Origin of the sequence: Microbacterium sp. PI-1 (genome assembly GCF_004337555.1) — a bacterium.
GTDB classification, from domain to species: domain Bacteria; phylum Actinomycetota; class Actinomycetes; order Actinomycetales; family Microbacteriaceae; genus Microbacterium; species Microbacterium aurugineum.
In genome coordinates this window covers 1-56168 of the sequence record NZ_SJYZ01000019.1, presented here as the reverse complement: position 1 = coordinate 56168, position 56168 = coordinate 1, and the positions used below count along the sequence as shown (strand labels likewise).

The window sequence follows — 56168 nt, the reverse complement described above, 5'->3', positions numbered from 1 at the left end:
CGCGCCGGCAGAGGCCGTTCCCGCGTAGCCGCAGGGGGATCCGCGTCAGAGCGAGGGCAGGCGGATCGTCCCGGTCGCGATGCGCTCGGTCGGCATCCGATCGCGATCGTAGGTGATCTCGTGGTAGCCGTGCGGGGTGGGCACCCCGTCGTCGTCCAGGCTCACGAACACGATCTTCTCGATCGTCAGGATGCGCTTGCGGGTGATCATGTTGCGAGCCACGGCGCGCATCGTCAGGGAGGTCGTGCCGAAGTGCGTCGCTTGCAGGCCGATCTCGATCAGGTCGCCCTGCACCGCGGAGGCCTCGAAGTTGATCTCCGAGATGTGCTTGGTGACGGCGCGATAGTTGCCGAGCTGGACGATCGCGTAGATCGCCGCCTCCTCATCGATCCACTTCAGCAGGCTCCCGCCGAACAGGGAACCGTTCGCATTGAGGTCTTCCGGGCGCACCCACTTGCGGGTGCGGAAGTTGAGTCCGTCTTCCGACCACTGCCAGGCCGGTGCCTTCTGCTTCGCCATGAGCTCGAGGGTAGGGGTGCCGTGAGTCGGCGATGTTACGGCGCGTTTTCGACATCTGCTCAGGGCAGAGCCGCCCACGGCAGAATCCCGCCGGACGCGGCACGCGAGAGCGGAAGCTGGGGGCATGAGCGAAGACAACCCCATCCCGCACTTCGGCCCCGAGGCCCGGCGTGCGCTGTTCCACGAGCGGGTGCTCGTGCTCGACGGCGCGCTCGACGATGACAACGGCACCCTGCTCATGACGCAGCTGCTCGCACTGTCGTCCGAGGACCCCGTCGCCGACATCGCCCTCTGGATCCACTCGCCCGGCGGCTCCGTGCCGTCCATGCTCGCGATCCGCGACCTCATGCGACTCGTCCCGAACGACGTCGCGACCCTGGCCCTGGGCCTCGCCTGCAGTGCGGGGCAGTTCCTGCTCTCCGCGGGCACGCCGGGCAAGCGACGCGCCCTCCCGCACGCGCGCATCCTGATGCATCAGGGGTCCGCGGGGATCGGCGGGTCCGCCGGCGAGCTCGAGACGCAGGCCGACGATCTGCGCCACATGCGTGACACCGTGCTCGGACTCATCTCCGCGGACACGGGGCAGCCCCTCGAGCGCATCTTCGAGGATTCGCTCCACGACCGCTGGTACACCGCGACGCAGGCGCAGGAGTACGGGTTCATCGACGGGATCGTGGCTTCGATCGCCGAGGTGATGCCGCGACGACGCCCGCGGGTCGGACTGGGGGCGGACGCATGAGCAGTTACACGATCCCGAACGTGATCGCGCAGCATCCCCGGGGGGAGCGGGTCATGGACGTGTACTCGCACCTCCTCGCCGAGCGCGTCATCTATCTCGGCACCGGCATCGATGCGGGCGTCGCCAACGCGCTGATCGCCCAACTGCTGCACCTCGACGCCGACAGCCCGGAGTCCGGCATCCAGTTCTACATCAACAGCGAGGGCGGCGACCCCGGAGCAGCGCTGGCGATCTACGACACCATGCGGCACATCCGCCCGCGCATCGCCACGACGTGTGTCGGACAGGCGATCGGACCCGCAGCGCTGCTCGTGGCCGCGGGAGAATCCGGGGAGCGAGCCGCCCTCGCGCACGCGCGCATCGTGCTGCATCAGCCCGCGGGACAGTCCCGAGGTGCGATCCCCGACCTGATCCTCGCGGCGGACGAGGTGGTGCGGGTGCGCTCCGACATGGAAGGGATCCTCGCCGAGCACACGGGTCGCACGGTTCCGGAGCTGCGCGCCGACACCGACCGCGACCGGGTCTTCACCGCATCCGCCGCCCGGGACTACGGCCTGATCGACACCGTGCTGGGCGCGCGCACCTGACGACCCCCTCGGACGCACGCTGCCGGACGGATGGCTGACGCGCGCAGCTCAGGCGGCGAGAGCGAAGGCGCCGTGCGGGACCGTGGTGGTCGCGCGGAGTTCCTCGGCGACGGCGCTCGTGAGCTCGATCAGGCTCGTGTCCAGAGCCCCCGCGATGGCGGCGATCATCTCGCTCGACGGCTCCTTCAACCCGCGCTCGACCTCGGAGAGGTATTGCGGCGAGAGGCCGGCCTTCTCCGCGGTGGCGGTGAGTGTCTCGTCGCGGTCGTGTCGACGTCGGCGCAGCTGGTCGCCCAGGAGGTGTCGCCACAGGGGCTCGGGTCCGTGGGGCTGTGGACGGTCGGAACGAGGAGTGCGCGGGAACGGGACGATGTCGGCCATGCCTCACGATAAACCGGGGTCTCCGGAGGCTTCGAGCGGTTCTGCTCAGAGCAGAACCCGACCTTTACAGGGCTGCGGTGACTCCCGGCAGCAACTTGCCGAGGATCGCCCCGAGCTGGTCGCGCTCTTCGGGGGTGAGCGGATCCAGCACCAGTTCGCGCACCTGCTCGACGTGCACCGGAGCCGCCGTGCGCAGCATCTCCCGACCGGCAGGGGTGAGAGCGGCCGAGAGGGTTCGCTTGTCGGTGCTGCAGGACGTGCGCTCGACCCAGCCGCGCTCCTCGAGCGAGTCGAGGGCATGGCTCAGGCGTGAGCGGCTGAGCCCCGCGATGCGCGCCAGCTCGGTCATCGTGACGATGCCGTCCCCCTGCCCGGCGAGTGTGACGAGGATGGCGTAGCGGGCGTGGTTGAGGCCGACCTCCTCCTTGAGGGTGCGGTCGAGCACCTGCGGGAGGAGCTGGACGAACCGGATGATGGGGAGCCAGGTGTCCATCTCGGTGTCGTCGAGTCGCCGCGGCTGCTGCTGCTCCGCCGTCATGGTGTCCTCCTCGGATGTCACGCCGGGTGTCACGCCGCCGACAGGTCGAGCGTGTGCGCCGTGTGGTCCCTCTTGGCCTGCAGGTAGCGCGAATTGGACTCCGACAGGTGCACCTCGGTGCGCACCCGCTCGGTCACGCGGATGCCGAGTGCTTCGAGCTGCACGGCCTTGTCGGGGTTGTTGCTGAGCAGGCGGATGTCGTCGACGCCGATCGCGTTCAGCATCTGGGCGGCCACGGTGTAGTCGCGCTCGTCCTCACCGTGTCCCAGGGCGACGTTCGCCTCGTAGGTGTCCAGCCCCGCGTCCTGCAGGGCGTAGGCGTCGAGCTTGGCGTAGAGGCCGATGCCCCGACCCTCCTGTCGCAGGTAGAGCAGGAAGCCGCCGTCCTCCGCGATCCGCTCCACGGCTTCGCGCAGCTGGGGGCCGCAGTCGCAGCGCTCCGAGCCGAACACGTCGCCGGTCAGGCACTCGCTGTGCGGGCGTACGAGCGGGGCCTCCCCGCCCTCGGTCGCGCGTTCGAGCGCTGCACGCCAATCGCCGAGTCCGAGCAGCAGGTGCTCGCGGCCGTCGATGAGCCCGTCGAAGGTGATGACGTCGGCGGTCGTGGAGAAGCCGTCGCCGAAGCGCAGCGGCACCCGGACGCGCGTGCGCTCCGTGGCGACCGGAGCGACGGTTGAAGTTTCAATCATGCCGGGTGCAACGCGCAGTCCAGCGGAGTATTCCCCGACCCTCGGATGTCTCCTGGTTGTCTACCTGTCAGGCGGGCGTTCCGCCGGAGTGCGCCGCACGAGCTTCAGCTCGCTCGCGAGGATCCCGAGCACCACGAGTGCCCCGCCGATGAGTGCGGTCACAGGCAGACGCTCCCCGGCGATGCGTCCGATGACGCCGGCCCACACCGGCTCACCCGCGTAGATGATGGTCGCGCGCGTGGGGGAGACCGACTTCTGCGCCCAGTTCATCGTCAGCTGGATCAGACAGCTCGCCGCTCCGAGGCCGACCGCGCAGCCGACCCAGATCCACGAGAACTCCGGCACGCCCTCACCCACCACGGGCATCGTGAGCAGCCCCAGCACGCCGGCCGTCAGCAGCTGGATCACCGTGATGCGGCCGAGATCGACCTTTCCCGCGAAGAGGCTGATCAGGATGATCTCGGCGGCGATCGGCAACGTGCTGATCATGGTCACGACCTCACCGGTGCCGAGGGTGAGCGCGAAGGCGTCGGGCCCGGCGATGAACAGCAGTCCCACGAACGCCAGCCCCGCGCCGACGAAGGCCATGACCGGAGGACGCGTGCGGAACACGGCCCACTGCGCGAGCGGGACCAGGGGCACGTACATCGCGGTGATGAAGGCGGAGGTGCTGCTGTCGATCGTCTGCAGCCCCTGCGTCTGCAAGCCGTAGCCGAGGTAGATCATCACCCCGATCGCCACGCCCGCGCCGACGTCGCGCCACCGGATCCCGCGCAGCACCCGGCGGAAGATCACGACGCTGATCACACCCGCGATCAGGAAGCGGATGCCCACGAAGAACCAGGGTCCGGAATGGTCCATCGCCCAATGCACGAGCAGGAAGGTGCCGCCCCAGACCGCGGTGATCGCGAGGAGCGCGGCCTCCTCCGGGCGGAACCGCATCCAGCGAAGTCGAGAGGGCATCGTGGGCCCTTTCTCGACGTTGCCGGATCGAGCCTAGTGGCCGGAATCCTCTTTCGAATCGCGCAAATGGTCCGATTCCGGCGCCGGATGCGGCCATTCACGCGATTCGAAGGTGAGGACGGGGTGACCCGAGGATTCGGTAGCCTCGCAGCATGAGCGACTTCGTGAGTGCCGTCGAGCTGAACGACCTGTTGACCCGGGGTGCACCGGTGCGCGTGATCGATGTGCGGTGGCGGCTGGATCGCCCGGAGACGGGGCACGACGACTACCTCACGGGGCACATCCCCGGCGCCGTGTTCGCCGCGCTCGACACGGAGCTCTCCACCCACGGAGAGCCCTCGGACGGACGGCACCCGCTGCCGTCGACGGCCACGCTCCAGGCCGCGGCCCGGCGCTGGGGTGTCCGCGTGGGCGACACGGTGGTCGCCTACGACGATGCCAAGGGCACGGCGGCGGCGCGCGCGTGGTGGCTGCTGCGGCAGGCGGGGGTCGACGTGCGCGTGCTCGCCGGCGGCCTCCGCGGGTGGCAGGCCGAGGGGTTCGAGGTCGCGACCGATGACGTGAGCCCGGAGCCCGGCGACGTGGTCCTCGAGGAGATCGGGCGCGATGCCCTCTCGATCGACGAGGCGGCGGCGTTCCCGGAAGCCGGAGTCCTGCTCGACGTGCGCGCCCCCGAGCGGTACCGCGGCGAGACCGAGCCGCTCGACCCGGTGGCCGGTCACATCCCGGGCGCGCGCAACCTGCCGACCACGCTCCACCTCGACGACCAGGGGAGACTCCTCGACACCGATACCGTGCTCGCCACCCTCGCGGCGGTCGGGGTGACCCCGGGTACGCCGGTGGCTGCGTACTGCGGTTCGGGCGTGACCGCCGCCCACACCGCGCTGGTCCTGCACGAGGTGGGGATCGAGGCGAAGGTGTTCCCCGGATCCTGGAGCCAGTGGTCGAACACCCCTGGCCGCCCGGTGGCGACCGGCGATCAGCCGGGCTGATCCTCGCGGGGTCCGTATCCCCAGCGCAGGCCGAGCGCACCGGGGCCGAACGCCCGGCGCACCAGGTGCACCGAGGTGCCTCGGGGTGGCGGCAGCGGTGTCAGGGTCACGCCTTCAGGGGTCTCGAGGTGCTCCTCGCACCAGTCCGGGATCGCGTCCGGATGGAAACGGGTCCACACCAGCAGTTCCCGGGCCTTCTGGGCCAGCGCGTGCCCGGTGTCGCGCGTCTCCGGGTAGTCGGGCGGATACTCCGCCGACCACTCGACCATCGCGGTGTCCGGGGCCGTCAGCGGGATGTCAAGCTCGAACAGCACCCCGTGGACCTCGCCATCGGGGTGGGAGTACCGTGCGGCGATCCTGCCTCCGGAGACGGCCTCGATCACGGGTGCGGGCGTGCGAACCCCGGGAGTGATCTCCAGGAACGGGATCGCCGTGATGGTGCCGACCGTGGACTGCACGATGCTGCGGGTGACGCTGTAGGCGATGTTGCCGTCGGCCCCGACATCCGTCACCGAGTGCGTCGTGAGCTCTCGGGAGGTGTCGGGATACGACGCACCGAGCGCCTGGAACGCGTCCATGACCGCGCGCTCGAGCTCTTCCTCATCGATCGGGAACTGATTGGGCCCGAGCGGTCCCGTGCGGTTCGTCGACCGGAGAAGCCTGCTCAGGGCCCCGGCCTCGAGTCGGAGGAGGTCCTCGATGTCGGCGAGTGCGGCGAGCGACTGCACGCCCTCGGGGTGCCGGGCGCCGGAGCGCCAGTAGCTCAGGGTGGCCATCGAGACGCGGTTCCCGCGTGCGTTGAGCTGTTGCTGCAGCCAGGAGAGGGTCACGTCCCTGGCGTTGATCGCATCGCGCAGCGCTCCCGCGAATGCATCGGATCCGGATCTGCGCGCGTCATATTCGTAACTCATCACAGCCCCCATCCGGTATGTGAAGCCCACCGTCCTAGAGTGAGCATACGACCGCACGCGCATACCTCAGGGGACCGGGTGGGCATGTGGGGTCACTTGGCCGTCGTCGCAGGTAGGGTGCCCGACCGTGCGAAGACCGGCCTGACGCAGTGATGCCCCCCTTGCTGCGTACGTCGTGAAGCCCGGCAATCGATCTGGGGAGATCCGCCGGGCTTCACGAAACCTCCTCCGCACGCCGCGGGCGCGGCGGCTCTGCGCCCCCGCGTAGACTGGGAGCAACACCCCGGAGGACTCTGGATCGTCATGTCTGCCCCTGCTCGCGCATTCACCATGCGCCACGTGCAATTGCTGCGCGCACTGTTCGCCGCCGTCGCCGCCCTGATGATCACCTTCTCGTCGGACCACTCCGCTCCCGTCGGTCTCTCGGTGTTCAGCGGCTTCGTCTTCGTCACCGCGCTCATCCAGCTGCTGGCCGCGTGGCTGGTGCTCCCCGCGGGGTCCCGCTGGCCGTACATCCTGCTCGGCGTCCTCGGCACCCTCGCCGGCGCCGTGAGCGGCATCCCGGCCTGGCGCTCCGATGACCTGTTCTTCATCGTCGTCTCGACCTGGGCGATCCTGAGCGGCGGCATCGAGTTCCTCGCCGGCATCCGCTCTCGTCGAAACGCCGATCCGCTGTCCCGTGATGCGATCACGGTCGGCGCGCTGGGGGTGCTGCTCGGGATCGTGCTGCTGCTGATCCCGGCCGGCTTCGTCCAGGAGTACACGATCGAGAAGGCCGGCACGTTCGTGTTGTCCGGCATCATCCTCGGCGTCGGGATGTTCGGTGGGTACGCGGCGATCCTCGCCGTCTTCCTCGGCATCGCCGGCCTCACCCCGAAGCGAGTGGACACCGTCACCGCGGTCTCCGAATCGAACGACGACACCGCCGCTGCGGAGCACGGAGGAACGCGATGAGCGACGAGAAGCCCACCCGTCGGGACATCCTGCGCCCGCTGCACCTGCTGCTGATCGCGCTGGGTTGCGGCGTCTTCGCCATGGTCGTGACCCTGGTCTCGACCGGAGCCTTCACCGCCAGGGTGAACACGGCGATCGCGAACGGCAGCTATGACGGGCTGACCCCGGTGGCGCTCGGCCTCGTGGTCGGCGGTGGCGCGTTCATCGTCACGCTCCTGATCCTCGCGATGCTGATCCTGGCGGTCGACCCCGCCGATGTCACCAAGACGATCGACCGTCCGGTGCTCTACGACGACCCGGAGCCCGAGGGCGAGGCGGACGGCGAGCAGCCCGGCCGCGCGGCTTCGTCGTGACCGTCGGGCGTGCGGCATCCCCTGCTGTTCCGCCCTCGTCCGGAATAGTCGCGCCGTCCGACCGCTTGTTCCTGAAGTGACCGCCCCCGTCGACCGCGCCTCCATCGGACTCCGCTCGGCGCGAGGCCCCATCCTCGGCGCGCTGATGCTCGCCACCGGCCTCATCGCGATCGACGCCACGATCCTCGCGACCGCGGTCCCGAGCATCGTCCGCGATCTCGGCAGCTACCAGCAGTTCCCCTGGCTGTTCTCGGTATATCTGCTGGCGCAGGCGGTGAGCGTCCCCATCTACTCCCGGTTCGCCGACACGGTGGGCCGCAAGCCGATCATCCTCCTCGGGATCGCCCTGTTCCTGCTCGGCTCCGTGCTCTGCGGGTTCGCGTGGAGCATGCCCGCGCTCATCCTGTTCCGCCTCATCCAGGGCTTGGGGGCGGGCGCGGTCGCGCCGATGGCGATGACGATCGTGGGAGACATCTACACGGTCGCCGAGCGCGCGAAGGTGCAGGGGTACATCGCGAGCGTGTGGGCGATCTCTTCCGTGGTCGGACCTGCGCTCGGAGGCATCTTCGCGCAGCTCGATGCGTGGCGATGGATCTTCTGGGTGAACATCCCCCTGTGTCTGATCGCCGCGTGGATGCTGCAGCTCAAGTACAAGGAGGAGAAGCAGACCCGTCGGCACCGGATCGACTACGCCGGGGCCGTCCTGCTCACGATCGGGCTCACCGGACTCATCCTGGGGATGCTCGAGGGTGGGAACGCCTGGGACTGGATCTCCGTGCCGAGTGCGCTCTGCTTCGGGGTGGGCGTCGTGGCCCTCGCGTTCTTCGCGATGGTCGAGCGGCGGGCGGCGGAGCCGATCGTCGATCTCCGGCTCGCGGCGCGGCCGTTGATCCTGACGACCACGCTCGTGTCACTCGGGGTGGGGGCGCTCATGATCGGCGTGACCAGCTTCGCCCCCGCGTACCTGGAAGGGTCACTGGGCATCGCGCCCCTCCTGTCCGGCCTGGCGGTCGCCGCCTTGACTCTCGGCTGGCCCATCGCGGCCGCGAACGTCGGACGACTGTACCTGCGCATCGGCTTCCGCCGGACCACCCTGATCGGCATGAGCATCGCCACGTTCGCGGCGACCGTGCTCGCCGCGGTCTCCTCGTGGCCGAACCCGTTCGTGATGTCGGTGATCGCGTTCGTGCTCGGCTTCGGCCTCGGCTGGTCGGCCGCCCCGACCCTGATCGCCGCACAGTCCTCGGTGGGCTGGGGGGAACGCGGTGCCGTGACGGGCATGAACGCCTTTGCACGTTCCGCCGGTAGTGCGGTGGGCGTGGCGGTGTTCGGCGCGATCTCCAACGCGGTCATCGCGCAGGGTGCGGGCGCCGACGACCCGGAGACGATCGTCCACGCCTCGGTGTGGGTGTTCGTCGCCGTCGCCGCGACGGCCATGCTCACGCTGCTCGCCGCCGCATTCATGCCGCGCGATCACGTCGAGGAGCATTCGGGTTAGGCGTATCCCGCGCGGGTGAGCAGTTGGGCTGCGAGCGCGAGAGGATCTTCGTCGGATCCGTCGTCGGAGCCGTGGGCCTCCCGCCACTGCTCCTCGATCTCCACGATGACGCGGCGCAGATCGTCCTCGCTCGGCCGCGTCCCGTGTTCCACCGCGTCGGCCAACCATGACACCCAGGCGGCCCACCGCCGCGCATAGAGGTCGCGGATCAGACCCGACCAATGCCGCCCGGAGTAGTCGTGCAATCCGCTCGACTGGTGGCCCCACACCGACACCAGGCTGCGTGCATCTCGCTCCATCACCTCTCGCTCGGCATGCGTGTCTCCCCAGGAGCGCGCCTGTGCGATCCACGTCGACACCCGGGATTCCCGCCTGGTGGCTGCCAGCCGGTCCAGGGCGAGCAGGTCGTCGTGCAGCCGGGCGCCCTCTCGGCGCAGCGTGCTCACGTCACGGTCGGTGAAAGCCCGAAGGATCCCCCGGATGCGAAGCCGCGTCTGCTGCGCAAGCACGTGCGAGGTGAGCTCGACCACGTCTCGTTCCTGAGCGTCTCGTGAGTCCGTCTTCGTTCCGAGGGAGATCAGGAGGCTGGCTGCGCGCGCGATCGACGGCAGGTCTCCCAACACCGCAGGGTCGTTCTCCGCGTCGATGTTCGCCGACATTCGTGCAGGCTCCGCGACGAGCGCTTCCCCAGCCAGCCGCTGCGAGGCGAAGGGCGCAGCGGCGCTCCATGGCCGTGCGATCACAGGTGACGGGATCGATCGGGTTCGCCCGCGACCGTACAGCGTGGATCCGAGCAGACGCCAGGCCTCGCGTGCCGCGTCGTCGTCCACACCATACCGCTGCATCGCGAAGTCGTCGAGCCACGCGTCGACGTCCACGTCGTCCCAGACGAGGTCGGCGGCGAGCTCGTAGAACACGGTATTGTTCTCGATCGCCTCCGGCGCAACGCCGATGCCCTCCAAGCGCTCCGGGTGCCGCGCGCGCAGTTCGGCGACGTCGCGGGCAAGCCCGCACAAGTCGCCGAAGAGCGCGAAGCGTCCGCCGAAGTTGTGCACGGCGGTCCACAGCCAACGACGCCCGTGCATCCCCTCTCGCCACATCGGTGCGTGCTCGCCCCAGAGGTCGATCAGCAAAAGTCGCTCGTGCGGAATGCGCGACAGGTAGGCGCCGACGCGATCTGACGTCCAGAAGGCGCGGTGGTAGTGGAACGGCCAGCCCTGCAGCAGCCACGTCGCCGCGGGGTAAATAGCCGTGATCGCCGTGTGCACCCCCGCGCCCGCGGCTGCGAGCTGCGCCGAGTCCGTGGACGGCGGGAGGGATTCGATGTAGGGATCCACGGCGAACACGGGCTCGGGCCCGGGGTCACCGAGCAACCTGCGCTGGGTCTCGAGGAACAGCCTTAGCATGTGCGCGAACGCGGGCGAGGCGGGGTCGAGCATCGGTGTTCGCCAGCCCTGCCACTCGATCTCGGCGGCCTCGTCGCCCGTCACTGCGGCGGGCAGATGCCCACCGGGCAACGGCAGCACGGGTGTCATGCCGAGCTCGCGTGCACGCGCGATGATCCGACGAGCGAGCGCGAGTCGGCGCTCATCCCACCGTGACGGGAGCGGTCCGCCGAAGTCGTGAACCCCTCCCATAGACATCCAGGGAAGGTGCGCAGCGCTGCCTATCCAGGTTCGAGCGATGGCCTCGTCGATGCCGAGGAGCCCCAGAGTCTCAGCGAGAACCGCTTCGTAGCCTGTGAGGACGAGCGGGTGAGTCACGCCATGCAACGCCATCCAATCGAGCTCCTGCTCCCACCGAGCCCAATCCCAGTACGGCGTCGAGTACCCGTGCGTGACGACGTTCAGGTGGTATCGGATCGCGAACGGCGTACGCACGTCGGTTCTGTCCGCGTCGGGCCAGGGCGTGAGAGGTCGGATCGGCCGCGGGGACTCCCAGGTGATGCGGTGACCCTGTGAATGCAGATAGCGGGCGAAGGCGCTCGCTGCCGCTGAGGCATCGGATCCACGTAGGGTGAGCACGCCCTCGCTCGCCTCGAATCCCGCGATGCGTGAGCCGGAGGAGGCCTCCTGCAGGATTTCGATCCTCACCGTCGCCGCATCGCCGCCGACCCTGTCGATCAGCGCACGCACAGCGGACTCGACATGACCGCTCATGCGCGCAGCCTGTCGTCCAGGTGCAGATCGATCTCAGCCGTCCACGCTGCGAAGTCGAGGGGCTCGCCGGATCGGCGCGATGCCTCGGCGCCGAACGCCATCAGGTGGCTGTCGAGAGCCGTCTGGAACGACAATTCTCCCCTACCTACTGATCCCTGGCGCACCGCCTCGATGAATTCCGCCATCAGCCCGGCGTCGCCACCACCGTGGCCGGCGTGATCGCCAAGGTCGGGGTTTGGCAGCGTCACCCGCAAGATGTGGCGTTCGTGAGCCATAGGCGACTTGGTGTGCACCTCATGCGCGTCCAGTGGCAACCCTTCCGGGATCCGCGCCGTCGGAGAGAACAGGTCCACCACGATCTCGCCGTTCTCCATGTGGCCGGAGATCTGGCCGGCGGACCCGGTGATCGTGACGTGTCGAGTGTTCTCGGCGGTGAATGCCGAGGCAGTGAGCGTGGCCGTCACGCCCATCGGGAATCGCATGGTCGTCTGCTGGTGGTCTGCCACGTCGTTGTCGCCGCGGTACACGCATCGGCCGTAGTCGCCGTCGCGCAGAGCGCGCATGCGGCCAGCGGGAGAAGTGTCGGCACCCAGGAGGTGCACCGGGTGTCCAGTTACGCCGGCGAGCGCATCGACGTAGTATCGCGGAGCGAAGAAGGGGCAGCTTTGTGAGACCGGGCAGCCCTGGACGCAGAACTCCGGCGCCCCCTCGGGGGCGTTCTCCCGCCGGAACCAGCTCAGCTCGCCGATGCTGTACATGCTCTCCGGAGCCGTGCCGACCAGCCAGCGGATCAGGTCGAGGTCGTGCGAGGTCTTCGTCAACGCCATAGGTCCCGAGGTGGCGCTGTTGCGCCAGTTGCCGCGCACGTAGGAGTGCGCGAAGTGCCAGTAACCGACGTTCTCTCTGAGCTCGAGGGTGAGCATCCGCCCGATCGTCCCCGCGTCGAGGATGGCCTTCACCGACCGCCAGAACGGCGTGAACCGCAGGACATGGCCGATCGCGAGTGCTGACGACGTGCGGCGCGCATGCTGCACGAGCCGCCGCAGCTCACCGAGGTTCGGCGCCGCGGGCTTCTCTAGGAGGAACGGCAGGCCGGCGTCGGCGACCGCGATCGCGACGTCCACGTGCAGTGCGTCGGGAACGGCGATGACCACCGCGTCGGCCTTGAGCGCGGCGAGATCGGCTACCGCGCCTTGCCAGTCCTCATAGGTGCGGGCGCCGCCGGCATCCGCGGCCAGTGCGTGCCTTCGCTCGGGCGACGGATCGGCGACCGCCACGACCCTGGCTCGATCCGGGTGCTCTACGGCCCACCGCCCGTACGCATCGCGGCCACGTCCGCCCGCGCCGATGATGACGATCCGCTGGGGTCCGTCGGGTGTGCTCATTTCTCGGCTCCTGCCGTCAGTCCCTCGACGAGGTAGCGCTGCGCGAGGAAGAAGAGGATGACAATGGGGATGGTGACGGCGATGGAACCCGACAGCAGCACGGTGACCGGCACGTTGAAGTCCGCCAGCTGTGAGATTCCGAGCGGCGCCGTCCATTGTGAGCGGTCGCGAACGAGGAAGAGCAGCGCGTAGAAGTACTCGTTCCAGGCGATCATGAAGACGTAGATCGAGGTTGCGACCACTCCGGGCAGGGCGATCGGCAGCACGACGCTCCGCAACATCTGCGGAAGCGAGGCGCCGTCGACGATCGCGGCCTCCTCCACGCTTTCGGGGAGCGCCTGGAAATAGTTGCGCAACATGTAGATCGATACCGGGACGGTGGTGGCAACGTAGACGAGGAATAGGCCCACCAGCGAGCCGGTCAGCCCGGCTCTGGCGAGCAGCACGAAGAGCGGTACGGACAACACGATGCCGGGGAACAGGTACACCGCGAGGATGATCGCGTTCATCCCGCGTCGTCCCCGGTACCGCAAGCGGGCTGCTGCGTAGGCGCCGAGGATTGACACGAGCACGGAGAGCACCACCGTCCCAAGCCCGACGAGCAAGGAGTTGATCACGAATCGCCCCAGGCCGAATCCGCCCTGATCCGGATCGAGCATCGCGGTGGTGTAGCCGGAGAAGTCGAGCTCGTCGAAGGAAGGGATCAGGTTGAGCGGCTCCTGCACGATCGACGAGTATGGCCGGACCGACAGGATGAAACCGTAGAGAACCGGGCCGATCGCGACGAGGAGCGCGACGGCGATGAGGAGTACACGACCGACGGTTGCGGCGGGCCGCGGACGCGACGGCGAGCGACGGCGGGTGGTCATTCGGTATCGACCTTTCTGCGCGTGGCGATGACGTACACGGTGAGGAGCGCGATGAGCACGACGGACATCAGCAGTCCGTATGCGGAGGCGCTGCCGATGTCGGCGCGCGTGACGAGCTCCGTATAGACCTTGAGGGCCATCAGCTGAGTGCCGCCGGCGCCTTCAGTCAGCAGGTACACCTCGCTGAAGCTCTGGAAGGTCCAGATGAAGCGCAGCAGACACAGCAGTAGGATGACGCCCTTGAGTTGCGGCATCACGATGCTCCACAGAATCTGCCGCGGCTTCGCGCCGTCGAGCGCGGCCGCCTCTTCGATGCTGGGCGAGACCCCTTGCAACCGCGCCGTGAGGAAGAGGAATGCGAGCGGCGCGGAGGTCCAGATCTCGAAGGCCACGACGACCAGAAGTGACACCGGCACCGAGACGCCGAAGACCTGTGCGGTCGAGGTGTTGAGGAAACCTACGGCCTGCTCCCAGCCGAGCACCTCCCGGCCGAAGGCGTTCACGAGCCCGTACTGCGGGTTCAGCATCGTCTGCCAGATGGTGACGGCGGCGATGAGGGGGAGGACGTACGGAACCAGCAGCAGTGCCCGGACGATGCCGCGGCCGCGGAAAGGCCGACGGAGGGCGAGGGCGAGCGCCAGGCCGACCCCGACCGAGCCCACCATGGTGAGGGTCGAGTAGAGCAGAGTGGTGCCCAACGCTTGCCAGAATGAGGGGTTGGCGAGCGCGCGACGGAAGTTGTCGAGAGTCCACTCGATCGGTTCCGTACCCAGGCGCGGGATGTCGACGAGTCGGATCTCGCTGAAGGCGAAGACGATCACCAGCAGCAGCGGGATGATCGACGCGAGCAGGATGACGAGGAAGGTCGGGGTCGTGAGCAGGAGTCCATTGCGGTCGTCCCGTCGGGAGCGGCGGGGCCGCTCCCGACGGTGACGGAGAGGTGCCGTGCTCACAGGCCCGCCTTGACCTCCTCGACAGCCGCCTTCATCGCGGCTGTGACGTCGGCGGCCGGAGCGCCGTTGTAGAGTGCCTCGATCTGGTTCGCAAGCACGCCCTGGCTGAACACGAGACCGGCGAGCGTGGCATCGTCGGTGCCCATCCCCCACAGGTAGACGGAGTTGATGCCCTCGCTCATGCCGTCGACGAACTCGTCGCCGTAGATCTCAGCCGAGGTGCGATCGTGCGCGGGTCCGATGCCGAGCCCACCCCACGCGGCGGCGAACGCCTCGGGGTCGTCGCCTGTGCCATTGCGCAACGGGATGCGGCCCTCGGTTGCGACGCCGAGGGTGTCGGCGTAGCCCTCGTCGAGCACGAACTCGATGTACTCCTGCGCGGCCTCGACGTTCGCTCCGGTCGGGATGCCGTAGCCCAGAATCGCTCCGTACTGTCGCGGCTCGTCGCCGAGAACGGTCAGGAACTCGGTGTTCTGCGCGAGGAAGTCCGGGGTGCCGGTGCACTCCGGGCAGGTCGCCGGGGTGGCCGGGTCGAGCCCCGCCAGCTCGTCGAGGATGTGCGTGGAGAAGAGGAGCATGGCAGCGTCGCCGTTGAGGTAGGCCGCGCGGGCGCTGATGACGTCGAAGTCGCCCGCGGTGGACGAGTCGCGCAGTGCGAGGAACTGTTCCGCGGCCACTGTGCACGCGTCGGAGTCGATGGTGACCTCTCCGTCCTTCACCAGCTCACAACCGGCGCTCTGGAACAGCGACTGGATGCCCTCGGTCGCCGACGCCGTGCCGGCCTGCGTGCCGAATGCCAGGCCCGTGATGCCGAGCTCGTCCTTGACGGTCGCCGCCGCCTCGGCGAGTTCTTCGACGGACGCGGGGACGTCCACTCCGGCCTCCTTGAGCAGGTCGGCGCGGTAGGCGATCACGTGCGACCAGCCGTCGCTGGGCACCGCCGAGATCTCGCCGTCGATGGTGACGGCCGTGAGGGCATTCTCATTGAACGTCGTGGCGTCCAGTGTGTCGACGAGGGTGCTCGCGGCCGCGGTGTCGAGCAGACCCTGCGAGGTCCACGCGCCGGTCTGGGTGGAGGCGTGCAGGATGACGTCCGGTACGTCGCCGCTCGCGGCGCCGGTGACGAGGGCCTGATCCTGGTCGGCACCCGCCATGGGTACTACCTCGACCTCAATGCCGGTCTTTTCTGTGAAGGCCGCGGCGACTTCCTCCTGAGCCGCGAGCCGCTCGGGAGTGGTCTGCGGAGTCCAGAACACGATGCTCTGCGCCTCAGCGGCGGAGTCGTCGGCAGGTGCGGAACATCCGGCGATCAGTACTAGCGCGGCGAGAGCCGCGAGGGGAGCCGCGATGCGCGGCGCTGACGAACGGGTCAAGTCAACACTCCTCGGGTTGTGGCGCCATGCGCCGGGGAGAACCACCGGGCGGCAGTGCCGCGGCAGTCCTGTGATCTTCCCGCGGCGCGAGCGATTATGGTGAGATTCCTTGCGTTGATGCAAAGAATCATCTTCTGGAACGCTCATAGTGAAGGTATTGTACGATCCGTGGATGATCTCGACCGACGCATCGTCGGTGCGCTGCTGGCCAACCCGCGTGCCACGAATGCCCAGATCAGCGATGCCGTGTTCACCTCCGAGGCAACGGCATCGCGCCGGGTGTCGCGGCTGATCGCTGAAGGGGCCGTGCGCGTGATCGGCGTGCTCGATGGCGAGGCGACCGCACGCTCCCGATCCTTGTTCGTGCGGCTGCGATGCCGGCCGGGCGACGGCAACCGGTCGGCGCAGAGGCTCGCAGCTTGGCCTGAATGCGGCTCGGTCAAGCTCGTCACGGGAAGCGTCGACTGCGTCGCCGAGATCAACTACACCTCGAACGACCACCTGCTCGCCATCACCCTCGAGCAGCTCCCCTCGCTCGACGGCGTCCTGGCTGTCTGGAGCAACCAAGTCGTTCGCCGCTTCGCCACCCCGCACAGCTGGCTGCCGGAGCTGCTGTCCGAGGAGATCGCGGCGCAGTTGCGCTCGCAGCGGTTCGACCCCTGGCGGGATCCGCTCCCAGGAGACCTCGTGCGGTTGGACGCGTTGGACGAGCGGATCGCCGACGCGCTCGCAGGCGATGGGCGCCTCGGGTGGCAGCAGTTGGCCGACCGCTGCGACGCGAGTCCGGTCACCGTGCGCCGCCGCGCGGAGGCGATGTTCGGATCCGGTGCGCTCCGCATGCGCGCGGTGGTCGACCCGGAATCGGTCGGCCTTCCCGTGAACGCTTTCATCTCGTTGAGCGTGAATCCCACACAGTTGGGACGTGCAGGCGAGATGCTGGCGGAGCATCCGTCTACGCTGATGATCTCGGCGACCACGGGCGACCGAAACCTGTGCGGCGAGGTCGCCCTCTCGTCGGACGCCGCCCTGTACGAGTTCATCTCTTCGGCGATCGGCGGCCTTCCCGGGCTTCAGCACGCCGACGTCGCGGTGGCGCTGCGCTCCGTCAAGCGCGCCGGGCTCCTCCGCGACCTCGCGGTGAAGAAGCCCGGCGCCGCCGTCCGGCTCAGAGGGTGAAGGCGCGCAGCACACCGTCCTGAGCCGCGACGACGAGGCGATCCGCCGCCAGGACAGGCGTCGAGAAAGTGTTCGCCGTGAACAGCTGCCGATCTACCGACGCGGCTCCGTCGGCGGTGCGCACCTCAGCGAGCAGGCCGCCGACCGAGACGAGCCACGCTGACCCGGTGCGAGGGTCGATGACCGGCCCGGCGTTGACGACGCGCGGGACCGCCTGCGTGCTCCACCGCGTCGCACCGGTCGCCTGGTCTACAGCAGTGACCACCCCCCACTCCGAGGTCAGCAGCAACCCGCCGTCCGGAAGAGGCAGGCTCGGCGCGAAGATGTAGCTCCCCGGTGTGCGCCAGATCTCCCTGCCATCACGCGGATCGACGGCGATGGCATCGGCGACTGTGCTGAAGACCACCGCGCCCGTCGGAAGCACCTCGACCCAGTCGTCCCAAGGCCCGTAGATGAGCTGTCGGTACCGGTCAGGACGGTCGGTTGTCAGAACCGACCAGAGCACAGTGCCGGTGTGCAGGTCATAGGCGTATCCCCGCCCATCACCGGCGCCGACGTAGACGCGCTCGCCGTCGCACGCGGCGCGCCCCGCAGTACGCACCGGCACCGGGGCCTCCCAGAGAGTCGCGCCGTCCACGGTGAGGCACCGTAGCGTGTCCTCCGCAGACACGAGGATGCGACCGCCGTGCTCCGCGGTGGTGGCCACGAGAGGCGTGGTGAGTACGGGCTTCTCGAAGTGACTGGTCCAGACGGTGCGTCCCGTGCCTGTGTCGAGCGCGAGCAGGCGCCCGTCCGTGCTGGGCACGATGACCGCCCCGCCGTCGGGGGTGAAGGCGGCGCCTCGATGCACAGGACCAGCCTCCGCGGTCCAGATGCGACGAGGCTTGCCCCGCCCGGCTGCGTCCACCGCGGTGACGTGGCCCGACGTGGAGCACGCGACTACCGTCGAATCGCGCGCGATCAGGGCTCCCTGGAGCTGGCCGCCGATGTCAAGCTCCCAGGCGAGGCGGGCGCGTGTGGAACCAGGCAGTTCGACCTCCGTCCATTCCTCGCGGCGCCCACCGGTCTCGTCGACCGCGCGTACCTGCACGCGATGGATGCCGGGGGCGACTCCGACGCGGTCGACCGCACCGTGCCAGGAGCGTCCCCGGGCGGCGAGGGGCATCCACGCGCGCTCGTCCCTCGCGCCGAACACGGACTGCGGGTGCAGCCGGGCGTCGACGGCGACCGCGGACCGGCCCGCGACTGCGGTGAGGGCGACCTCGTCCGGGCCCGGGCGCGCGGCGATGCGAATCGTCTCAGCAGACGCCGAGGGCTTCTCAAGCGGGATCTCGGCAAGCGCTTCCACCGTCGGCACCTCGGCGTCGGTCGCGCCCAGGGCCACGTGCTCAACGACGAGCATCCGCCCCTGCCGACCGTGGCGCTCGGTGACCCGCAGGTAGAACGGCCCCGGGCGCGCGGCGTTGGTGGTCACCTGGGTCAGGCCGTTGAAGCGGTCCACTTCGTTGAGGTGGCGATGTCCTGCGAAGATGCCCCGCACAGGGAAGGGGGCAATGGTGCGCAGCAGCGCATCCGTGTCGTTGACGTAGTAGTTGGCTCCGCCGACCGGATAGTGCAGGAAGAGGAGCGACGGTCGGTCGCCCACCCCGCGAAGTTCCTCCTCCAGGGCCGCGAGGTCGTCGGCGAAGAGGCCGGGCTCCTGCAGCAACTGTGTAGGGTCGAGCGCCATGAAGTGCACGCCTCCGGCGTCGAAGCCGTAGCTCGTCGGCCCGAACCAGTGCTGGAATCGTCGGCGGGCGCTGGTGTCCCACCGGATCTCGTGGTTTCCCGGTACGTGCCGTACGCGCTCCCAGAGCGCGGACGGGATCAGGTCGCGATAGGCGCTGAACGATTCGTCGCTGCCGTAGTCGGTGATGTCGCCACAGTGCAGGACGAACTGGGGATCCTCCGCCTCGACAGCCGCGAAGATCCGGCGGAGGTTGGCCATCCGGGTGGCCTCGTCCTCGTTGGCGTGAGTGTCGGTCAGGACGGCGAACCGCAGCGTGCGCCCTCCGTGATCGTCCGTCGCCGCGGCGGCCACCCCGGCGCCGGGCCATGGCCCCCATGCCGCCGTCGCTCCGATGGCGATCCCCGCCGCTGACAGGCCGAGGAATCCTCGCCGGGTCAGCGGGGTCTCCGCCGGGGGTCTGTTCGATGGTGTGTGCTCCACTGTCCGCTCCTCCTCGTCGTGGGCGTCCCTGCAGCACCCAATCGAGACCCCGCCACGGGTGCCGTGCACGCGCGGAGGAATGCGAGGGATCGACAGCAGGGGGCTTCGGTGCGCAAGAAACCGTTCATCCCCGGAGGTGGCCGTGCGTGCCGGAATCGCTCAAGCGGCGCGACCGGATGGGTGATCCCTTGCACTGGATGCCTCGCACCTTGAATCCCCGCGTGGGCTGCCGACACCGTCGATTGCAAAGGCTCGACGATGGGCTCGAGCCGGAATGACGTGAGGAGAGGCAGAATGAGCGGATCCACGACGAGGAGAACGACGAAGGCGACAGGGGTGCTGAGCCTGGTCGCCGCCGTGGCGATGGCCACGAGTGCCGTGGCGGCTCCCGCGGCCGCAACGCCGGGAGGGTCAGGCGGCGGTTCGGGGAGTCCGTCCGTGTTGGCCGATCACGTGGTGCTTATCGCGTTGGACGGTTTTGACCCCCACTACCTCGCCGGCAACGCGATGCCGAACCTGCGCGCGCTGGCGAAACGCGGCGCCATCAGCGAGTCGACCGGTGTGATGACCTCGATCACGAATCCATCCTGGTCGTCGATCGCCACGGGAGCGTGGCCGGAGACGCACGACAACGCTGCCTACTTCTTCGACCCCGCTACGGGCAAGGCTGTGGGGCAGCAGCGTGACCTCGCGGTGCCGACGATTGCGGAATCGATCAGGGATCAGGGCGGTGCGGTGCTGTCGTCGCAGTGGTTCATCGTTCAGAATCACGGTACTGCGTTCGGTGATCCCCAAGGCCTGTACACACAGCCTGGCGGTGACTGTGCGCGCCGCACAGACGACGCTGTCGCCGTGTTGGAAGGGCGGCCCGTGATGAGCGCGGGGACGTCGGTGCAGATGGCGGGCATCCCAGAGCTGCTCGCGGTGTACTGCGACCGTCTCGACGCCCTCGGTCACGCCGACGGGAAGGATGCCTCCGACATGCCTGCCGCGATCGCCGAGGTCGACGAGCAGATCGGTCGCCTCGTGCAGGCGACCAAGGATGCCGGGATCTTCGGACGCACGGCATTCGTGGTGACCGGGGACCACGGCATGGAGACCTTCACGCAGGGTATGCGCGACGAGCTGCTCTCGACGATCACCGGCGCCGGCTACCAGGCGGAACTGCTGACCGCCGGCCAGTCTCCTCGGCCCGACACCGACGCGGTGATCGTCGTGGGCGGCGTCGGATCATTGCACCTCGTGGGCGAGGCGGCAGGAGACCCGGTCGCTGCGGCCGCCATCGAGACCGCCGTCGCCGCGATGCCGCACGTCGCTGCCGTCTACGACGAGGCTGATCAGCAAGCGATGCGCATGTCGGCCAAGTACGGAGAGCTGGTGATCGAGCCCGAGGAGGGATGGAGTCTCGGGGGGACTCCGTCGGACGGTGTGTCCGGTGTGCATGGGGTGTCGCGTACCATGCAGACGGTGCTCGTGCTCGCCGGATCCGGTGTGCGGCCGCATCACGTCGCGCAGGCTCCGCGGCACGTCGACATCGCGCCCACCGTCTCCGCCCTTCTGGGCATGGACCCCCCGGCTGCTGCAGAGGGACGAGTGCTCAACGAGGCGATCCGGAGGCGCTGACGGCGCGGCGGAGCGTCTAGCTAGCGGGCCAGGCGCTCCGCGATGCCGGTGTAGGTCGCGGGGGTCAGCGCGAGGAGTCGCTGCTTGGCGGCATCCCCGATCTCGAGGCCCTCGACGAACGTCGCGAGCTCGGCCGCGCCCACCCGGTGACCCCGCGTGAGCTCCTTGAGGAGCGCGTAAGGATCCGTGATCGTGGACCGACCGGCCACCACCTCGGCGCGGATGACGGTCTGGATGGCTTCGGCGAGCACCTCCCAGTTCACGTCGAGGTCGGCGAGCAGCACGTCGCGCGAGAGCGAGATCGCGTTGAGGCCGCGACGCAGGTTGTCGAGCGCGAGCAGCGAGTGTCCGAAGGCCACACCGATGTTGCGCTGCGTGGTCGAGTCGGTCAGGTCGCGCTGCAGGCGGCTGGTGACGAGCGTCTGGCCGAGCGAGGCGAGCAGGGCGCCCGAGATCTCGAGGTTCGCTTCGGCATTCTCGAAGCGGATCGGGTTGATCTTGTGTGGCATCGTCGACGAGCCGGTGGCCCCGGCGACCGGGATCTGCGCGAAGTACCCGAGCGAGATGTAGGTCCAGATGTCGGTGGCGAGGTTGTGCAGGATGCCGCCCGCGTGCCGCACACGGTCGTAGAGCTCGACCTGCCAGTCGTGCGACTCGATCTGGGTCGTCAGGAGGTTGAAGCCCAGCCCCATGCCCTCGATGTACTCACGGGCGATGGTCGGCCAGTCGGCATCCGGGTCGGCCGCGAGATGCGCCGACCAGGTCCCGGTCGCGCCCGAGAACTTGGCGAGGTACTCGGATGCCGCGATCTGACCGCGCACGCGCTCCAGACGCCATGCGAACACTGCGAGCTCCTTGCCCATGGTCGACGGGGTCGCGGGCTGGCCGTGCGTGCGGGAGAGCATGGCCGCATCGGCGTGCTCGACGGCGAGTTCGCGGAGCTTCGCGATGACGGTGTCGAGGGCGGGGAGCCAGACCTGCTCGACCGCCCGCTTCACGGTGAGCGCGTACGAGGCGGAGTTGATGTCCTCGCTCGTGGCGGCGAAGTGCGTGAGTTCGGCGATGGCGTCGAGGCCGAGCGTCGAGAGACGGTCGCGCACGAGGTACTCGATCGCCTTCACGTCGTGCTGCGTGACGGCTTCCTTCTCGGCGAGCCAGTCGATCTCGGCCTGGCCGAAGTCGCGATACAGCGCGCGCAGGCGATCCTTGTCGGCGTCCGAGAGCGGCGTCGTCTCGAACAGCGAGCGGTCGGTCAGGGCGATCAGCCACTCGACCTCGACCTCGACCCGCGCGCGGTTGAGTCCGGCTTCGGAGAGGAAGTCGGCGAGACCGGTGACGGCGCCGCGGTAGCGACCGTCGAGCGGGCTCAGGGGCTGCGGCGGGAGCGAAGGCTGGAAAGTCAGGGGAATCCTCCTGATCGGGCCCCTCAGAGGCGGGGCGTGCGGGGCTGGCGCAGCGCGGGCTCCAGTTGGCGGAACAGACCCCGGGTCGCCGTCTCAATCATACCGAGCACCGAATCGAACATCTCCGCCCCGGCGTAGTAGGGATCGGGGACATCGTGGGTCGAGGCGTTCGGGTCGAAGGCCATCAGCAGGGTGACCTTGCCCTCCTCATCTTCGTCGCGCGCCCACTCCCGCAGGATGCGTTCGTGCGTGCGGTCGAGTGCGACGACGAGGTCGTTCTCGGCGAACGAGGCGAACGTGAACTGCCGTGCGCGGTGGAGCGAGCCGTCGTACCCGCGGCGGGAGAGCGACTCGATCGTGCGTTCGTCGGCGCGCTCGCCGAGGTGCCAGTCTCCGGTTCCGGCGCTGCGAGAGACGATGCGCGACCCGAGTCCCTGCTTCTCGGCGAGGTCGCGGAACACGACTTCGGCCATGGGGGAGCGGCAGATGTTCCCTGTGCACACGAAGATCACGCGGAAGGGAACGGGGGACGTCACAGGTACATTCTGCCCGCCTCGGGCCATCCTGCACAGCCTGGAGGAGTCCCCACCTCTCCACCGGCCGTGGGTATGGCGCTCAGAGACGTCGGTCGATCCCGCAGGCTGAAGCCATGTACTCGCTCTCCCCTGGACGTGTGTTCACCTCCGCCGAGGTCTGGGCTCGGCTCGTCGCCCACCGAGAGATCGGGGCGGCCGTGTCGATGCTGGAGGATGCGGGTGCGGCGCTGGTGGGACTCGTCGACGACGCGGACTGGCAGTCCGAAGGATTCCGTGCGCTGCACGACCTGCTGGGACGGCTCCGAGAGGAGACGGGCGTCGAACTCGGACACCTGACCGTGCGCGAGTGGGAGCTCGGAGCGCAGGGGTGAGCGGGCTCGAGATCGGGCACGGCGGGGCGATCGCCGTCGACACCGGACAGCTGCGCGACGTCGGATCCCGGATGCGCGGCGTGGCCGAGCGCTACGAAGACGCCCGTTCCGCGGTCGTGCGAGCGCAGGAGGTGATCCTCTCGGCACCGGCCGCCTGTCCGCAGGTCGATGTGAACGCCTTGGCAGCGAGTGCGGAGCGACTCGGCGCCCTGGGGGCCGAACTCCTCGACGCGTGCATAGGCACGGAGCTGATGGCCGATGCCTTCGAGGTCGTCGAGCTGCGGGCCGAGATCGAGGCGCTGGCCCTCACCGACGCGGCGGCAGCGGCAGCGGCAGAGGCGCGTCTGGAGCAGTTGGTGAGCGGCGATGAGCGGGTCGGGGTGATGGCCGATTGGCTGGTGGCGGGCTGGGAGGATCGGCGGTTCCAGGGGACGGGACGCCAGTTCGACGCGGGCGGCCTGCTCTCTCCTCTGTTCCTGGCCGGGGCGTTCATCGGCGTCGCCACGGGGCTCGGCGCGGTGGTCGCAGAGGCGCCGCTGAAGGGGCGGCCGGATCCGATCCGGGTGACTCCGGTCAAGGCCTCGACCCCTGCCGCGCCGCAGAACCTCACCGGCGCGCTCCGGCGGATGCCGTCCTCGACCGCACAGGTCGCGGTGGAGAAGTACACGATGGCCGACGGCGGGACCCGCTTCGTGACGTACATCGCGGGAACGAGGAACGGTGCGCCGTGGGAGGGCGGGAAGGAGGAGCCGTGGGACATGAAGTCGAACGTCGAGCTGTATCAGGGACACACATCGGCGTCGTACCAGGCGACCCTCGATGCGCTGACCGAGGCGGGGGCGGAGCCCGGCGACCGGGTCGACGTGGTCGCCTACTCGCAAGGGGGCATGATCGCGGCGCACCTGGCGACGGAGAGCCCCTACGACGTCGGCATGCAGGTGACTGCGGGGAGTCCGCAGCAGCCTTCGCTGGGTCACGATCAGACGCTCATCCAGCTTCGGCACTCCGATGACCTGGTCTCGAACCTCGCCGCGGGTGGGTCGGCGGCGGGCACCGGGTCGGCGGACAGCTTCACGGCGACGCGTGTCGGTGATCCTCGGGCCGGGCTCCAGGATGTCGCGCTGCGGGCGCACGCGCTCGAGACCTACATCGAGACGGCCGAGATGGTCGATGCGTCGGATGACCCGCGGGCCGAGGCCCTCGACGCCTACTGGGCCGAGCTCGCCACCGCGGTGGAGATCGAACGCACCGAGTACCGCGCCGAGAGGACACCCCGCTGAGCGGGACGACGCTCCGGCTCGAGGCCGGGGCCTCAGTCGCGGCGGGAGTTCTTGTTCTGCGGGCGCAGGATGAAGCCGAAGATGCCGTTGATCACCGAGATGATGAGCGCGGCGAGCACGCCCCACCAGAAGTCGCCGACCGCGAGGCCCCATCCGAAGCCGCTCGTGATCCATGCCGTCAGCCACAGTAGGAAGCCGTTGATGACGAAGCCGATCAGGCCGAGCGTGAGGATGTAGAGGGGGAACGCGACGATCTTCACGACGGTGCCGATGATCGTGTTCACGAGCGCGAAGATCGCGGCCACCGCGAGCAGGGTGAGCACCAGCTGCAGGGTCTCACCGGGCGGGAAGGGTGTGATCACGACCTGCAGAGCCGGGATCAGGGTGACGACCCAGATGGCGAAGGCGTTGACGACGACGCGGATGAGGAAGCGCATAGTCCGACCAGTGTCCCACGGACGTCCGCGGCTGTCAGCCTGCTGCCGGGCTGATCGCGCGGACGCTCAGCGTCGGTTCGAGCGGAGCAGTGCGGCGATCTCGTCGAGATCGGCCAGGCTCTGGGCTGCACGGAGGATGAGGTCGAAGGCTACGTCCGTGTTCATGTCGATGACGATGCTGTTCATTTCGAGGAACGTGAGAGTGATGATCCAGGAGAAGCGCTTGTTCCCATCGAACAGAGGGGGGTTCTGGCTCAACGAGGACAGGAGGGCGGCAGCCTTGACTTCGAGGTCCGGGTACGCCTCGACACCGAACATCGAACTGGAGGGACGGGCCAGGGCAGAGGAGAGGAGCCCGATGTCTCGGATGTGGAGGCCCAGTTCCTCGGCGACCGCGACGGCGTGTGGAAGCTCGAGGTACCGGGTCACGCGTCTTCGAGCTTCTTGAGAAGGTCCGCGTACCGGTCGGAGATGCCGCGGGCGATGCCCACCGCTTGCTCGGTGGTCACCTCCTCGCGGAGGAAGCGATCCGCCGCCTCGATCAGGAGGGCGTGCTTCGACGTGTGTCGTCGTGATGCCAGCTCGCCGAGCTGCGCATCGAGTTCTTCCGGAAGTCGCACCGTCATCGCCATACCAAAATGGTACCACCGTGCATCGGGCGGGAACAGGGCGTATCGACACTGCTGCCACAGCCGCGGTCCTCGTAGACTCGACCTCGTGACCGAGCCGATCCTGCCCCGCATCCGTCCTGCCATCGCCGCACTCGCGCCGTACCGCCAGGGCAAGCAAGCGGGGCCAGACGCGTTCAAGCTGTCCAGCAACGAGAACCCCTTCGATCCGCTGCCCTCCGTGCTCGAGGCACTGGAGCGGACGACGCCCGTCAACCGCTACCCGGATGCCACCGCGACTCGTCTGCGCGAACGACTCGGTGCGCGCTACGGGGTCGAGCCCGACCAGGTGCACGTCGCGTCCGGCAGCGTGTCGATCCTGCATCAGCTGATCCTCGCGACCGCGTCGGAGGGCGACGAGGTCATCTACGCCTGGCGCTCCTTCGAGGCGTACCCGAGCCTGCCGCTCGTGGCCGGCGCGACCGGGGTGCAGGTGGCGCTCACCGCGGACTCCCGCCACGACCTCGGCGCCATGGCGGATGCAGTGACCGAACGCACCCGCGCGATCATCGTGTGCACGCCCAACAATCCGACCGGGCCCATCGTCACCTCGGCCGAGTTCGCCGCCTTCGTCGAGCGCGTCCCGAACGACGTCCTGATCATCCTCGACGAGGCGTACGCCGAATTCGTCACGGCCCCGGACGCGGTCGACGGTCTCGCCGAGCGGGTGTTCGACGCGCACCCGAACGTCGTGGTGCTGCGGACCTTCTCGAAGGCGTACGGCCTCGCCGGTCTCCGCGTCGGCTACGCGATCGGGCACGAGAAGGTGCTCGACGCCGCACGCACCACGGGCATCCCGCTCTCGGTCACCTCCGCCGCGGAGAACGCCGCGATCGCGAGCCTCGACGCCGAGGCGGAGCTCCTCGAGCGCGTCGCCGCGATCGTCGAACGCCGTGACCGCCTGGCCGAGGGGCTCCGCGCGCAGGGCTGGGACGTCCCCGACTCGCAGTCGAACTTCGTGTGGCTGCCCACGGGAGAGCGCACCGACGACGTGGCCGCGGCGTTCGTCGCCAACGACCTCATCGTCCGTCCGTTCTCCGGAGACGGCATTCGCATCTCCGTCGGCGAGGAAGCCTCCATCGCCCGCGTGCTCGAGGTCGCGTCTTCGGTCCGCTGAGCGTGGCGCCCGGGCGTCTTCGCCCGTGTTTCTCCGGTTTCCGGGCAGTTGCAAGGGCGTCCTAGGTATGCGTGACCGGGCATGCGGGCGCGGGTAGCGTGAGAGCGTGACCACCTCCGAGACACCCCTTGTGAGCGTTCTGGACGAGACCGGACGGTTCGCTCCGTCCGCCGCCGCTGAGCGATACCTTCCCCTGATCGAGGCGATCAGCGATGCCGAGCTCGAGCAGTTCTACCGGGACATGGTCGTCATCCGTGCGATCGACACCCAGGCGACGAACCTGCAGCGACAGGGGCAGCTGGCGCTCTGGCCGCCGAGCCGGGGACAGGAGGCGGCGCAGGTCGGCTCCGGTCGTGCCGCCCGAGCGCAGGACACGATCTTCCCCTCCTACCGGGAGCACGCGGTCACTCGCATCCGCGGCGTCGATCCGGTCGACATCATCAAACTGATGCGCGGCGTCTCGCATGGCGGGTGGGATCCGACCGACCCGAAGAACGGCAACACCCGGCTGTACACCCTGGTGCTCGGTTCGCAGGCGCTGCATGCGGCCGGCTACGGGATGGGACTCGTGTTCGACGGCCGCACCGGAACCGGTGAGGCCGACCGTGACGAAGCGGTCATCGTCTACTACGGCGACGGCGCTTCCAGTCAGGGCGACGTGCACGAGGCGATGGTCTTCGCCGCGAGCTATCAGGCGCCGACCGTGTTCTTCCTGCAGAACAACCACTGGGCGATCTCGGTGCCGGTCTCGACGCAGTCGCGGGTTCCGCTCGTGCAGCGCAGCGCGGGCTACGGCATCCCGAGCGTCCGCGTGGACGGCAACGACGTGCTCGCCAGTTATGCGGTCTCCCGCACAGCTCTCGATGAGGCCCGCAGCGGCAAGGGTCCGCAGGCGATCGAAGCGGTCACCTACCGGCTCGGCGCACACACCACCAGCGATGACCCGACGAAGTATCGCGGCAGCGACGAGGAGCAGTACTGGGCCGGGCGCGACCCGATCGTCCGGATGCGCGCGTTCCTCGAAGGCCGGGGAGCATCGGCGCAGCTGTTCTCCGACGTGGAGGCCGAGGCGGCGGATGCCGCGGAAGATCTGCGCGCCCGCACGGTCGAGCTGGGGCCGCCCAGCCCGGACAAGATGTTCGACCACGTGTACAGCGAGCCGCATCCGCTGATCGACCAGCAGAAGGCCTGGCGCGCGCAGTATGAGGCGTCGTTCGAAGGAGGAGCCCAGTGACCCTCGAGACGATGCCGCTCAGCAAGGCGCTGAACGCGGGGATGCGCAAGGCCATGGAGGACGACCCGAAGGTCGTGCTGATGGGCGAGGACATCGGCAAGCTCGGCGGCGTCTTCCGTGTGACGGAGCACCTGCAGCGCGACTTCGGCGACCGCCGGGTGCTCGACACCCCGCTGGCCGAGTCGGGGATCGTCGGGACCGCGATCGGCATGGCGATGGTCGGGTACCGTCCCGTCATCGAGATCCAGTTCGACGGATTCGTGTTCCCCGCGTTCGACCAGATCACGACGCAGCTCGCCAAGCTCACGAACCGGCACGAGGGCGCGATCAGCATGCCGATCGTGATCCGCATCCCCTACGGCGGGCACATCGGCGCGGTCGAGCACCACCAGGAGAGCCCGGAGGCGTACTTCGCGCACACTCCCGGCCTGCGCGTGGTCTCGCCGTCGACGCCCAACGATGCGTACTGGATGATCCAGGAGGCGATCGCGTCGAACGACCCGGTGATCTTCATGGAGCCGAAGAGCCGGTACTGGCAGAAGGGCGAGGTCGAGCTCGACGCCTCCGCTGTGCCGCTGCACTCCTCACGTGTCGTCCGCACCGGCAGCGATGTGACGCTCGTCGGACACGGCGCGATGGTCACGACGTTGCTGCAGGCCGCCGCGCTCGCCGAGGCCGAGGGGACGAGCTGCGAGGTCGTCGACGTGCGTTCACTGTCGCCGGTCGACTACGAGCCCATCCTCGACTCGGTGCGCAAGACCGGACGCATGGTCTACGCCCAGGAGGCGCAGGGCTTCGGCAGCATCGGCGGCGAGATCGCGGCGACCGTGATGGAGCGGGCGTTCTATGCGCTCGAGGCCCCGGTGCTGCGCGTCTCCGGCTACGACACCCCGTTCCCGCCCGCGAAGCTCGAAGGCACCTACCTCCCGGATGCGGACCGCATCCTCGAGGCCGTCGATCGCTCCCTGGCCTACTGACCGTCCGTCCATGTGCACAACTCAGGAAGAACTCATCCGATCTCGGATTCTCGGGCTGGTTTCGCCCAGACGCCAACGATCTTCCTGAGTTGCGAACGAGACACCAGCCGAAAGGACTCGTCATGAGCACGCAGAACTTCAACCTCCCGGACGTCGGGGAAGGGCTGACCGAAGCCGAGGTCGTGGCCTGGAAGGTCGCCCCCGGCGATACGGTCGCGATCAACGACGTGATCTGCGAGATCGAGACGGCGAAGTCCCTCGTCGAGCTGCCGTCTCCGCACGCGGGGGTGGTGGGCGAGATCCTCGTCGAGGAGGGCGCGACGGTCGAGGTCGGCACGCCCATCATCACCTTCGTGACCGATGCCCCGGCACCTGCTCCGGCTGCACCCGCTGCTCCGGCCGCGGAAGAGGGCGGCGGCTCGGTGCTGGTCGGCTACGGCACGGGCGGCGGCGCGACCTCACGTCGCAAGCGTCCGGCCGAGCGCCCGGTGCGTTCCTCGGTCGGTGTCATCGCGAAGCCGCCGATCCGAAAGCTCGCCCGCGACCTCGGCGTCGACCTCACCACGGTCGCCGCGACCGGCTCCGACGGCGAGGTCACCCGGGATGACGTCATGAAGCACGCGTCGCAGGCGAGTGTCTTCCGCAACATCGAGACCCCGGAGTGGGGGACCGTGCGCGAGGAGACCGTGCCCGCTCCGCAGGCCGCACCGGCAGGACTCGCGCGTGGTCTGGCCCCGACCCAGCCGTCGGCCGTGGGAGACGACCGCACCGAGTCGATCCCGGTCAAGGGTGTGCGCAAGGCCACCTCCTCGGCGATGGTGCAGAGTGCGTACTCGGCCCCGCACGTGACGGTGTGGAAGGAGATCGACGCCAGCCGCACGATGGAACTCGTCAAGCGCCTCAAGGCTTCGCCGGACTACGCCGACATCCGGGTCTCGCCGCTGCTGATCATGGCCCGCGCCGTGATCTGGGCCGCCCGCCGCACGCCCATGGTCAACGCGGCGTGGATCGAGACGGAGGCCGGCGCGGAGATCGCCGTGCGCCACTACGTGAACCTCGGGATCGCCGCCGCCACCCCGCGCGGCCTGCTGGTGCCGAACATCAAGGACGCGCAGGACCTCGGGATGAAGGACCTCGCGCGAGCGCTGAACCGTCTGACGCTGACCGCGCGCGAGGGCAAGACTCCGCCGGCCGATCAGCAGGGCGGCACCATCACCATCACGAACATCGGTGTGTTCGGGATGGATGCCGGCACCCCGATCATCAACCCCGGTGAGGCCGGCATCGTGGCGATGGGCACCATCAGTCAGAAGCCGTGGGTCGTCGACGGCGAGGTGCGTCCTCGGTGGGTGACCACGGTCGCCGGATCGTTCGACCACCGCGTGATCGACGGCGACGGCATGAGCCGCTTCATCGCCGACGTCGCCTCGGTGCTCGAGGAGCCCGCGCTGCTGGTCGACTGAATCCACGCCGTGCGAGCGGCAGCGTCTCACCGGGGCGTGCCGGTCCTGCGTCGCGCCTCGGGAGACGCCGGGTTGGCGCGGAGTCGTGTGTTCCTGCGCGGTTCCGCGCGGAAACCTCGCCTATCGTGAGGTCCAGTACCTCAGCCCTCGCGGGAAAGACCAGTTCGACCCGAAGAACCGGCCGTGTAAGGAGATCACGATGATCGACCGAGAACGAGACGCCGAGAGCAAGACCTCGATACCAGGGAAACCTTCGCCGAAGAAGATCCTGAAAGAAGTGACCCACCCCGCGCTGATCCCCGGGATCGGTGTGGAAGACACGCCCCGTGTGTTCAACACGAACTGGATCGTGTTCGGCGTCGCCGGTGTGCTCGTGCTGGCGGTCGTGATCTGGGGCTTCCTCGCCCCGGAGAGCATCAGCGCGGCGGGTGCCGCATCGCTCGGATGGGTGACGGACAACTTCGGGTGGCTGTTCTCCCTGCTGGCCGTGGTGACGATCGCCTTCATGTTCGTGGTCGGCTACGGCCGCACCGGCGGCGTCCGGCTGGGCGCCGACGACGAGTCACCGGAGTTCTCGACCGTGTCGTGGATCGCGATGCTGTTCTCCGCAGGCATGGGGATCGGCCTCCTGTTCTGGGGGCCGGCGGAGCCGCTGACCTACTTCATGGATCCTCCGCCGGGCTTCACGGCTGCCGAGGGAAGCCGTGACGCGATGCTCGACGCTCTCGCGCAGTCGATCCTCCATTGGGGTCCGATGGCGTGGGCGTTCTACGCGCTCGTCGGTGGGGCGATCGCCTACGCGGCGTATCGAAGAGGCCGCGCTCCACTGATCTCGGCGATCTTCCGGCCGATCTTCGGCGAGCGCACCGATGGCTGGATCGGCGCCGTGATCGACGTCTTCGCGATCATCGTGACGCTCTTCGGTACCGGCGTCACGCTCGGCATGGGCGCCCTTCAGATTGCCAGTGGTGTGGAAGTCGTCACGGGTATCGGGCCGCTCGGTAACACGGGCCTCATCGTCATCATCACGGTCCTCACGGCCGCGTTCGTCGTCTCCGCCGTCTCCGGCATCAAGCGCGGTATCCGGGCGCTGTCCAACATCAACATGGTGATCGCTGCCGTGATCGGACTGTTCATCTTCATCGCCGGTCCCACCCTGTTCCTGTTGAACATGATCCCCGCCAGCGTCTCCGCCTTCTTCGGGGAGCTGTGGATCATGCTCACACGCAACCCCGCCCAGAGCGAGGACGCCGCCGCGTTCATGTCGAGTTGGACGAACTACTACTGGGCCTGGTGGATCTCCTGGACGCCCTTCGTGGGAATGTTCATCGCGAAGATCTCCCGCGGTCGGACGCTTCGGGAGTTCGTCACCGTCGTGATCGTCGTGCCGTCGATCGTGTGCGTCGTCTGGTTCGGGATCATGGGCGGGACCACGATGCTGTTCGAGTCCGAGGGGCGTGGCATCGCGGAGGCGGGGTCGCCGGAAGCGATCCTCTTCGCGGTTCTCGGCGAGCTGCCGTTCGGCGTGGTGCTCTCCGTGCTCGCGATGATCTCGATCATCCTGTTCTTCGTGACCTCGGCGGATTCCGCTGCGATCGTGATGGGCTCGATGAGCCAGCGCGGCAAACCGGAGCCGTCGACCTGGGTGACGATCACGTGGGGGCTTCTGCTCGGCGCGGCAGCACTCGCGCTCCTCCTCGCGGGTGGTCAGACCGCCCTGTCCGGACTGCAATCGATCATGGTGGTGTCGGCGCTGCCGTTCGCGGTCATCGTGATCGGCATCATGATCGCGTGGGCGAAGGAACTGCGAACGGACCCCTACATGCTGCGTCATCGATACGCGCGTGCGGCGATCGCACAGGGAGTGCGTCGCGGGATCGCGGAGCACGGCGACGACTTCGTGTTCGGCGCGACCGAGGTCGCCGCCGACGAAGGTGCGGGCGCGGGGATCGACACGGATGATCCTGCCCTGACGGAGTGGTACGAAACCGCCACCGGGCAGATCCCCGTCGTCTCGGCCGAAGACGTCACCCGGACGCTCGAGCCCGGTCGTATCCAGCCTCGGGGGCCCGGCAATCCCGCCCACACCGCCTCCGGAGACGCCTCCCTGACCGTCGGCGAGAACCGGCGGGAGACTCGACTCCGCGCGCGCCAGAAGCCGGAGGAGACGACGGGGGACGAGGAGGGTCGCGACTGACCGCGCGCCGCTCCTCCGCCTTATGCGCTCGCGGCCTTACGCGCTCGCGCGGAGGCGTTCCTCGGCGAGCCGGGGCACGGCGTACTCCCTGGCCGCGCGGCGAGCGGTCGCGACGGCTCCGCGTGAGACGACCTCGGCACCGAGCGTCGAGGCGAGGATCTCCGGTGCCGGCAGGTGCAGCTCCTCGGGGAGGATGCGCCGGGCGGCGGTCAGCACGGGCTCGATGCTCTCGGCGACCGCTCCGCACACGATGACGCGCGCCGGGTCGTACATGCTGCCGAGCACGCCGACGATACGGGCGACGGTGGCGCCGACACGAGAGGTGACCAGCTCGGCATCCGGGTCACCCGACGCGGCGAGGGTGAGCACGAGGCGGGGATCGATGCGGTCTGCTGCGACGAGGCGTCCGACCGCGCTGTCCGCCGCGATCTCGCCCTCATCCACCGCCGCCCGCACCTGATCCTCCACCGCGTAGCGGAGTCCGAACGCCGACCCGACGCCCACGATGTGGTCGAACACGACGCCCTCGCCGACGCCGCCGTGCGCGCCGTGCAGCACGTGGCCGTCGACCACCACGCCGCCGCCGAATCTCTCGCTCGCGAGCAGAGCGACGTAGTCGCGGCATCCGATCGCCGCTCCCTCCGTCCCCTCGGCAATGGCGGCGAGCTGCGCGTCGTTCTTGATCTGGACGACGGGAGCCCAGTCGCGCAGGGCCTCGGCGAGGCCGGGGTTGGTGCGCTCCCAGAAGCCGTCGGGGTGCGGAGGGGAGACGCCATCGCGGTTCACGGGCGCCGCGACGCCGACGCACAGCGCGAGCACCCGGTCGGGCGTCACCTCGGCTTCGGTGAGTGCGTCGCCGAGGCGTTCGAGGATCGTCGCGCGTCGTTCGTCGGCCGACTGCGAGGGCGTGAACTCCAGGCGGTGGTGCACGAGCGTGCGGTCGAGGGGGTCGGCCACGGTGACGGCGAGGTGGGTGTCTCCCGCATCCACGCCGATCACGACCCCGAGGTCGGGGGCCAAGACGAAGCGCCGCGAGGGTCTGCCGGAGCGGTACGCGCCGACCGCGCGGGCGTTCGGAAGCTCGCACAGCACGGCGGCCCCGACCAGGGTGTCGATCGCGTCGATGGCCGTCGAGCGGGTCAGGGAGGTGCCCGCCATCGCCTCGGTCGCGGTGAACTCGCCGGCCGTCCAGGCGAAGTCGAGGACCGCCCCCACGCTCGCGCGGCCGGTGCCCAGGTCTGCGGAGACTTCCGTCACGACACTTGACCTCCCTGTCTTCCCAATGAGAGAGTACCGTTCGACAGAGTAAATTCGCTCACTAGATTTAGTCTGTGGATTTATATATCGGAAGGACGACGGTGTCTGAGAGACGAACACGAGCGGCCCGAGCGGTGGCCGCAGCCCTGGGGGTCACCCTGGTCGGCACGGCGCTCGCCGGATGCGCCCCCGGCTCAGGAGCGGAGACCATCCGCTTCACCTTCAGCAAGCGCGAGGCGATCGAATTCATGACCGCCCTCGTCGCCGAGTACAACGCGTCGCAGAGCGACGTGCGGGTCGAGATCGACACCTCGGGCGTCGATGTCGTCTCGGCGAGCTTCGTGCGGGGCAATCCGCCCGACATCATGCTCGCCAACTACAACTACGAGATCGCCCGGTTCGTGCAGCGCTGCGCCCTCACCGATCTGTCCGAGACCGCCGCGGCCGCGGACATCCGCGACGACCTGCAGCCGCTCATGGATCAGTACGGCTCCTGCGAGGGGCGGACGAGCGCGCTGCCGTATTCGGTGATGGCCGCATCGGTCATCTACAACAAGGAGATCTTCCAGGCGCAGGGTCTCGAGGTTCCGCAGACCTGGGACGAGTTGCTCGCCGTGTGCGACCAGCTGAAGGCTGCCGGAATCGACCCGTTCTACGGCACGTTCAAGGACGACTGGACCGTGGGGCAGGGCTGGTACGACTACACCGCGGGCGGCTCGGTCGACGTGATCGAGTTCTTCGACGCCCTCGCGGACGAGGGTGCGGAGGTGGGGCCCGACTCCGAGGTCTCGTTCTCGAAGGACTTCGCCGAGCCGATGGACAAGATGATGCAGCTCGCGAACGACTACACGAACGCGGATGCGCCGAGCCGCGGCTACGGCGACGGCAACCTGGCCTTCGCCAAGGGGGAGGCCGCGATGTACCTGCAGGGGCCGTGGGCGTTCAGTGAGATCGCGAAGACCGCGCCGGATCTGCAGCTGGGCACTTTCCCGCTGCCGATGACCGATGATCCGGACGACCTCGGCGTCCGTGTGAACATGGACCTCGCCGCGATGATCCCGGAGGGCTCCCGCCACAAGGAGGCCGCCCGGGACTTCCTTGAGTTCCTCTACGAGCCCCGGAACATCGAGGAGTACAACGCCTCGCAGCTGGGCTTCACCCCGACGAAGGGGGCGCCGGCTCCGGACGACCCCCGTGTCGAGGGGATGATCGAGTACTACGACGAGGGCCAGATCTATCAGGGCCCGTCGGTGCTCGTTCCCAAGACTCTCCCGATCTTCAACTACGCGCAGGCGATGGTGCTCGGGGCCTCGCCGACCTCCATCCTGCGCACGATGGACGCGGACTGGGCCCGTATCACCTTCCGTGCGCCGATCCCCTCGACCCAGGACAACGCCGACGGTGAGGAGGGCGCATCATGAGCACCACGACGACCCCCTCGGCGTCGGACAGCACGACCGTCATCGTGACGGGCGGCGACCGGAAGCTCCGGCGGCACACGCGTCGCGTCGAGCCGATCTACTACCTGTTCCTGCTGCCCACGCTGGTGCTCTTCACACTCGCGATCACGCTGCCGGGCGTCATCGGCATCTTCTTCAGCTTCACCGACTCGATCGGCATCGGGGAGTGGAGCTTCAACGGGCTGACGAACTACATCGCCCTGTTCAGTGATCCGTCGATCCTGCAGAGCTACCTGTTCACGTTCGGGTTCTCGATCGCCACGGTCGTCGTCGTGAACGTGGTCGCGTTCCTGCTGGCCGTTGGGCTCACCTCGCGCATCCGGTTCAAGACGGGCTTGCGGACGATCTTCGTCATCCCGATGGTGATCTCGGGCATCATCATCGCCTACGTCTTCAACTTCCTGTTCTCGAACTCGATCCCTGCGGCGGGAGCGGCGGCCGGCATCCCGTGGCTCGAGACGAGCCTGCTCGCCAATCCGGACCTCGCCTGGATAGCCATCGTGATCGTCACGGCCTGGCAGGCCGTGCCCGGCACACTGCTGATCTACATCGCCGGGCTCCTGTCCGTCCCCGGCGAGGTGTACGAGGCGGCGAGCATCGACGGCGCCAGCAAGGCGCAACAGCTCACCCGCATCACGCTCCCACTCGTCGCGGGCTACGTCGTGATCAACGTGATCCTCGGGTTCAAGGGCTTCCTGAACGCCTACGACATCATCGTCGGCCTCACCAACGGAGGTCCGGGCACGTCCACCCGCAGCGTCGCGATGACGATCATCGCGGGCTTCAACGGCGGCGACTACGCCTACCAGATGGCCAACGCGACCATCTTCTTCATCGTCGCCGTGCTCATCTCCCTCCTCCAGCTGTCGCTGACGCGCGGAAGGAACGCACTCTGATGTCGACGCAGACACTCACCACCATCCCCACCTCGGGCAAGAAGCCGCGCGTGCGCATGGAGCGCGTGAACTGGTCGGGCACGGTCATCCTGATCCTGTGCGCGGTCACCGTCCTCCTGCCCCTGTACGTGACCATCTCGATGGCGCTCAAGACCACCGGGCAGGCGGTCGACGGCAACGCCTTCTCGCTCCCGGCCCCGTTCAGCTTCGACGGCTTCGTCGAGGCGTGGACGCTGACGAAGTTCCCCGTCGGCGCGGGAATCTCCCTGCTGGTCACCGCCGGTACGGTGACCGCGACGATCGTGCTGGCCGCGTTCGCGTCCTACGCGATCGTGCGCAACTGGGACCGTCGGTTGTTCCGCTACTCGTTCTTCTACCTGCTCGCGGCGATGTTCATCCCGTTCCCCGTCGTGGCGCTGCCGCAGATCCAGCTCACCGGACGCGTCGGACTCGACAACCCGTTCGGGGTGATCATCCTCGCGACCATGTTCCAGCTGAGCTTCAGCGTGCTGCTGTTCACCGCGTTCCTGCGGTCGATCCCGATCGAGCTCGAGGAGAGCGCCCGCATCGACGGCGCCACGACCTGGCAGACGTTCTGGAAGCTGATCTTCCCGCTGCTCGCGCCGATGAGCGCGACCGTCGGCATCTTCGCCTTCCTCTACGCCTGGAACGACTTCATGATGCCGTCGCTCATCATCGCCGATCCGGCGCTGCAGACACTGCCCGTGCGGCAGAACCTGTTCCAGAACCAGTTCAGCAACAACTACAACGTCGCCTTCGCCTCGTACCTGATGGCGATGGCACCCGCGATCGTGGCCTACCTGTTCACCCAGAGATGGGTCATGGAGGGCGTCACGCAGGGTGCCGTCAAGGGCTGACCACCTCCTCGAACGACACGAACCACCGGAACCACCGGAAACACAGAAGGAGTCCTCCTCTCATGACCGACGCGCTTCTCGCCGAGACCCGCACCGCCGAAGATGCCGCCTGGTGGCGTCAGGCCGCCGTCTACCAGATCTATCCGCGCAGCTTCGCGGACGCGAACGGCGACGGCATCGGCGACATCCCGGGCATCGTCTCCCGGGCCGATTATCTCCGCGACCTCGGCATCGATGCGGTCTGGCTCAGCCCGTTCTACCCCTCGGCGCTCGCCGACGGCGGGTACGACGTCGCCGACTACCGCGACGTCGATCGGCGGCTCGGCACACTCGCCGACTTCGACGACATGGTCGAGGCGCTGCACTCCCGCGGCATCCGCGTGATCGTCGACATCGTCCCGAACCACTCGTCCGACCAGCACGAGTGGTTCCAGGAGGCGCTCGCCGCCGGTCGGGGCTCGGCCGCGCGCGAGCGCTACATCTTCCGTGAGGGCAGCGGCCCCGACGGATCCGAGCCGCCGACCGACTGGGACTCGGTGTTCGGTGGCAGCGCGTGGGAGCGCGTGGCGGATGGGCAGTGGTACCTGCACAACTTCGCCGTCGAGCAGCCCGACCTGAACTGGGATCACCCCGAGGTGCGCGCCGACTTCCTGAAGACGCTGCGCTTCTGGTCGGACCGCGGCGTCGACGGGTTCCGCATCGACGTCGCCCACATGCTCACGAAGGACCTCAGCGAGCCGCTGCCCTCACGCGCCGAACTCGACGCGATGGACCGCACCTCGGGCACGCATCCGATGATCGACCGCGACGACGTGCACGAGATCTACGCCGAGTGGCGGGCGGTCTTCAACGAGTACGACCCGCCCCGCACCGCCGTCGCCGAGGCCTGGGTCGAGACCCCGGAACGCCGTGCGAAGTACGCCTCGGCCGAGGGGCTCGGGCAGGCGTTCAACTTCGACCTGCTGGTCGCCGACTTCGACGCCGCGCAGTTCCGGAGCATCATCGCCGACAACCTGCAGCAGGCGGGGGCCACCGGATCGTCGACCACCTGGGTGCTGTCGAACCACGATGTCACGCGTCACGCCACCCGCTACGGACTTCCGGCGCTGAACGGCCGTCCGGTCAAGCAGGGCACCGAGTGGGTGAAGGCCGGCGGGCCGGCTGAGGCGCTGGACCGTGAGGGCGGACTCCGCCGGGCGCACGCCGCGACTCTTCTGCTGCTCGGCCTCCCCGGCAGCACGTACCTCTACCAGGGGGAGGAGCTCGGACTCCACGAGGTCGCGCAGATCACGCCCGAGCAGCGTCAGGACCCCGGCTTCTTCCGCGGCGCCGAGTTCGACGGACTGGGCCGTGACGGATGCCGCGTGCCGCTGCCGTGGACGGCGGAGGGTTCCTCGCACGGCTTCGGTGCCGCGGGCTCGCACCTTCCGCAGCCGGAGTGGTTCGCGGAGTACGCGGTCGACGTGGAAGCGGCGGATCCGTCGTCGACACTGTCGCTGTACCGGGAGGCCCTGCGCCTGCGGCATCTGCTGCAGACCGACGAGGCCCTGGAGTGGATCGAGACCGGGCGCGACGACGTGCTGCACTTCGCCCGGCCGAACGGATGGCAGGTGGTGTCGAACTTCGGCACGGCCCCGTTCGACCTTGGTGCGGACGCCGCCGACGTGGTCCTCTCGAGTGCCCCCCTCGACGGTTTCGTGCTTCCCGGCGAGGCCACAGCCTGGATCGCTCCGGCGCGCCTGCTCGGCTAGCGACCCCCGCCTGTCGTCGAGACCCCCGTCTGGCGCCGAGACCCCCGTCTGTCGTCGCGCGTCAGCGGGGGTCTCGGCGCGTATGGGGGGCGTGGACGGCAGGAAAAAGGAGAGGCTCGACTCTCAGTTTGATAATGGTTCTCATTAGCGTTTAGAGTGGGAGCATGAAGAAGCCCGTCCTCGTCCTCGCTCTCGCATCCGTTGCCGCCCTCACGCTGGCCGGATGCTCCACCCCCGCCGCGGGGGAGGGCGACGACGGCACCATCACGGTCGTCGCGAGTACGAACGTCTACGGCGACATCGCCGCGCAGATCGGCGGTGACCGCGTCGACGTGCAGTCGATCATCACCTCCGCCTCGCAGGACCCGCATTCCTACGAGGCGAGTGCCCGCGACCGGCTCACGGTGCAGAAGGCCGACCTGGTGATCGAGAACGGCGGGGGATACGACGCCTTCATCGACACGCTGCTGCAGGATGCGAAGGACCCGCACGTCATCACGGCCGTCGAGTACTCGCACGACTTCCCCGGCAATGAGGGCCACGACGACGAAGCGGACCACGACCACGCCGACGAGTCCGCCACCGATGCGCCCGAGGAAGAGGGCCACGACCACGATCATGCCGAGGGTGAAGAGGGGCATGAGGGCCACGACCACATCGAGGGCTTCAACGAGCACGTCTGGTTCGACCCGCACACCATGATCCACGTCGTCGAGGCGATCAGCGAGGAGCTGGCCGAGCTCGACCCCGACGGGGCGAAGGACTTCACGGCCAACGCCGACGACCTCATCGCCGACCTGGAGGGCTTCGAGGCCGACCTCGAGGGCATCAAGGCGGACGCCGCGGGTGTCGAGGTGTTCATCACCGAGCCGCTTCCGGGGTACCTCGCCGCGGCTGCGGGCTTGACCGACGTCACCCCGGAAGGATTCGCGGAGTCTGTGGAAGAGGGCACCGATGTCGCGCCCGCCGTTCTGCTCGAAGCGCTCGACGTGATCGGCAGCGGCACGGTGGGCGCTCTGCTGACCAACGCTCAGACCGGTGGTGCGGAGACCGAGCGCGTCGAGGCCGCGGCCGAGGCGGCCGGCATCCCCGTCGTCGCCTTCACGGAGCTGCTCGAGGACGGATCGTCGTACTCTGAGTGGATGAGTGACGCGATCCAGAGCCTCGCCGCCGCCGTCGAGTCGTGAGCGGCGGCGCCGCACCGCGCGACAATCCGGTCCTCGAGATCTCCGACGCCTCACTGCATCGCGGCGATCGGGAGCTCTGGTCGGGACTCGACCTCACCGTCGAGCCGGGAGAGTTCATCGCCGTGCTCGGCCCCTCCGGGTCGGGCAAGACCACTCTCCTGCGCAGCATCCTGGGGCTTCAGCCGCTGTCGTCCGGTGTGATCAAGGTCGCCGGAGAGCCCGTGCACCGCGGCAACCCCCGCATCGGCTACATCCCGCAGCAGCGCTCGCTGGCTCCCGACACGAGCATGCGGGCACGTGATCTCGTCGCCCTCGGAGTGCAGGGGAGCCGCTTCGGCTTCCCGATCCCGCACCGCGGCGACCGCGCGAAGGTCGACCGTCTACTCGAGGCGGTCGGCGCGTCGGAGTTCGCCGAACGACGGGTCGGGCTGCTGTCGGGCGGCGAGCAGCAGCGGCTTCGGGTCGGACAGGCCCTCGCCGACGAGCCCGCCCTGCTGCTGTGCGATGAGCCGCTGTCGAACCTCGACCTCGCCAACCAGGTCGCCGTGACCGACATCATCGACCGTCAGAGGCGCGAGCGCGAGGCGGCGGTGCTGTTCGTCACGCATGACATCAATCCGATCCTCGGCCGGGTCGACCGCATCCTCTACATCGCCGGCGGACGGTTCCTGCTCGGGACCCCGGACGAGGTGCTGCAGACCCGCGTGCTCACCGACCTCTACGGCACCCCGGTGTTCGTGCTCCGTGCGGGCGACCGGTTGGTCGTCGTCGGCGTTCCGGATGCCGAACCGCACCACGACCACGGCGATCACGAGCACGGAGGAGTCGCATGAACGTCGCATCGGTCATGGTGCCGCTCGTCGACTGGAGCGACGTGTTCTCCTTCCAGGACTACGGCGAGCTCGTGGCCCTGCTCGCGAACTCGATCATCGCGGGCGCCGTCCTCGGCGTCGTCGGCGGTCTGATCGGCGTGTTCGTGATGCAGCGCGACCTGGCCTTCGCCGTGCACGGCGTGAGCGAGCTGTCGTTCGCGGGAGCCGCAGCGGCCCTGCTCTTCGGCGGCAGCGTCGTGGCCGGATCCCTCGCGGGCGCGCTCGCCGCCGCGATCCTCATCGGCATCCTGGGGGCCAAGGCCAGGGACCGAAACTCGATCGTCGGTGTGCTGATGCCGTTCGGCCTGGGCCTCGGCATCCTCTTCCTCTCGCTCTACGACGGTCGCAGCGCCAACCGCTTCAGCCTGCTCACGGGGCAGATCGTGTCGGTCTCCACGCCGGACCTCGGGTGGCTCATCGGGATCAGCCTGGTCGTGCTGATCGGACTCCTGGTGATGTGGAACCCTCTCCGCTTCGATTCCCTCGACCCGGAATCCGCTGCCGCCCGTGGTGTGCCGACCCGCGCGGTGAGCCTGTTGTTCATGGTGCTGCTCGGCCTGATCGTCGCGGTGAGCGTGCACATCATCGGGGCGCTGCTCGTGATGGCACTGCTGGTGACCCCGGCGGCCGCGGCCATGCGTGTGACGGCCGGTCCGATCGCCGTGCCGTTGCTCGCGGCGCTCTTCGGGTTCGTCTCGGCGGTCGGCGGAATCCTGCTGGCCCTCGCCGGCACGCTGCCCGTGAGCCCGTACATCACGACGCTGTCGTTCACGATCTACGTCGTGTGCTGGATCGTGCAGCGGGCGCGGGCCAGGGTCCGGCGGGTGCGGGTCTGAGACCGTGCTTCCGAATCGCGCAAATGGTCGGGAATCAGCCCGAGATGCGACCATTCACGCGATTCGAACGGGTCCTGGCCGCTCCCAGCCCTCGCCAACCGCAGCGGCCTAGACTCGACGTATGGCTCAGCGGAACACCTGGCAGCGCGAACGCGTGCGCGAAGCACTCGCCGACGCTCGCGGATTCGTGAGTGCGCAGAGCCTGCATGCCTCCCTGCGCGACGACAACACGGGCATCGGCTTGGCGACCGTGTACCGCGCTCTCGCGGGACTCGCCGCCTCCGGTGACGCCGACTCGCTGCAGAGCCCCGAGGGTGAGGCGCTGTATCGCGCCTGCACGACCCAGGGACACCACCACCACCTGATCTGCCGATCGTGCGGTCTGACCGTGGAGATCGAGGCCAAGGACGTCGAGCAGTGGGCGCATCGCACCGCCGCCCTGCACGGCTTCACGGATGCCGCTCACGTGGTGGACATCTTCGGACTGTGCACCCCGTGCGCGAACAAGCGCGACGCCGAACGGACTGCGAACGCGTGAGCCCCTCGGCAGCGACGGCGACCCGCCACGGTCACTCCCATCGCCCGGCGCCCACTGCGCGCTCGGCATGGATCGGCGTCGGCCTCGGTGCCGTCATCATCGCGGCACTGTTCCTGGTCGATGCGTTCCTGCCGACGCTGTTCCCGGCGTCGCTGCCCACCCGTGCGCAGGACGGCCTCACCCTCGCCCTGAGCGTGCTGATCGAGGCGCTCCCGTTCGTGATCCTCGGTGTGCTGCTGTCGATCGTGGTGCAGGTCTGGTTGCCCGCCGATGTCATCCACCGCTGGCTGCCGAAGCGCGCGTGGGCGCGGCGGGCCGTGCTGTCGCTGCTGGGGATGCTCATCCCGGTGTGCGAGTGCGGCAACGTGCCCTTCGCCCGTGGGCTCATGATGCGCGGTCTCGCCCCGGCCGAGGCGATGACGTTCCTGATCGCGGCGCCGATCGTGAACCCGATCGTGATCCTCACCACGCACGCCGCGTTCGGTTGGGACGGCGGGATCCTCGTCGCGCGCCTCGTCGGCGGATACCTGATCGCGAACCTGATCGGCTGGATCTACAGCCGCCACCCCGACCCCGACGGCATGCTCACGCAGCGCTTCGTCGACACCTGCGACCGGGTGACGCACGAGCCCGGGACGCCGGTGCGCCGCAGCCTGACCCAGTTCCTCATCGAGCTTCGCGCCGTGATGCCCGCGCTGGTCATCGGTTCCGCACTCGCCGGGGCCGTGCAAGTGCTGATTCCCCGGGAGTGGCTGCTCGCGATCGGCTCGAACCCGGTGCTGTCGATCGTGGCCATGATGGCGCTCGCGATGACGGTCGCCATCTGCTCGAACGTCGACGCGTTCTTCGCGCTGTCGTTCGCCTCGACGTTCTCGTCCGGCGCGATCGTCGCGTTCCTGCTGGTCGGACCGCTCGTCGACATCAAGATGCTCGCGCTCATGCGCACCACCTTCACCGGGCGCACCCTCGTGGGGATCGTCGGGATCGTCCTCGCCTCGGCGTTCGCGATCGGGATCGGGGTGAACGTCCTTGTCTGAGCAGACCACCACACGTGCGCGTGCCCTCGCCACCCGCTGGCTCGGGGTCGGCCTCGCTGCGGTGATCGCGGTCGTGACCCTCGGACTCGGCATCACGGACCGCCTCACGCTCTACATCAGCCCCGAAACCGTGTGGTTCGCGTGTGCGGCCGCGGTCGTGACCCTGGCCGGCGCGATCTGGTCGTGCACCCTGCCTCTCGGCGAAGAGGGCGATCACGGTCATGACCACGGACACGGTCACGGCACGGAAGTCTCCGACGACACGGAATCCGGCTCGTCCGCGACCCCGCGCCGCCGTTCCCTTGCGGGTGTCGGCGCGGTCACAGGAGGGGTGATCGCCTCGGGCGTCGTCATCGCGGCCCTGGTGCTGCCCCCGGCGTCGCTCTCGGTCGAGCTCGCGATGTCGCGCGCGGGGGAGCAGAGCGCGCTGTTTGCCGGCTCCGACAGCGTCGCGCTCGGCGTCGCTGATACCTCGACCTTCGGCGTCGGCGACTGGGCGAGCGTCTTCGCCGCGTCCACGAACACCTCGGCCTACGACGGTGCGCCCGTGACCCTCACCGGCTTCGTGACCCCGGGATCGGGCGACGGCGTGAACCTGACCCGGCTGGTCATCACGCACTGCGTGATCGATGCGCAGACGGCCGCGCTGCCGGTCACCGTCGATCCGGACGACTATCCGACCGGACAGTGGGTCGAGGTCACCGGCACCGTGCGCGCGGACAGCGACGGCAAGCTCCACATCGAACCGACCGACGTCGTCGCGATCGACGAGCCCGGGGATCCGTATGAGTACTGACGACGAGCGCCCCGAGACGCCCGCCGTCCCGCGGACCCGCGCCGAGCTGCGCGCCGCCCGTGAGGCCGCAGAGGCGGCGGAGGCCGAGCGGATCGAGCGTGCGGTCACCCCGCCGGATCACGCCGCGCCCCCCGCCGACGAGCCGGAAGCCGCAGCGGACGACGCCGCTGTCCGTGAGGCCGCTCTTCGGGACGCCGCTCTTCGGGAGGCGGCGGTGCGCCGAGCCGGTGAACGGGAGGTCGCGGAGCAGGAGGCGGCCGCACGGAAGATGGCCGCGTTCGAGGCTGCCGCGCGGGAGGATGCCGAAGCGACCGCGCTGCCGGCCGTCCCTGTCGCACCTGAGCCCGTGTTCGTGGGTGCCGCCCCGCAGATCGACGACGAGCCGGCGACTTCCCCTCCCGCCGAGCCCCCGCTGACGGCCGCGTCCGAGGCCCCGGCCCCGAGCGCGCCGCGGAACCCGCGGAGGTTCCTCCTCACACTCGGTGCGGTGCTGGGCGTCCTCGTGCTCGCCGGGACCGGGCTCGGCATCGTCAGTCTCCTGCAGGGCCCGCGGATCAGCGACGTGCAGGTGGACGCGGAACATGCGATCGAGTCCTCCGGGAGCAGGGTCATCCTCACCGCGAACCAGGCGCTCGCCGACATCGATCCCGAGCAGGTCACCGTCGAGCCGGCGACGCCGTTCACGGTCGATGCCTCGGGTCGGGGTGTCGGCGTCCGCTTCACGGTGCCGCTCGACGACTCGACGGAGTACACGATCCGCGTGGCCGACGTGGCCGGTGCGGGTGGCGGTCCGTCGACGACCCTGACCACGTCGTTCACGACGCCGCCGTCCACCATTTTCCTGCTGCGCCGAGACGTCGACGGCAAGGACAAGATCTTCCTCACCGACCTCAAGGGCGACGGGGTGGCGGTGTACGAGCACGAGAAGATCAACGACTTCCGGGCCACCTCGACGCAGCTCGTGGTCGCGGTGGAGGAAGAGGACGGCTCCCACCTGCTCGTGATGGACCGCGACGGGAAGAACCAGCGCGAACTCGACCTGCCCGGTGACGGCTACGTCGGCGCCGTCCAGGTCTCGGAGCGAGGCGGCCTGGTCGGCTACAGCTACTCCGACCGCGAGCTCAGCGACGACGAAGGGCGGGCGAGCGTGCTCGTCACCCAGTCGCTGAGCGGCAAGGACGAGCCGCAGGTGATCGAGGTCGCCGGTGCGGAGGCGAGTGTCTTCGTGTGGCAGTTCGTGCCCGACAGCGCCGCCGTGCTGTTCATCGACTTCGACGGTGCACTGTCCCTCGTGGACCGCTCGAGCGACGCGGGCGTGCAGTCCCTCGGTCTCGCCGCCATGATCCAGGGCATCTCCCGCGGCACCTACACCGCCATCGTGGAGCGCCTCGACGGGGCCGTCGTCGAACTGAACCTCGCGGACGGATCGGAGCAGCCGCTCGCAGCATCCGACCCCGATTACGGGACGGCGACCTCCATCACCCCGTTCCCCGGTGGCACGCTCCGGCACGTCGTCGCCCGTGACGATGCGGGACTCCCGATCGGACAGGCCGTCATCCGCGTGGACGACGACGGCAAAGCCACCCCGCTGGTCGAGATCGGGGCGACCGATTCGATCCTGCAGGCGTGCGCCTCCCCGAGTGGTCAGTATGCGGCCGTGGCGATCGCGCCCGACCTCGCGAACAACCCCTACGACGGAATGCTGCTGCCGTTGCCCGAGCAGGTCGAGACGCACCTCATCGACATGGAGAGCGGCAAGGAGATGGTCGCCCTCACCGGCTTCGATGCCTCCTGGTGCCAGACGGCCCCGCGGTTCTGAGATGCCGCAGCAGGATGGTCTGCGTCGAGCGGTCCGTGCGGACCTGAGCGGCTCGGCGGTCGAGGTCGCGCCGCTCCTGCTCGGGGCCGAGCTTCGGACGTTCGCCCCCGCGACGGACGAACGCGGACCTGTCGAGGTGCGACTGCGCATCACCGAGGTCGAGGCCTACCACGGGCAGGGCACCGGCGAGATCGCCGACCCCGGATCCCACGCGCGGATGGGACGCACGCCGCGCAACGCCACCATGTGGGGCGAGCCCGGACATCTCTACGTGTATCTGAGTCACGGCATCCACTCCTGCGTCAACGTGGTGTGCGGGCCGATCGGGCAGGGCGACGGCGTGCTGCTGCGTGCGGGGGAGATCGTGATCGGAGCGGATGCCGCGGCACGGCGCCGAGGTGCGACGCTGCCGCTCAGCCGCATCGCCCGGCGGGATCTGGCGCGTGGGCCCGGTCGTCTCGGGCGGGCCGTGGGGTTGCGGCATCCCCTGCACGACGGCATCGACGCCATCACCGGCGAGGAACGGCACGGGGCGAGGGCCGAGTTGTGGCTCGGCGAGCCGCGGGACGATGTGGTGCGCGGCCCCAGGGTCGGCGTCGCGGGCGTCGCCGGGACCGCTGCCTTCCCCTGGCGCTTCTGGATCGATGCCGACCCCACCGTGTCGCCGTTCCGGTGGGGGAGAGGGGCTCAGGCGGAATCTCTCCACACGACCGGCGTCGGCAACATGATCCCCACGCGCGGACGCTGATCTTCGCGCAACTGGGCGAGCACAGCGGCTGCGGCGGCCGCGCCGAGTCCTTCCGCCGGTTGGTCGACGGTCGACAGCGGCGGTGTGGTCCTGGTCGCCCATGAGCTGTTGTCGAAGCCCACGACGCCGACGTCCTCGGGAACACGGCGGCCGGCTTCGCGCAACGCCAGCATCGCTCCGGCGGCGACGGCATCGGAGGCACCGAAGACCCCGTCGATGTCGGGCGCGCGGTCGAGCAGTCGCGTCATCGCCGCGGCCCCGTCGGCGTACGAGTACAGCGGCGCCTCCTCGACGAGGTCCGGGTCGAAGTCGGCACCCAAGGCATCGGTGAATCCCGCGAGGCGATCAGTGCCGGAGTCACGGTCGAGAGCCGCGGCGATCATGCCGACTCGTCTGCGTCCGGTCGCCATCAGGCGTGAGGTCACGGCTTTCGCGGCTCCGCGGTTGTCGACGCCGACCCAGGCTGCATCCACATCCGGGGGGTGGCCCACGTAGGCGACCGGAAGATCCAGACGCATGACGGCATTCGTGATCGGATCCTGCGCGCGGGCTGAGACGATCACGGCGCCGTCCACGAAGCCGCCGTTGAGGTAGCGGGCGACGCGCTCCGTATCGCGCACCGAGTCCACGACGAGGCAGACCATCTGATAGTCCGCTTCGGAGAGGGTCTCGTTGGTGCCGAGCATGATGGCGCCGATGTTCGGATCTTCGAGGAACAGCGCGTGCGGCTCGTGCACGATGAAGGCGATGGCCTGGGTGCGCTGGCGCACCAGGTTCTGCGCCGCGGTGTTGGGAACGTAACCGACCTCGCGGATCGCCTCTTCGATCGCCGACCGAGCGGCGTCGGACACATAGCCGCCGTTGATCACGCGGCTCACGGTTCCCCTCGACACCCCGGCCACCCGTGCCACGTCGTGCACGGTGCTGCGGCGGCGAGCGGAAGTGGTCATGATCGACAGCCTAGCGACCCGGACTTGACGACCCCCACGGCGACATGCGACGATGTGTGCACGTTCACAGAAAATCCCGATCAGTGTTTCCGCGACTGATTCTGTGCACGTGCACACATCGTCGCAAAGGAGCGTCATCGTATGGCCGCCGCCGTGTCTGACCGCATCGCCGCCCTCTCCGCAGGGCGCGGCCTCGTGTTCGGATGCGACTACAATCCCGAGCAGTGGGACCGTAGCGTGTGGCCCGAGGACGTGCGCCTCATGACGCAGGCGGGCGTCGGCCTCGTCGCAATCAACATCTTCGGCTGGTCGTCGATCAACCCGGCACCGGGCGTCTGGGACTTCAGCGCGCTGGACGAGATCATCGGTCTTCTGCACGCGAGCGGGATCCGCATCAACCTCGGCACCGGCACGGCCTCGCCCGCCCCGTGGGTCACGGCTCGCCACCCCGAGATGCTTCCCGTCGGCGTGGACGGCACTGTGTTCCAGCAGGGCGGTCGCCAAGGGTACTGCCCGAGCTCTCCGCTCTTTCGCGCCTATGCCGCCGACGTCGTGACGAAAGTGGTCGAGCGCTACGGCGATCACCCCGCGGTGTCGCTGTGGCACGTGTCGAACGAACTGGGCTGTCACAACGCGCTCTGCTACTGCGACGTGAGCGCCGAAGCGTTCCGTGTCTGGCTGCGTGAGCGCTACGACGACATCGACGCGCTGAACCGCGCATGGGGGACGACGTTCTGGAGCCAGCGGTACAGCGACTTCGAGGACGTGCGTCCGCCCGCGCAGGCCCTGTCCCTGCGCAACCCCGGGCAGATGATCGACTTCCAGCGGTTCAGCTCCGACGAGCAGCTCGCGCTGTACCGGGCGGAGGCCGCGATCCTGCGGGAGCGGAGCAGCATTCCGGTCACGACGAATTTCATGGTCACCGCGCACATTCGCAACCTCGACTACTGGACCTGGGCGGGGGACATGGATCTGATCGCCAACGACCACTATCTCGACCGCCGTCTCGACGACGCCCGCGGGGAGCTCTCGTTCGCTGCCGACCTCACGCGCGGCCTCGCGCAGGGGGAGCCCTGGCTACTGATGGAGACGTCGACGGGTGCGGTGAACTGGCAGCCGTACAACCTCGCCAAGTCGCCGGGGGAGATGCGGCGCAACATCGCCTCCCACCTCGCTCGCGGTGCCGACGGGATCTGCTTCTTCCAATGGCGGGCTTCGACGCAGGGTGCGGAGAAGTTCCACACCGCCCTGGTTCCCCACGCCGGTGAGGACTCGAACCAGTGGCGTGAGGTCGTCGAACTGGGTGGCCTGCTCGATCGCCTCGGTGAGGTCGCCGGTACCCGAGTCGTCGCGGACACCGCGCTGCTCTTCTCGTGGGAGAGCTGGTGGGCGTCCGAGAACGAAGGGCGTCCGAGCGAGGCGCTGACCTACCTCGGACAGGTGCATGCGGCTCACGCGGCGCTGTCGGATGCGGGTCTGACCACCGACGTCGTGCGCCCCGGCGGCGACCTCGACGGCTACCGTCTGCTCATCGTGCCGGCCCTGCACCTCCTCAGCGATGCGGACGCAGCGGCCATCGCACGCGCGGTCGAGGGCGGTGCCGTCGCGCTCATCACCTTCTTCAGCGGCATCGTCGACGAAGAGGATCGCGTGCGCACCGGCGGGTATCCGGGGGCGTTCCGCGATCTGCTGGGCATCCGCTCCGAGGAGTTCGCTCCGCTGCGCCCGGGCGAGGTCGTCACCCTCACCGACGGCACGACGGGCACCGTCTGGAGCGAGCGGCTCGCGGCGACCGACGCCGAGGTGGTCGCATCGTTCGTCGACGGCCCCGCTGCCGGAGGTCCGGCGATCACGCGGCGGGCGGCCGGCGACGGCGCGGCCTGGTTCCTCTCCACCCAGCTCTCGCGAGCGGACTACGCCGGGCTGATGACGCGGATCGCCGTCGCCGCCGGTGCCGCACGGGCGCCGGGCGCGGGGCCGGACGTCGAGATCGTCCGACGGGTCGGGGACACCGGCAGCTTCCTGTTCGTCGTCAATCACGGGTCGATCGACGCCGAGGTCACGGCGTCCGGTCATGAGTTCGTCACGGACGCCCCCGCCACCGGCATCGTGCCGGCCGGAGCGGTCCGCATCATCAAGGAGGATGTATGACCACCACGCTCACCGCCTCGGCGGTCTCTGCGCCCGCCGCGGCGCGAGCCCGCCGGCGCGTCCCGCACAAGGGGGCAATCGCCTTCTTGATCGTGCCGTTCGGCGTTCTGTTCGCACTGTTCTACGTCGTGCCGATCGCCTACGCGTTCTGGCAGTCCCTGCTCGTCGTCGAACGCGACGGCACCTTCGGCAAGGCCGAGCAGGTGTTCGGAGGCCTCACGCAGTACATGCTCGTCTTCCAGAACGAGGCCTTCTGGAGCTCGATGGGGCGCATGCTGCTGTTCGGTGTCGTGCAGGTGCCCGTCATGCTGGGCCTCGCCCTGCTGTTCGCCCTGCTGCTGGACTCGCCTCTCGTGCGCGGGAAGCGCTTCTTCCGTCTGGCGTTCTTCGTGCCCTACGCGGTGCCGGGTGTGATCGCCGCGATCATGTGGGGCTCGCTCTTCTCGCCCAACCTCTCGCCCTTCACCGCGATCACCAAGAACATCGACTTCCTCGGCGCCGACCTGGTCCTGTGGTCGATCGCGAACGTCGTGACCTGGGTCTATGTCGGGTACAACATGCTGATCATCTACTCGGCACTGCTGTCGATCCCGCAGGAGCTCTACGAAGCGGCCCGTCTCGACGGTGCCAGCCAATGGCGGATCGCCTGGTCGATCAAGATCCCGCTGGTGCGGCCCGCGATCGTGATGACCGCGATCTTCTCGATCATCGGCACCCTGCAATTGCTCGCCGAACCCCAGGTGTTCCGCTCGTTCAGTTCGGCCGTGACCAGCACCTTCACCCCGAACATGACCGTGTACGCCACGGCGTCCATCCCGAACACCAACCTGGCGGCTGCCTTCTCGGTCGTGCTCGCCGTGACGACGTTCGTGCTGTCGTTCGGGTTCATGAAGTACATGCAGCGCAAGGAGCAGAACGCATGACCACCGCGTCGATCGTCGCGCCCGGCCGGCGCCGCAGCACCGCTCGGGAATCGGGCATCTCCCGCACGGGTGCCATGCTGATCATGGCCGTGTTCACGGTCTACTTCCTGCTTCCGCTGTGGTGGCTGCTGGTCGCCTCCAGCAAGGAGACCGGCGACATCCTCACCACCGCACCGCTGTGGTTCGCCGACTTCCACCTCTTCGACAACATCGCTGAGCTGTTCACCTACCGGGACGGCGTGTACCTGCGCTGGCTGGGCAACTCGATGCTCTACGCCGCTCTCGGCGGAGCCATCGCCACGCTTCTGGCGGCCATGGCGGGCTACGCGCTCGCCAAGTACCGCTTTCCCGGCCGCGACCTGCTGTTCGACATCGTGCTGGGAGGAGTGCTCGTCCCCGCGACGGCTCTCGCGCTGCCGCTGTTCCTGATCTTCAGCCAAGCGCAGCTGACCAACACGTTCTGGTCGGTCTTCCTCCCCTCGATCGTGAGCCCGTTCGGCGTCTACCTCGCGCGCATCTTCGCGGCCTCCTCGGTGGCGGACGAACTCCTCGAGGCGAGCCGCCTCGACGGGGCGGGAGAGATCCGCACCTTCTTCACTGTCAGCATCCGTCTGATGACCCCGGCTCTGGTGACGATGTTCCTCTTCCAGTTCGTGGCCATCTGGAACAACTTCTTCCTGCCGATGATCATGCTGCGCAGTGAAGAGCTCTTCCCCGTCGTCTTCGGCCTCTACAACTGGAACAACCAGCTGAACCAGCTCCCCGAACTCCGCGGTCTCGTCCTGATCGGCGCCCTGCTGTCGGTCATCCCGCTGATCGTGACATTCCTCCTGCTCCAGCGCTTCTGGCGCAACGGACTGGGCGCCGGCGCCCTGAAGTGAGCAGGTCGTCACCCGGATCTCCCGCGTGACGCTCCATCCCCGCATCACCCCATCGCATCCATGAAAGGGATCGAAATGCAGCATTCGAAGAAGAAGGCAGCGGCCGTCATCGCCATCTCGGCGTTCGCGCTCGCAGGCTGCTCCGCCGGCGGCGGAGACAGCACCGGAGGCGGCGACGCCGCAGCTTCCTGCACCCCGGCCGACGGTGACGTCACGCTCGAGTTCACCTCCTGGATCCCCGGCATCGAAGACGTCGTGAAGATCTGGAACGATGCCAACCCCGAGATCCAGGTGAAGGTGCAGACCGGACCCAACGGCAACGGCGGCACGTATCAGAACTTCTTCAACCAGATAAAGGCCGGCGACGCCCCCGACCTCGGACAGATCGAGTACGACGCTCTGCCGAACTTCCTCGTGCAGGACGGCCTCGAGGATCTCAGTGCGTGCGCAGATGTCGTCGCAGCCGAGGATCAGTTCGTCGACTGGGCCTGGGGGCAGGTGACGCTCGGCACCGACGGTGTGTACGGCGTTCCGCAGGACACCGGGCCCATGGCGCTGTTCTACCGCGCCGACCTGTTCGAGCAGAACGGCATCGCCATCCCCACCACCTGGGACGAGTACCGTGAGGCCGCCGTGAAGATCCGCGACCTCGGCGGCTACATCACCAACTTCTCACAGTCGGACATCAACCAGTTCGCCGGCTTCGCGTGGCAGGACGGCGCCCAATGGTTCGCGAGCGACGACGAGGGCTGGACCGTCACGCTCGCAGACGACGCCACGACCACGGTCGCGGACTTCTGGCAGGGCATGCTCGACGACGACCTCGTCGCGACGGTGCCCGCCTGGACCGACGAGTGGAACAACGCCTACAACTCGGGCGAAGTCTGGACCTGGAACTCCGCGGTGTGGGGTGCCAACTCCATCTCCAGCGGTGCCCCCGACACCGCGGGCTCGTGGGCGGTCGCTCCGCTCCCGCAGTGGAAGGACGGCGGGACCGCGGCCGGGAACTGGGGTGGATCCTCGACCGCCGTGCTCAAGGGCAGCGAACACCTCTACGAGGCGACCACGTTCGCGCTGTGGCTCAACACGTCGGATGAGGCGCTGACTGCGCTCGCCGACGCGGCCAACCTCTATCCCGCCACGACGGCGGGACTCGCTTTGCCGGTTTTCAGTGAGGGCGTGGAGTTCTACGGCGGGCAGAAGATCTACGACATCTTTGCCGATGCCGCCACCCAGGTCTCCCCCGACTTCGCGTGGGGTCCGACCATGACCCAGACCTATGCGGACATCTCGGACGGCTTCAAGGCTGCTGTCAGCGGCAGCGGAACCCTGCTCGACGCGATCGAGAAGGGCCAGACGGCGACCGTCGACGCGCTCAAGGCGGCGTCGATCCCCGTCAAGGAGTAATACCCTCGGAGGCCCGCCCCCGTTCGCACGGGGCGGGCCTCCTCTTCGCGTCTGGAGAGACATGTCAGAAACGGTCCACCTGACCTCGGGCGGTGTGAGTGTCGTCATCGACACGGCGGCCGCCCGGGTACTGCACTGGGGAGCGGCGCTCGACCCGCTCGACCTAGACGCTCTCGTGTCGTCATCGACCGGCGCTGTGACCTTCAGCTCTTTCGACGTTCCGCGCACCTTCCCACTGCTCGCCGTCGAAGCCGACGGATGGTCGGGTGCACCGGCGCTCGCCTGGCATAGGGCGGGGTTGCACAGCGCCCCGTTGCTGCGGACGAGCGGGTGGGAGGTCTCGGCGACATCGCTGCGGGCGGAGTTCGCGGATGCCGAGGCCGAGGCCACCGCCGTGCTCGACCTCGCGCTGGATGTCGATGGCGTGCTCACCGCGCAGCTGTCGGTCACGAGCACAGCCGCCGATGACGCGGTGCCGCTGGACCTGCTGGCCGCCCGCATCCTGCTGCCGATCCCCGCGCACGCGACCGAGATTCTCGACCACACCGGACGATGGACGGGAGAGCGCCGCCCGCAGCGGGGTGCCCTGCGTCACGGTGTGCATCTGCGTCAGGTGCGCCGCGGTCGCGGCGGCCACGACGCCCCCTATCTGACCGCGGTCGGCACCGACGGATTCGGCTTCCGCCGTGGCGAGCTGTGGACAGCGCACGTCGCGTGGAGCGGCGACGTGGAGGTCGGTGTCGAGCGGCTTCCCGAGGGTGCCGGAGTGCACGGTGCGGTTCTCGGTGGGGGAGAGTTGCTGCTGCCGGGCGAGATCCGACTGGGTGCGGGGGAGACCTACGTGTCGCCGCGGGTGTTCCTCACCTACGGCGGGAGCGGGCTCGACTCCGTGTCGTCGCGTCTGCACCGGACGGTGCGCTCGTTCCCCGGTCACCCCACGACGCCGCGACCGCTGGTGCTGAACACGTGGGAGGCGGTCTACTTCGACCACGACCCCGCGAAGATCATCGAGCTCGCCGAGGCCGCGGCAACCGTCGGCGTCGAGCGCTTCGTGCTCGACGACGGCTGGTTCCGCGGACGACCCGATGATCGCTCGGGACTCGGCGATTGGTTCATCGACGATGCCAAGTGGCCCGACGGCCTCCGACCTCTCGCGGATCACGTGCATTCGCTCGGGATGCAGTTCGGCCTGTGGTTCGAACCCGAGATGGTGAACCCGGTGTCCGAGCTCGCCGCGCAGCATCCTGACTGGGTGCTCCAGGCCTCGGCGGACTCGGCCACGTGGCGGCATCAGAAGGTGCTCGACCTCGCCAACCCCGCCGCGGCCGCTCACCTGCTCGAACGCATCGACGCCCTGGTCTCGGAGATCGGCGTCGACTTCATCAAGTGGGATCACAACCGCGACCTGCACGCGGCCGTCTCACCGCATACAAGACGCGCGTCCGTGCACGCGCAGACGGCCGCCTTCTACGCCCTGCTCGACGCGCTGCGCGAGAGACATCCCGCTCTGGAGATCGAGTCCTGCGCGAGTGGCGGCGCCCGTGTCGACCTCGGGGTCGTGCAGCGCACACAGCGCGTGTGGGCCTCGGACTCGAACGATCCCGTGGAGCGTCAGCTCATCCAGCGGTGGACCGGCACCCTCCTCCCTCCCGAACTCGTGGGCTCGCACGTCGGGCCGCCGATCGCCGAGACGACCCATCGGTCGGCGTCGCTGCCCTTCCGCATGACCACGGCGCTGTTCGGTCACGCCGGCATCGAGTGGGACATCACCCGCTGCACGGATGCCGAGCGCGCGACGCTGGCTCGTTGGGCGGCGCTGTATCGCGAGCTGCGTCCGCTGCTGCACTCGGGGGTTACGGTGCGCGCCGATGAGGTCGATGACCAGACGCTGTTGCACGGTGTGGTCGCGGTCGACGGCTCGCGTGCCGTCTACGCCTGGGTGCGCCTGGGTACGTCCGTCGACGGCTTCACTCCGCGCACGCGGATCCCCGGTCTGCCGGCGACGCAGCGGTATCGCCTGCGGATGCGGGAGGATCTCGGGAACGTCGCACGACACCAGGTTGCTGACCCCGCGTGGATCGACTCCGGGGTGGAGGGATCCGGTGCCTTCTTCGAGTCCGTCGGTGTGCCGTTGCCGCTGCTGGATCCGGGGGCGGCCCTGCTGATCGAAGCCGTCCGAGTCTGAATCACCGCCGTGCTAAAATGACTCTTTGTCTGCGCACACTCCTGTGCGCAGTTCGCATGCTTCTCCTTCCGCGGCCGAGAGATCGGCGGGTCGGGTTGCGTGCAGACAAGGGATCTTGGGTGGGGCCGTCCGGCCTCACGGTATAGAAGGAGTCACCATCATGGCAGCAGTGTGCCAGGTGACCGGAGCTGTTCCCGGCTTCGGTCACAACGTCTCGCACTCGCACCGCCGGACGAAGCGCCGCTTCGACCCGAACGTGCAGAAGAAGACCTATTTCGTCCCGTCGCTCGGTCGTAAGATCACGCTCAACGTGTCCGCCAAGGGCATCAAGGTGATCGACGTCCGCGGCATCGAGAACGTGGTCAAGGACCTCCAGGCGAAGGGTGTGAAGCTCTAATGGCCAAGAAGGCTCAGGACGTACGTCCGATCATCAAGCTGCGTTCGACGGCAGGCACGGGTTACACCTACGTGACGAAGAAGAACCGCCGCAACACCCCCGACCGCCTCGTGCTCAAGAAGTACGACCCGGTCATCCGTCAGCACGTCGAATTCCGAGAGGAGCGTTGATCAATGGCTAAGAAGAGCAAGATCGCTCGCAACGAGCAGCGCAAGGTCATCGTCGAGCGTTACGCAGAGCGTCGCGCCGAGCTGAAGAAGACCCTGGTCGACCCGAACGCCACCGACGAGGCCCGCGAGGCCGCACGCGTCGGCCTGCAGAAGCTGCCGCGCAACGCGTCGCCTGCTCGCGTGCGTTCGCGCGACGTCATCGACGGCCGCCCCCGCGGTGTCCTCACGAAGTTCGGCATCTCGCGTGTCCGCTTCCGTGACATGGCACACCGTGGCGAGCTGCCCGGCGTGACCAAGTCGAGCTGGTAAGTCTCAGCAGACAGCCGAAAGGGGCGAGGATCTTCGGATCCTCGCCCCTTTCGCGTCTCCACCCTCCCTGCATCCATCCCTCCCTCCTGTTGCCCTCACTCCCTGCCTCGCTCCTGCCTGCTGCCCTCCCGCCCCGCCCCGCCCGTTCTGAAGGACTTCTCGCGAA

Annotated in this window: 55 protein-coding genes (1 of these 55 running past the window's edge); 36 read left to right on the top strand and 19 right to left on the bottom strand. The window is 68.7% G+C overall.

Annotation, left to right across the window (positions count from 1 at the left end; genetic code table 11):
* Positions 1–28: the end of a PLP-dependent aspartate aminotransferase family protein gene (locus E0W80_RS14780; protein ID WP_131493576.1), read on the top strand. It extends 1187 nt beyond the left edge of the window; 28 of the gene's 1215 nt are visible here — the last part of the coding sequence; its start codon lies off the left edge, out of view; it ends in the stop codon at positions 26–28.
* A 17-nt stretch (positions 29–45) separates the two neighbouring features.
* Here the strand turns inward: E0W80_RS14780 and E0W80_RS14775 are convergent, their stop codons facing one another.
* Complete coding sequence (locus E0W80_RS14775; protein ID WP_052193822.1) at positions 46–519, bottom strand: hotdog domain-containing protein; 474 nt, start codon at positions 517–519, stop codon at positions 46–48.
* A 124-nt stretch (positions 520–643) separates the two neighbouring features.
* Between E0W80_RS14775 and E0W80_RS14770 the strand changes: the two genes are divergently transcribed.
* Positions 644–1258: an ATP-dependent Clp protease proteolytic subunit gene (locus E0W80_RS14770; protein ID WP_131493575.1), complete on the top strand. Its 615-nt coding sequence runs from the start codon at positions 644–646 to the stop codon at positions 1256–1258.
* The gene (locus E0W80_RS14765; RefSeq protein WP_047524369.1) at positions 1255–1845 is read left to right on the top strand and encodes an ATP-dependent Clp protease proteolytic subunit; all 591 of its coding nucleotides are present in this window, start codon (positions 1255–1257) and stop codon (positions 1843–1845) included. Before E0W80_RS14770 ends, E0W80_RS14765 begins: the two co-directional genes overlap by 4 nt.
* 48 nt (positions 1846–1893) lie before the next feature.
* Here E0W80_RS14765 and E0W80_RS14760 read toward each other — a convergent pair whose 3' ends face one another.
* From E0W80_RS14760 to E0W80_RS14745, 4 genes are all read right to left on the bottom strand, one after another.
* Positions 1894–2226, bottom strand: a complete 333-nt coding sequence (locus E0W80_RS14760; RefSeq protein WP_131493573.1) for a helix-turn-helix transcriptional regulator — start codon at positions 2224–2226, stop codon at positions 1894–1896.
* Positions 2227–2290: 64 nt separating this feature from the next.
* A complete protein-coding gene (locus tag E0W80_RS14755) occupies positions 2291–2764 on the bottom strand; it encodes a MarR family transcriptional regulator (protein ID WP_131493571.1) in 474 nt (157 codons plus the stop codon).
* Positions 2765–2793: 29 nt separating this feature from the next.
* Positions 2794–3453 carry a GTP cyclohydrolase II gene (ribA, locus tag E0W80_RS14750; RefSeq protein ID WP_131493569.1) on the bottom strand — a complete coding sequence of 220 codons (660 nt, stop codon included), beginning with the start codon at positions 3451–3453 and terminating at the stop codon, positions 2794–2796.
* Positions 3454–3513: 60 nt separating this feature from the next.
* Complete coding sequence (locus tag E0W80_RS14745; RefSeq protein ID WP_131493588.1) at positions 3514–4395, bottom strand: DMT family transporter; 882 nt, start codon at positions 4393–4395, stop codon at positions 3514–3516.
* Between the two features lie 173 nt (positions 4396–4568).
* On the opposite strand from E0W80_RS14745, the gene E0W80_RS14740 reads away from it, so the two are divergent.
* Positions 4569–5408: a sulfurtransferase gene (locus tag E0W80_RS14740; RefSeq protein WP_131493567.1), complete on the top strand. Its 840-nt coding sequence runs from the start codon at positions 4569–4571 to the stop codon at positions 5406–5408.
* Here E0W80_RS14740 and E0W80_RS14735 read toward each other — a convergent pair.
* The gene (locus tag E0W80_RS14735; RefSeq protein ID WP_131493565.1) at positions 5396–6319 is read right to left on the bottom strand and encodes a hypothetical protein; all 924 of its coding nucleotides are present in this window, start codon (positions 6317–6319) and stop codon (positions 5396–5398) included. The two genes, E0W80_RS14740 and E0W80_RS14735, sit on opposite strands and share 13 nt — an antisense overlap.
* Before the next feature lie 303 nt (positions 6320–6622).
* On the opposite strand from E0W80_RS14735, the gene E0W80_RS14730 reads away from it, so the two are divergent.
* The 3 genes from E0W80_RS14730 to E0W80_RS14720 all read left to right on the top strand — a co-directional run bounded on the left by E0W80_RS14730 (position 6623) and on the right by E0W80_RS14720 (position 9124).
* On the top strand, positions 6623–7273 hold the full coding sequence (locus tag E0W80_RS14730) for an acyl-CoA synthetase (protein ID WP_131493563.1): 651 nt from the start codon (positions 6623–6625) through the stop codon (positions 7271–7273).
* A complete protein-coding gene (locus E0W80_RS14725; protein WP_047524192.1) occupies positions 7270–7626 on the top strand; it encodes a hypothetical protein in 357 nt (118 codons plus the stop codon). Before E0W80_RS14730 ends, E0W80_RS14725 begins: the two co-directional genes overlap by 4 nt.
* Positions 7627–7702: 76 nt before the next feature.
* Positions 7703–9124, top strand: a complete 1422-nt coding sequence (locus tag E0W80_RS14720; RefSeq protein ID WP_205802369.1) for an MFS transporter — start codon at positions 7703–7705, stop codon at positions 9122–9124.
* Here the strand turns inward: E0W80_RS14720 and E0W80_RS14715 are convergent.
* The 5 genes from E0W80_RS14715 to E0W80_RS14695 are packed head-to-tail and all read right to left on the bottom strand — an operon-like array spanning position 9121 to position 15863.
* Positions 9121–11283 carry an alpha-N-acetylglucosaminidase gene (locus tag E0W80_RS14715; RefSeq protein WP_131493561.1) on the bottom strand — a complete coding sequence of 721 codons (2163 nt, stop codon included), beginning with the start codon at positions 11281–11283 and terminating at the stop codon, positions 9121–9123. The two genes, E0W80_RS14720 and E0W80_RS14715, sit on opposite strands and share 4 nt — an antisense overlap.
* The gene (locus E0W80_RS14710) at positions 11280–12668 is read right to left on the bottom strand and encodes a Gfo/Idh/MocA family oxidoreductase (RefSeq protein WP_131493560.1); all 1389 of its coding nucleotides are present in this window, start codon (positions 12666–12668) and stop codon (positions 11280–11282) included. Before E0W80_RS14710 ends, E0W80_RS14715 begins: the two co-directional genes overlap by 4 nt.
* Positions 12665–13537: a carbohydrate ABC transporter permease gene (locus E0W80_RS14705; RefSeq protein WP_131493558.1), complete on the bottom strand. Its 873-nt coding sequence runs from the start codon at positions 13535–13537 to the stop codon at positions 12665–12667. The genes E0W80_RS14710 and E0W80_RS14705 overlap by 4 nt, the downstream gene beginning before the upstream one ends.
* Complete coding sequence (locus E0W80_RS14700) at positions 13534–14490, bottom strand: sugar ABC transporter permease (protein ID WP_131493556.1); 957 nt, start codon at positions 14488–14490, stop codon at positions 13534–13536. The genes E0W80_RS14705 and E0W80_RS14700 overlap by 4 nt, the downstream gene beginning before the upstream one ends.
* The gene (locus tag E0W80_RS14695; protein ID WP_165875480.1) at positions 14487–15863 is read right to left on the bottom strand and encodes an extracellular solute-binding protein; all 1377 of its coding nucleotides are present in this window, start codon (positions 15861–15863) and stop codon (positions 14487–14489) included. The genes E0W80_RS14700 and E0W80_RS14695 overlap by 4 nt, the downstream gene beginning before the upstream one ends.
* A gap of 168 nt (positions 15864–16031) precedes the next feature.
* On the opposite strand from E0W80_RS14695, the gene E0W80_RS14690 reads away from it, so the two are divergent.
* Positions 16032–17039 carry an Lrp/AsnC family transcriptional regulator gene (locus tag E0W80_RS14690; protein ID WP_165875479.1) on the top strand — a complete coding sequence of 336 codons (1008 nt, stop codon included), beginning with the start codon at positions 16032–16034 and terminating at the stop codon, positions 17037–17039.
* Here the strand turns inward: E0W80_RS14690 and E0W80_RS14685 are convergent.
* Entirely contained in the window at positions 17029–19248 is a 2220-nt protein-coding gene (locus E0W80_RS14685) for a PQQ-binding-like beta-propeller repeat protein (RefSeq protein ID WP_131493551.1), read from the bottom strand. The genes E0W80_RS14690 and E0W80_RS14685 overlap by 11 nt on opposite strands.
* 294 nt (positions 19249–19542) lie before the next feature.
* Here E0W80_RS14685 and E0W80_RS14680 point away from each other — a divergent pair, with 294 nt between their 5' ends.
* Complete coding sequence (locus E0W80_RS14680; protein ID WP_165875478.1) at positions 19543–20871, top strand: alkaline phosphatase family protein; 1329 nt, start codon at positions 19543–19545, stop codon at positions 20869–20871.
* Positions 20872–20891: 20 nt separating this feature from the next.
* Here E0W80_RS14680 and purB read toward each other — a convergent pair whose 3' ends face one another.
* Complete coding sequence (gene purB, locus E0W80_RS14675; RefSeq protein WP_052193805.1) at positions 20892–22274, bottom strand: adenylosuccinate lyase; 1383 nt, start codon at positions 22272–22274, stop codon at positions 20892–20894.
* A 23-nt stretch (positions 22275–22297) separates the two neighbouring features.
* Complete coding sequence (locus tag E0W80_RS14670) at positions 22298–22810, bottom strand: low molecular weight protein-tyrosine-phosphatase (protein ID WP_227991855.1); 513 nt, start codon at positions 22808–22810, stop codon at positions 22298–22300.
* Positions 22811–22923: 113 nt separating this feature from the next.
* Between E0W80_RS14670 and E0W80_RS14665 the strand changes: the two genes are divergently transcribed.
* Together E0W80_RS14665 and E0W80_RS14660 are read left to right on the top strand one after the other, a co-directional pair.
* Positions 22924–23181: a hypothetical protein gene (locus E0W80_RS14665; RefSeq protein ID WP_047524195.1), complete on the top strand. Its 258-nt coding sequence runs from the start codon at positions 22924–22926 to the stop codon at positions 23179–23181.
* A complete protein-coding gene (locus E0W80_RS14660) occupies positions 23178–24461 on the top strand; it encodes a hypothetical protein (RefSeq protein ID WP_131493547.1) in 1284 nt (427 codons plus the stop codon). The genes E0W80_RS14665 and E0W80_RS14660 overlap by 4 nt, the downstream gene beginning before the upstream one ends.
* 32 nt (positions 24462–24493) lie before the next feature.
* On the opposite strand, the gene E0W80_RS14655 is transcribed toward E0W80_RS14660, so the two are convergent.
* The 3 genes from E0W80_RS14655 to E0W80_RS14645 form a co-directional block, all read right to left on the bottom strand.
* A complete protein-coding gene (locus E0W80_RS14655) occupies positions 24494–24898 on the bottom strand; it encodes a phage holin family protein (protein ID WP_047524196.1) in 405 nt (134 codons plus the stop codon).
* A 66-nt stretch (positions 24899–24964) separates the two neighbouring features.
* Entirely contained in the window at positions 24965–25327 is a 363-nt protein-coding gene (locus tag E0W80_RS14650; protein ID WP_131493545.1) for a Fic family protein, read from the bottom strand.
* On the bottom strand, positions 25324–25530 hold the full coding sequence (locus E0W80_RS14645) for a ribbon-helix-helix protein, CopG family (RefSeq protein ID WP_047524198.1): 207 nt from the start codon (positions 25528–25530) through the stop codon (positions 25324–25326). Before E0W80_RS14645 ends, E0W80_RS14650 begins: the two co-directional genes overlap by 4 nt.
* A gap of 85 nt (positions 25531–25615) precedes the next feature.
* Between E0W80_RS14645 and E0W80_RS14640 the strand changes: the two genes are divergently transcribed.
* The 5 genes from E0W80_RS14640 (at position 25616) to E0W80_RS14620 (ending at position 32554) form a co-directional block, all read left to right on the top strand.
* A complete protein-coding gene (locus E0W80_RS14640; RefSeq protein WP_131493543.1) occupies positions 25616–26683 on the top strand; it encodes a histidinol-phosphate transaminase in 1068 nt (355 codons plus the stop codon).
* A 106-nt stretch (positions 26684–26789) separates the two neighbouring features.
* On the top strand, positions 26790–27917 hold the full coding sequence (locus E0W80_RS14635) for a thiamine pyrophosphate-dependent dehydrogenase E1 component subunit alpha (RefSeq protein WP_131493541.1): 1128 nt from the start codon (positions 26790–26792) through the stop codon (positions 27915–27917).
* Between the two features lie 11 nt (positions 27918–27928).
* Complete coding sequence (locus E0W80_RS14630; protein ID WP_047524248.1) at positions 27929–28894, top strand: alpha-ketoacid dehydrogenase subunit beta; 966 nt, start codon at positions 27929–27931, stop codon at positions 28892–28894.
* 122 nt (positions 28895–29016) lie between these two features.
* Positions 29017–30357 (top strand): dihydrolipoamide acetyltransferase family protein, encoded by a 1341-nt coding sequence (locus E0W80_RS14625; protein WP_131493539.1) that lies wholly within the window; start codon positions 29017–29019, stop codon positions 30355–30357.
* A gap of 199 nt (positions 30358–30556) precedes the next feature.
* Complete coding sequence (locus E0W80_RS14620) at positions 30557–32554, top strand: BCCT family transporter (protein ID WP_081997088.1); 1998 nt, start codon at positions 30557–30559, stop codon at positions 32552–32554.
* Between the two features lie 36 nt (positions 32555–32590).
* Here E0W80_RS14620 and E0W80_RS14615 read toward each other — a convergent pair whose 3' ends face one another.
* A complete protein-coding gene (locus tag E0W80_RS14615; RefSeq protein WP_131493537.1) occupies positions 32591–33811 on the bottom strand; it encodes an ROK family protein in 1221 nt (406 codons plus the stop codon).
* 101 nt (positions 33812–33912) lie between these two features.
* Between E0W80_RS14615 and E0W80_RS14610 the strand changes: the two genes are divergently transcribed.
* The 12 genes from E0W80_RS14610 (at position 33913) to E0W80_RS14555 (ending at position 46629) form a co-directional block, all read left to right on the top strand.
* The gene (locus tag E0W80_RS14610) at positions 33913–35232 is read left to right on the top strand and encodes an extracellular solute-binding protein (protein WP_131493535.1); all 1320 of its coding nucleotides are present in this window, start codon (positions 33913–33915) and stop codon (positions 35230–35232) included.
* Positions 35229–36167 carry a sugar ABC transporter permease gene (locus E0W80_RS14605; RefSeq protein ID WP_047524204.1) on the top strand — a complete coding sequence of 313 codons (939 nt, stop codon included), beginning with the start codon at positions 35229–35231 and terminating at the stop codon, positions 36165–36167. Before E0W80_RS14610 ends, E0W80_RS14605 begins: the two co-directional genes overlap by 4 nt.
* On the top strand, positions 36167–37045 hold the full coding sequence (locus E0W80_RS14600) for a carbohydrate ABC transporter permease (protein WP_131493533.1): 879 nt from the start codon (positions 36167–36169) through the stop codon (positions 37043–37045). Before E0W80_RS14605 ends, E0W80_RS14600 begins: the two co-directional genes overlap by 1 nt.
* Before the next feature lie 62 nt (positions 37046–37107).
* Complete coding sequence (locus E0W80_RS14595; RefSeq protein WP_131493531.1) at positions 37108–38796, top strand: glycoside hydrolase family 13 protein; 1689 nt, start codon at positions 37108–37110, stop codon at positions 38794–38796.
* 164 nt (positions 38797–38960) lie between these two features.
* On the top strand, positions 38961–39983 hold the full coding sequence (locus tag E0W80_RS14590; protein ID WP_131493529.1) for a zinc ABC transporter substrate-binding protein: 1023 nt from the start codon (positions 38961–38963) through the stop codon (positions 39981–39983).
* Complete coding sequence (locus E0W80_RS14585) at positions 39980–40816, top strand: metal ABC transporter ATP-binding protein (RefSeq protein ID WP_047524208.1); 837 nt, start codon at positions 39980–39982, stop codon at positions 40814–40816. Before E0W80_RS14590 ends, E0W80_RS14585 begins: the two co-directional genes overlap by 4 nt.
* A 14-nt stretch (positions 40817–40830) precedes the next feature.
* Entirely contained in the window at positions 40831–41691 is an 861-nt protein-coding gene (locus tag E0W80_RS14580) for a metal ABC transporter permease (protein ID WP_047524250.1), read from the top strand.
* A gap of 121 nt (positions 41692–41812) precedes the next feature.
* Positions 41813–42229 carry a transcriptional repressor gene (locus E0W80_RS14575; RefSeq protein ID WP_047524209.1) on the top strand — a complete coding sequence of 139 codons (417 nt, stop codon included), beginning with the start codon at positions 41813–41815 and terminating at the stop codon, positions 42227–42229.
* The gene (locus tag E0W80_RS14570) at positions 42226–43266 is read left to right on the top strand and encodes a permease (protein WP_131493527.1); all 1041 of its coding nucleotides are present in this window, start codon (positions 42226–42228) and stop codon (positions 43264–43266) included. Before E0W80_RS14575 ends, E0W80_RS14570 begins: the two co-directional genes overlap by 4 nt.
* The gene (locus E0W80_RS14565) at positions 43259–44062 is read left to right on the top strand and encodes a TIGR03943 family protein (RefSeq protein ID WP_131493525.1); all 804 of its coding nucleotides are present in this window, start codon (positions 43259–43261) and stop codon (positions 44060–44062) included. Before E0W80_RS14570 ends, E0W80_RS14565 begins: the two co-directional genes overlap by 8 nt.
* Complete coding sequence (locus E0W80_RS14560; protein WP_240740544.1) at positions 44052–45881, top strand: hypothetical protein; 1830 nt, start codon at positions 44052–44054, stop codon at positions 45879–45881. The genes E0W80_RS14565 and E0W80_RS14560 overlap by 11 nt, the downstream gene beginning before the upstream one ends.
* A 1-nt stretch (position 45882) precedes the next feature.
* Positions 45883–46629, top strand: coding sequence for a DNA-3-methyladenine glycosylase (locus E0W80_RS14555; RefSeq protein WP_131493523.1), 747 nt, complete (start codon positions 45883–45885; stop codon positions 46627–46629).
* On the opposite strand, the gene E0W80_RS14550 is transcribed toward E0W80_RS14555, so the two are convergent.
* On the bottom strand, positions 46569–47579 hold the full coding sequence (locus E0W80_RS14550; protein ID WP_131493521.1) for a LacI family DNA-binding transcriptional regulator: 1011 nt from the start codon (positions 47577–47579) through the stop codon (positions 46569–46571). The genes E0W80_RS14555 and E0W80_RS14550 overlap by 61 nt on opposite strands.
* A 141-nt stretch (positions 47580–47720) precedes the next feature.
* On the opposite strand from E0W80_RS14550, the gene E0W80_RS14545 reads away from it, so the two are divergent.
* The 8 genes from E0W80_RS14545 to rpsN all read left to right on the top strand — a co-directional run bounded on the left by E0W80_RS14545 (position 47721) and on the right by rpsN (position 56002).
* A complete protein-coding gene (locus tag E0W80_RS14545) occupies positions 47721–49730 on the top strand; it encodes a beta-galactosidase (RefSeq protein ID WP_131493519.1) in 2010 nt (669 codons plus the stop codon).
* Positions 49727–50653 (top strand): sugar ABC transporter permease, encoded by a 927-nt coding sequence (locus E0W80_RS14540; protein WP_131493517.1) that lies wholly within the window; start codon positions 49727–49729, stop codon positions 50651–50653. Before E0W80_RS14545 ends, E0W80_RS14540 begins: the two co-directional genes overlap by 4 nt.
* Positions 50650–51534, top strand: a complete 885-nt coding sequence (locus E0W80_RS14535; RefSeq protein ID WP_194239303.1) for a carbohydrate ABC transporter permease — start codon at positions 50650–50652, stop codon at positions 51532–51534. The genes E0W80_RS14540 and E0W80_RS14535 overlap by 4 nt, the downstream gene beginning before the upstream one ends.
* Positions 51535–51609: 75 nt before the next feature.
* Positions 51610–52941 (top strand): extracellular solute-binding protein, encoded by a 1332-nt coding sequence (locus E0W80_RS14530; RefSeq protein WP_047524212.1) that lies wholly within the window; start codon positions 51610–51612, stop codon positions 52939–52941.
* Between the two features lie 61 nt (positions 52942–53002).
* On the top strand, positions 53003–55126 hold the full coding sequence (locus tag E0W80_RS14525) for an alpha-galactosidase (protein WP_131493515.1): 2124 nt from the start codon (positions 53003–53005) through the stop codon (positions 55124–55126).
* 160 nt (positions 55127–55286) lie between these two features.
* The gene (rpmB, locus tag E0W80_RS14520) at positions 55287–55523 is read left to right on the top strand and encodes a 50S ribosomal protein L28 (protein ID WP_017203559.1); all 237 of its coding nucleotides are present in this window, start codon (positions 55287–55289) and stop codon (positions 55521–55523) included.
* Positions 55523–55693 (top strand): 50S ribosomal protein L33, encoded by a 171-nt coding sequence (rpmG, locus tag E0W80_RS14515; RefSeq protein ID WP_017203558.1) that lies wholly within the window; start codon positions 55523–55525, stop codon positions 55691–55693. The genes rpmB and rpmG overlap by 1 nt, the downstream gene beginning before the upstream one ends.
* Before the next feature lie 3 nt (positions 55694–55696).
* Positions 55697–56002 (top strand): 30S ribosomal protein S14, encoded by a 306-nt coding sequence (gene rpsN, locus E0W80_RS14510; RefSeq protein ID WP_017829734.1) that lies wholly within the window; start codon positions 55697–55699, stop codon positions 56000–56002.
* Positions 56003–56168: the final 166 nt, after the last annotated feature.

What these genes read in the sequence shown, in the direction of transcription:
- E0W80_RS14775 (WP_052193822.1), bottom strand. Translation starts at nt 519, where the DNA reads ATGGCGAAGCAGAAGGCACCGGCCTGGCAGTGGTCGGAAGACGGACTC.
- E0W80_RS14770 (WP_131493575.1), top strand. Translation starts at nt 644, where the DNA reads ATGAGCGAAGACAACCCCATCCCGCACTTCGGCCCCGAGGCCCGGCGT.
- E0W80_RS14765 (WP_047524369.1), top strand. Translation starts at nt 1,255, where the DNA reads ATGAGCAGTTACACGATCCCGAACGTGATCGCGCAGCATCCCCGGGGG.
- E0W80_RS14760 (WP_131493573.1), bottom strand. Translation starts at nt 2,226, where the DNA reads ATGGCCGACATCGTCCCGTTCCCGCGCACTCCTCGTTCCGACCGTCCA.
- E0W80_RS14755 (WP_131493571.1), bottom strand. Translation starts at nt 2,764, where the DNA reads ATGACGGCGGAGCAGCAGCAGCCGCGGCGACTCGACGACACCGAGATG.
- ribA (WP_131493569.1), bottom strand. Translation starts at nt 3,453, where the DNA reads ATGATTGAAACTTCAACCGTCGCTCCGGTCGCCACGGAGCGCACGCGC.
- E0W80_RS14745 (WP_131493588.1), bottom strand. Translation starts at nt 4,395, where the DNA reads ATGCGGTTCCGCCCGGAGGAGGCCGCGCTCCTCGCGATCACCGCGGTC.
- E0W80_RS14740 (WP_131493567.1), top strand. Translation starts at nt 4,569, where the DNA reads ATGAGCGACTTCGTGAGTGCCGTCGAGCTGAACGACCTGTTGACCCGG.
- E0W80_RS14735 (WP_131493565.1), bottom strand. Translation starts at nt 6,319, where the DNA reads ATGAGTTACGAATATGACGCGCGCAGATCCGGATCCGATGCATTCGCG.
- E0W80_RS14730 (WP_131493563.1), top strand. Translation starts at nt 6,623, where the DNA reads ATGTCTGCCCCTGCTCGCGCATTCACCATGCGCCACGTGCAATTGCTG.
- E0W80_RS14725 (WP_047524192.1), top strand. Translation starts at nt 7,270, where the DNA reads ATGAGCGACGAGAAGCCCACCCGTCGGGACATCCTGCGCCCGCTGCAC.
- E0W80_RS14715 (WP_131493561.1), bottom strand. Translation starts at nt 11,283, where the DNA reads ATGAGCGGTCATGTCGAGTCCGCTGTGCGTGCGCTGATCGACAGGGTC.
- E0W80_RS14710 (WP_131493560.1), bottom strand. Translation starts at nt 12,668, where the DNA reads ATGAGCACACCCGACGGACCCCAGCGGATCGTCATCATCGGCGCGGGC.
- E0W80_RS14705 (WP_131493558.1), bottom strand. Translation starts at nt 13,537, where the DNA reads ATGACCACCCGCCGTCGCTCGCCGTCGCGTCCGCGGCCCGCCGCAACC.
- E0W80_RS14680 (WP_165875478.1), top strand. Translation starts at nt 19,543, where the DNA reads ATGAGCGGATCCACGACGAGGAGAACGACGAAGGCGACAGGGGTGCTG.
- E0W80_RS14665 (WP_047524195.1), top strand. Translation starts at nt 22,924, where the DNA reads ATGTACTCGCTCTCCCCTGGACGTGTGTTCACCTCCGCCGAGGTCTGG.
- E0W80_RS14655 (WP_047524196.1), bottom strand. Translation starts at nt 24,898, where the DNA reads ATGCGCTTCCTCATCCGCGTCGTCGTCAACGCCTTCGCCATCTGGGTC.
- E0W80_RS14645 (WP_047524198.1), bottom strand. Translation starts at nt 25,530, where the DNA reads ATGGCGATGACGGTGCGACTTCCGGAAGAACTCGATGCGCAGCTCGGC.
- E0W80_RS14630 (WP_047524248.1), top strand. Translation starts at nt 27,929, where the DNA reads ATGCCGCTCAGCAAGGCGCTGAACGCGGGGATGCGCAAGGCCATGGAG.
- E0W80_RS14625 (WP_131493539.1), top strand. Translation starts at nt 29,017, where the DNA reads ATGAGCACGCAGAACTTCAACCTCCCGGACGTCGGGGAAGGGCTGACC.
- E0W80_RS14620 (WP_081997088.1), top strand. Translation starts at nt 30,557, where the DNA reads ATGATCGACCGAGAACGAGACGCCGAGAGCAAGACCTCGATACCAGGG.
- E0W80_RS14605 (WP_047524204.1), top strand. Translation starts at nt 35,229, where the DNA reads ATGAGCACCACGACGACCCCCTCGGCGTCGGACAGCACGACCGTCATC.
- E0W80_RS14600 (WP_131493533.1), top strand. Translation starts at nt 36,167, where the DNA reads ATGTCGACGCAGACACTCACCACCATCCCCACCTCGGGCAAGAAGCCG.
- E0W80_RS14595 (WP_131493531.1), top strand. Translation starts at nt 37,108, where the DNA reads ATGACCGACGCGCTTCTCGCCGAGACCCGCACCGCCGAAGATGCCGCC.
- E0W80_RS14590 (WP_131493529.1), top strand. Translation starts at nt 38,961, where the DNA reads ATGAAGAAGCCCGTCCTCGTCCTCGCTCTCGCATCCGTTGCCGCCCTC.
- E0W80_RS14580 (WP_047524250.1), top strand. Translation starts at nt 40,831, where the DNA reads ATGGTGCCGCTCGTCGACTGGAGCGACGTGTTCTCCTTCCAGGACTAC.
- E0W80_RS14575 (WP_047524209.1), top strand. Translation starts at nt 41,813, where the DNA reads ATGGCTCAGCGGAACACCTGGCAGCGCGAACGCGTGCGCGAAGCACTC.
- E0W80_RS14560 (WP_240740544.1), top strand. Translation starts at nt 44,052, where the DNA reads ATGAGTACTGACGACGAGCGCCCCGAGACGCCCGCCGTCCCGCGGACC.
- E0W80_RS14555 (WP_131493523.1), top strand. Translation starts at nt 45,883, where the DNA reads ATGCCGCAGCAGGATGGTCTGCGTCGAGCGGTCCGTGCGGACCTGAGC.
- E0W80_RS14550 (WP_131493521.1), bottom strand. Translation starts at nt 47,579, where the DNA reads ATGACCACTTCCGCTCGCCGCCGCAGCACCGTGCACGACGTGGCACGG.
- E0W80_RS14545 (WP_131493519.1), top strand. Translation starts at nt 47,721, where the DNA reads ATGGCCGCCGCCGTGTCTGACCGCATCGCCGCCCTCTCCGCAGGGCGC.
- E0W80_RS14540 (WP_131493517.1), top strand. Translation starts at nt 49,727, where the DNA reads ATGACCACCACGCTCACCGCCTCGGCGGTCTCTGCGCCCGCCGCGGCG.
- E0W80_RS14535 (WP_194239303.1), top strand. Translation starts at nt 50,650, where the DNA reads ATGACCACCGCGTCGATCGTCGCGCCCGGCCGGCGCCGCAGCACCGCT.
- E0W80_RS14530 (WP_047524212.1), top strand. Translation starts at nt 51,610, where the DNA reads ATGCAGCATTCGAAGAAGAAGGCAGCGGCCGTCATCGCCATCTCGGCG.
- E0W80_RS14525 (WP_131493515.1), top strand. Translation starts at nt 53,003, where the DNA reads ATGTCAGAAACGGTCCACCTGACCTCGGGCGGTGTGAGTGTCGTCATC.
- rpmB (WP_017203559.1), top strand. Translation starts at nt 55,287, where the DNA reads ATGGCAGCAGTGTGCCAGGTGACCGGAGCTGTTCCCGGCTTCGGTCAC.
- rpmG (WP_017203558.1), top strand. Translation starts at nt 55,523, where the DNA reads ATGGCCAAGAAGGCTCAGGACGTACGTCCGATCATCAAGCTGCGTTCG.
- rpsN (WP_017829734.1), top strand. Translation starts at nt 55,697, where the DNA reads ATGGCTAAGAAGAGCAAGATCGCTCGCAACGAGCAGCGCAAGGTCATC.